The 55,696-nt window shown below is 69.9% G+C and carries 56 protein-coding genes (1 of these 56 cut by a window edge); 18 read left to right on the top strand and 38 right to left on the bottom strand.

The window, feature by feature from the left end; translation table 11 throughout:
* A protein-coding gene (locus tag ACIBX3_RS39560) for a TIGR03620 family F420-dependent LLM class oxidoreductase (protein WP_397125685.1) crosses the window boundary here: on the top strand, positions 1–54 show its 3' portion. 762 nt of this gene lie to the left of the window's left edge; the window shows 54 of its 816 coding nt (coding positions 763–816); the start codon falls outside the window, past its left edge; it ends in the stop codon at positions 52–54.
* Between the two features lie 97 nt (positions 55–151).
* On the opposite strand, the gene ACIBX3_RS39555 is transcribed toward ACIBX3_RS39560, so the two are convergent.
* From ACIBX3_RS39555 to ACIBX3_RS39535, 5 genes are all read right to left on the bottom strand, one after another.
* On the bottom strand, positions 152–1,957 hold the full coding sequence (locus ACIBX3_RS39555) for an RICIN domain-containing protein (protein WP_397125684.1): 1,806 nt from the start codon (positions 1,955–1,957) through the stop codon (positions 152–154).
* 341 nt (positions 1,958–2,298) lie between these two features.
* Complete coding sequence (locus tag ACIBX3_RS39550) at positions 2,299–3,708, bottom strand: alpha-amylase family glycosyl hydrolase (RefSeq protein WP_397125683.1); 1,410 nt, start codon at positions 3,706–3,708, stop codon at positions 2,299–2,301.
* A 51-nt stretch (positions 3,709–3,759) separates the two neighbouring features.
* A complete protein-coding gene (locus ACIBX3_RS39545; protein ID WP_397125682.1) occupies positions 3,760–4,686 on the bottom strand; it encodes a carbohydrate ABC transporter permease in 927 nt (308 codons plus the stop codon).
* On the bottom strand, positions 4,683–5,666 hold the full coding sequence (locus ACIBX3_RS39540) for a carbohydrate ABC transporter permease (RefSeq protein ID WP_397125681.1): 984 nt from the start codon (positions 5,664–5,666) through the stop codon (positions 4,683–4,685). Before ACIBX3_RS39540 ends, ACIBX3_RS39545 begins: the two co-directional genes overlap by 4 nt.
* A gap of 93 nt (positions 5,667–5,759) precedes the next feature.
* Positions 5,760–7,082 carry an ABC transporter substrate-binding protein gene (locus tag ACIBX3_RS39535; RefSeq protein ID WP_397125680.1) on the bottom strand — a complete coding sequence of 441 codons (1,323 nt, stop codon included), beginning with the start codon at positions 7,080–7,082 and terminating at the stop codon, positions 5,760–5,762.
* A 220-nt stretch (positions 7,083–7,302) separates the two neighbouring features.
* On the opposite strand from ACIBX3_RS39535, the gene ACIBX3_RS39530 reads away from it, so the two are divergent.
* Entirely contained in the window at positions 7,303–8,322 is a 1,020-nt protein-coding gene (locus ACIBX3_RS39530) for a LacI family DNA-binding transcriptional regulator (RefSeq protein WP_397125679.1), read from the top strand.
* Positions 8,323–8,441: 119 nt separating this feature from the next.
* Here ACIBX3_RS39530 and ACIBX3_RS39525 read toward each other — a convergent pair whose 3' ends face one another.
* Entirely contained in the window at positions 8,442–8,648 is a 207-nt protein-coding gene (locus tag ACIBX3_RS39525) for a GrpB family protein (RefSeq protein ID WP_397125890.1), read from the bottom strand.
* A 195-nt stretch (positions 8,649–8,843) separates the two neighbouring features.
* A complete protein-coding gene (locus ACIBX3_RS39520; RefSeq protein WP_397125678.1) occupies positions 8,844–9,554 on the bottom strand; it encodes a class I SAM-dependent methyltransferase in 711 nt (236 codons plus the stop codon).
* Positions 9,555–9,673: 119 nt separating this feature from the next.
* On the opposite strand from ACIBX3_RS39520, the gene ACIBX3_RS39515 reads away from it, so the two are divergent.
* A complete protein-coding gene (locus ACIBX3_RS39515) occupies positions 9,674–9,997 on the top strand; it encodes a Tn3 family transposase (RefSeq protein WP_397125677.1) in 324 nt (107 codons plus the stop codon).
* A gap of 76 nt (positions 9,998–10,073) precedes the next feature.
* Here the strand turns inward: ACIBX3_RS39515 and ACIBX3_RS39510 are convergent, their stop codons facing one another.
* The 3 genes from ACIBX3_RS39510 to ACIBX3_RS39500 all read right to left on the bottom strand — a co-directional run bounded on the left by ACIBX3_RS39510 (position 10,074) and on the right by ACIBX3_RS39500 (position 12,122).
* Positions 10,074–10,643 carry a dihydrofolate reductase family protein gene (locus ACIBX3_RS39510; protein WP_397125676.1) on the bottom strand — a complete coding sequence of 190 codons (570 nt, stop codon included), beginning with the start codon at positions 10,641–10,643 and terminating at the stop codon, positions 10,074–10,076.
* A 134-nt stretch (positions 10,644–10,777) separates the two neighbouring features.
* Positions 10,778–11,584, bottom strand: coding sequence for an alpha/beta fold hydrolase (locus ACIBX3_RS39505; RefSeq protein ID WP_397125675.1), 807 nt, complete (start codon positions 11,582–11,584; stop codon positions 10,778–10,780).
* 181 nt (positions 11,585–11,765) lie between these two features.
* Positions 11,766–12,122 carry a 2Fe-2S iron-sulfur cluster-binding protein gene (locus ACIBX3_RS39500; RefSeq protein WP_397125673.1) on the bottom strand — a complete coding sequence of 119 codons (357 nt, stop codon included), beginning with the start codon at positions 12,120–12,122 and terminating at the stop codon, positions 11,766–11,768.
* A gap of 442 nt (positions 12,123–12,564) precedes the next feature.
* On the opposite strand from ACIBX3_RS39500, the gene ACIBX3_RS39495 reads away from it, so the two are divergent.
* A complete protein-coding gene (locus tag ACIBX3_RS39495) occupies positions 12,565–13,233 on the top strand; it encodes a response regulator (RefSeq protein WP_397125672.1) in 669 nt (222 codons plus the stop codon).
* 71 nt (positions 13,234–13,304) lie between these two features.
* On the opposite strand, the gene ACIBX3_RS39490 is transcribed toward ACIBX3_RS39495, so the two are convergent.
* From ACIBX3_RS39490 to ACIBX3_RS39470, 5 genes are read right to left on the bottom strand one after another with little or no spacing between them, the layout of a single operon-like run.
* Positions 13,305–14,480, bottom strand: coding sequence for an MFS transporter (locus ACIBX3_RS39490; protein WP_397125671.1), 1,176 nt, complete (start codon positions 14,478–14,480; stop codon positions 13,305–13,307).
* 39 nt (positions 14,481–14,519) lie between these two features.
* Positions 14,520–15,284 (bottom strand): SDR family NAD(P)-dependent oxidoreductase, encoded by a 765-nt coding sequence (locus tag ACIBX3_RS39485; RefSeq protein ID WP_397125670.1) that lies wholly within the window; start codon positions 15,282–15,284, stop codon positions 14,520–14,522.
* A gap of 12 nt (positions 15,285–15,296) precedes the next feature.
* The gene (locus ACIBX3_RS39480) at positions 15,297–16,088 is read right to left on the bottom strand and encodes a family 3 encapsulin nanocompartment shell protein (RefSeq protein WP_397125669.1); all 792 of its coding nucleotides are present in this window, start codon (positions 16,086–16,088) and stop codon (positions 15,297–15,299) included.
* Positions 16,089–16,123: 35 nt separating this feature from the next.
* Positions 16,124–17,908, bottom strand: coding sequence for a carbamoyltransferase (locus tag ACIBX3_RS39475; RefSeq protein WP_397125668.1), 1,785 nt, complete (start codon positions 17,906–17,908; stop codon positions 16,124–16,126).
* Between the two features lie 38 nt (positions 17,909–17,946).
* Positions 17,947–19,326, bottom strand: a complete 1,380-nt coding sequence (locus tag ACIBX3_RS39470; protein WP_397125667.1) for an FAD-binding oxidoreductase — start codon at positions 19,324–19,326, stop codon at positions 17,947–17,949.
* Positions 19,327–19,479: 153 nt separating this feature from the next.
* Between ACIBX3_RS39470 and ACIBX3_RS39465 the strand changes: the two genes are divergently transcribed.
* From ACIBX3_RS39465 to ACIBX3_RS39445, 5 genes are read left to right on the top strand one after another with little or no spacing between them, the layout of a single operon-like run.
* Positions 19,480–20,691: a DegT/DnrJ/EryC1/StrS family aminotransferase gene (locus tag ACIBX3_RS39465; RefSeq protein ID WP_397125666.1), complete on the top strand. Its 1,212-nt coding sequence runs from the start codon at positions 19,480–19,482 to the stop codon at positions 20,689–20,691.
* Positions 20,688–21,599 carry a sulfotransferase gene (locus tag ACIBX3_RS39460; protein ID WP_397125665.1) on the top strand — a complete coding sequence of 304 codons (912 nt, stop codon included), beginning with the start codon at positions 20,688–20,690 and terminating at the stop codon, positions 21,597–21,599. Before ACIBX3_RS39465 ends, ACIBX3_RS39460 begins: the two co-directional genes overlap by 4 nt.
* Before the next feature lie 30 nt (positions 21,600–21,629).
* A complete protein-coding gene (locus ACIBX3_RS39455; RefSeq protein WP_397125664.1) occupies positions 21,630–23,201 on the top strand; it encodes an AMP-binding protein in 1,572 nt (523 codons plus the stop codon).
* Positions 23,202–23,203: 2 nt separating this feature from the next.
* Positions 23,204–24,343: an acyl-CoA dehydrogenase family protein gene (locus ACIBX3_RS39450; RefSeq protein ID WP_397125663.1), complete on the top strand. Its 1,140-nt coding sequence runs from the start codon at positions 23,204–23,206 to the stop codon at positions 24,341–24,343.
* A 51-nt stretch (positions 24,344–24,394) separates the two neighbouring features.
* Complete coding sequence (locus tag ACIBX3_RS39445; RefSeq protein WP_397125662.1) at positions 24,395–24,676, top strand: hypothetical protein; 282 nt, start codon at positions 24,395–24,397, stop codon at positions 24,674–24,676.
* Here the strand turns inward: ACIBX3_RS39445 and ACIBX3_RS39440 are convergent.
* Positions 24,668–25,537 (bottom strand): SDR family oxidoreductase, encoded by an 870-nt coding sequence (locus ACIBX3_RS39440; RefSeq protein ID WP_397125660.1) that lies wholly within the window; start codon positions 25,535–25,537, stop codon positions 24,668–24,670. The genes ACIBX3_RS39445 and ACIBX3_RS39440 overlap by 9 nt on opposite strands.
* Positions 25,538–25,595: 58 nt before the next feature.
* Between ACIBX3_RS39440 and ACIBX3_RS39435 the strand changes: the two genes are divergently transcribed.
* A complete protein-coding gene (locus ACIBX3_RS39435) occupies positions 25,596–25,958 on the top strand; it encodes a winged helix-turn-helix transcriptional regulator (protein WP_397125658.1) in 363 nt (120 codons plus the stop codon).
* 557 nt (positions 25,959–26,515) lie between these two features.
* Here the strand turns inward: ACIBX3_RS39435 and ACIBX3_RS39430 are convergent.
* Positions 26,516–27,259: a LacI family DNA-binding transcriptional regulator gene (locus ACIBX3_RS39430; protein WP_397125657.1), complete on the bottom strand. Its 744-nt coding sequence runs from the start codon at positions 27,257–27,259 to the stop codon at positions 26,516–26,518.
* Between the two features lie 87 nt (positions 27,260–27,346).
* On the opposite strand from ACIBX3_RS39430, the gene ACIBX3_RS39425 reads away from it, so the two are divergent.
* Positions 27,347–27,526 carry a hypothetical protein gene (locus tag ACIBX3_RS39425; protein ID WP_397125656.1) on the top strand — a complete coding sequence of 60 codons (180 nt, stop codon included), beginning with the start codon at positions 27,347–27,349 and terminating at the stop codon, positions 27,524–27,526.
* Positions 27,527–27,610: 84 nt separating this feature from the next.
* Here ACIBX3_RS39425 and ACIBX3_RS39420 read toward each other — a convergent pair whose 3' ends face one another.
* From ACIBX3_RS39420 to ACIBX3_RS39405, 4 genes are all read right to left on the bottom strand, one after another.
* Positions 27,611–28,609, bottom strand: coding sequence for an amidohydrolase family protein (locus ACIBX3_RS39420; protein WP_397125655.1), 999 nt, complete (start codon positions 28,607–28,609; stop codon positions 27,611–27,613).
* A gap of 120 nt (positions 28,610–28,729) precedes the next feature.
* Positions 28,730–29,581, bottom strand: coding sequence for a fumarylacetoacetate hydrolase family protein (locus ACIBX3_RS39415; protein WP_397125653.1), 852 nt, complete (start codon positions 29,579–29,581; stop codon positions 28,730–28,732).
* Positions 29,578–30,435: a dioxygenase gene (locus ACIBX3_RS39410; RefSeq protein ID WP_397125652.1), complete on the bottom strand. Its 858-nt coding sequence runs from the start codon at positions 30,433–30,435 to the stop codon at positions 29,578–29,580. The genes ACIBX3_RS39415 and ACIBX3_RS39410 overlap by 4 nt, the downstream gene beginning before the upstream one ends.
* Positions 30,432–30,572, bottom strand: coding sequence for a hypothetical protein (locus tag ACIBX3_RS39405; protein WP_397125651.1), 141 nt, complete (start codon positions 30,570–30,572; stop codon positions 30,432–30,434). Before ACIBX3_RS39405 ends, ACIBX3_RS39410 begins: the two co-directional genes overlap by 4 nt.
* Positions 30,573–30,720: 148 nt before the next feature.
* On the opposite strand from ACIBX3_RS39405, the gene ACIBX3_RS39400 reads away from it, so the two are divergent.
* Positions 30,721–31,410, top strand: a complete 690-nt coding sequence (locus ACIBX3_RS39400) for a FadR/GntR family transcriptional regulator (protein ID WP_397125650.1) — start codon at positions 30,721–30,723, stop codon at positions 31,408–31,410.
* 170 nt (positions 31,411–31,580) lie between these two features.
* Here ACIBX3_RS39400 and ACIBX3_RS39395 read toward each other — a convergent pair whose 3' ends face one another.
* Positions 31,581–32,333 carry an HAD-IA family hydrolase gene (locus ACIBX3_RS39395; RefSeq protein WP_397125649.1) on the bottom strand — a complete coding sequence of 251 codons (753 nt, stop codon included), beginning with the start codon at positions 32,331–32,333 and terminating at the stop codon, positions 31,581–31,583.
* Positions 32,334–32,637: 304 nt separating this feature from the next.
* On the opposite strand from ACIBX3_RS39395, the gene ACIBX3_RS39390 reads away from it, so the two are divergent.
* Positions 32,638–33,618 carry a zinc-binding dehydrogenase gene (locus tag ACIBX3_RS39390; protein WP_397125648.1) on the top strand — a complete coding sequence of 327 codons (981 nt, stop codon included), beginning with the start codon at positions 32,638–32,640 and terminating at the stop codon, positions 33,616–33,618.
* Between the two features lie 393 nt (positions 33,619–34,011).
* Here ACIBX3_RS39390 and ACIBX3_RS39385 read toward each other — a convergent pair whose 3' ends face one another.
* From ACIBX3_RS39385 to ACIBX3_RS39355, 7 genes are all read right to left on the bottom strand, one after another.
* Positions 34,012–35,313 carry an MFS transporter gene (locus tag ACIBX3_RS39385; RefSeq protein WP_397125647.1) on the bottom strand — a complete coding sequence of 434 codons (1,302 nt, stop codon included), beginning with the start codon at positions 35,311–35,313 and terminating at the stop codon, positions 34,012–34,014.
* Positions 35,310–36,422 carry a MerR family transcriptional regulator gene (locus ACIBX3_RS39380; protein ID WP_397125646.1) on the bottom strand — a complete coding sequence of 371 codons (1,113 nt, stop codon included), beginning with the start codon at positions 36,420–36,422 and terminating at the stop codon, positions 35,310–35,312. Before ACIBX3_RS39380 ends, ACIBX3_RS39385 begins: the two co-directional genes overlap by 4 nt.
* A gap of 263 nt (positions 36,423–36,685) precedes the next feature.
* The gene (locus ACIBX3_RS39375) at positions 36,686–37,480 is read right to left on the bottom strand and encodes a putative hydro-lyase (protein WP_397125645.1); all 795 of its coding nucleotides are present in this window, start codon (positions 37,478–37,480) and stop codon (positions 36,686–36,688) included.
* A 45-nt stretch (positions 37,481–37,525) separates the two neighbouring features.
* Positions 37,526–38,530 (bottom strand): biotin-dependent carboxyltransferase family protein, encoded by a 1,005-nt coding sequence (locus tag ACIBX3_RS39370; RefSeq protein ID WP_397125644.1) that lies wholly within the window; start codon positions 38,528–38,530, stop codon positions 37,526–37,528.
* Positions 38,523–39,137: an allophanate hydrolase subunit 1 gene (locus ACIBX3_RS39365; RefSeq protein WP_397125889.1), complete on the bottom strand. Its 615-nt coding sequence runs from the start codon at positions 39,135–39,137 to the stop codon at positions 38,523–38,525. The genes ACIBX3_RS39370 and ACIBX3_RS39365 overlap by 8 nt, the downstream gene beginning before the upstream one ends.
* Positions 39,134–39,910 (bottom strand): LamB/YcsF family protein, encoded by a 777-nt coding sequence (locus ACIBX3_RS39360; protein WP_397125643.1) that lies wholly within the window; start codon positions 39,908–39,910, stop codon positions 39,134–39,136. Before ACIBX3_RS39360 ends, ACIBX3_RS39365 begins: the two co-directional genes overlap by 4 nt.
* A 14-nt stretch (positions 39,911–39,924) precedes the next feature.
* Positions 39,925–41,199 (bottom strand): MFS transporter, encoded by a 1,275-nt coding sequence (locus ACIBX3_RS39355; RefSeq protein WP_397125642.1) that lies wholly within the window; start codon positions 41,197–41,199, stop codon positions 39,925–39,927.
* A 209-nt stretch (positions 41,200–41,408) separates the two neighbouring features.
* On the opposite strand from ACIBX3_RS39355, the gene ACIBX3_RS39350 reads away from it, so the two are divergent.
* A complete protein-coding gene (locus ACIBX3_RS39350; protein ID WP_397125641.1) occupies positions 41,409–41,909 on the top strand; it encodes a GntR family transcriptional regulator in 501 nt (166 codons plus the stop codon).
* A gap of 101 nt (positions 41,910–42,010) precedes the next feature.
* Here ACIBX3_RS39350 and ACIBX3_RS39345 read toward each other — a convergent pair whose 3' ends face one another.
* The 5 genes from ACIBX3_RS39345 to ACIBX3_RS39325 form a co-directional block, all read right to left on the bottom strand.
* On the bottom strand, positions 42,011–42,481 hold the full coding sequence (locus tag ACIBX3_RS39345) for a MarR family winged helix-turn-helix transcriptional regulator (RefSeq protein ID WP_397125640.1): 471 nt from the start codon (positions 42,479–42,481) through the stop codon (positions 42,011–42,013).
* Between the two features lie 130 nt (positions 42,482–42,611).
* Entirely contained in the window at positions 42,612–44,273 is a 1,662-nt protein-coding gene (gene abc-f, locus ACIBX3_RS39340; RefSeq protein WP_397125639.1) for a ribosomal protection-like ABC-F family protein, read from the bottom strand.
* A 107-nt stretch (positions 44,274–44,380) separates the two neighbouring features.
* A complete protein-coding gene (locus ACIBX3_RS39335) occupies positions 44,381–45,241 on the bottom strand; it encodes an SDR family oxidoreductase (protein ID WP_397125638.1) in 861 nt (286 codons plus the stop codon).
* A gap of 421 nt (positions 45,242–45,662) precedes the next feature.
* The gene (locus ACIBX3_RS39330) at positions 45,663–46,961 is read right to left on the bottom strand and encodes a PP2C family protein-serine/threonine phosphatase (RefSeq protein ID WP_397125637.1); all 1,299 of its coding nucleotides are present in this window, start codon (positions 46,959–46,961) and stop codon (positions 45,663–45,665) included.
* A 113-nt stretch (positions 46,962–47,074) separates the two neighbouring features.
* Complete coding sequence (locus tag ACIBX3_RS39325; protein ID WP_397125636.1) at positions 47,075–48,508, bottom strand: family 43 glycosylhydrolase; 1,434 nt, start codon at positions 48,506–48,508, stop codon at positions 47,075–47,077.
* A 556-nt stretch (positions 48,509–49,064) separates the two neighbouring features.
* Between ACIBX3_RS39325 and ACIBX3_RS39320 the strand changes: the two genes are divergently transcribed.
* The gene (locus ACIBX3_RS39320) at positions 49,065–50,282 is read left to right on the top strand and encodes a sensor histidine kinase (RefSeq protein WP_397125635.1); all 1,218 of its coding nucleotides are present in this window, start codon (positions 49,065–49,067) and stop codon (positions 50,280–50,282) included.
* A 9-nt stretch (positions 50,283–50,291) separates the two neighbouring features.
* Complete coding sequence (locus ACIBX3_RS39315; protein WP_397125634.1) at positions 50,292–50,972, top strand: response regulator; 681 nt, start codon at positions 50,292–50,294, stop codon at positions 50,970–50,972.
* A gap of 51 nt (positions 50,973–51,023) precedes the next feature.
* Here ACIBX3_RS39315 and ACIBX3_RS39310 read toward each other — a convergent pair whose 3' ends face one another.
* Positions 51,024–51,614, bottom strand: a complete 591-nt coding sequence (locus ACIBX3_RS39310; RefSeq protein WP_397125633.1) for a TetR/AcrR family transcriptional regulator — start codon at positions 51,612–51,614, stop codon at positions 51,024–51,026.
* 117 nt (positions 51,615–51,731) lie between these two features.
* Between ACIBX3_RS39310 and ACIBX3_RS39305 the strand changes: the two genes are divergently transcribed.
* Positions 51,732–52,646, top strand: coding sequence for an NmrA/HSCARG family protein (locus ACIBX3_RS39305; protein ID WP_397125632.1), 915 nt, complete (start codon positions 51,732–51,734; stop codon positions 52,644–52,646).
* Between the two features lie 483 nt (positions 52,647–53,129).
* Positions 53,130–53,495, top strand: coding sequence for a hypothetical protein (locus tag ACIBX3_RS39300; RefSeq protein ID WP_397125631.1), 366 nt, complete (start codon positions 53,130–53,132; stop codon positions 53,493–53,495).
* Between the two features lie 17 nt (positions 53,496–53,512).
* Here the strand turns inward: ACIBX3_RS39300 and ACIBX3_RS39295 are convergent, their stop codons facing one another.
* The 3 genes from ACIBX3_RS39295 to ACIBX3_RS39285 form a co-directional block, all read right to left on the bottom strand.
* Complete coding sequence (locus ACIBX3_RS39295) at positions 53,513–54,349, bottom strand: MerR family transcriptional regulator (protein WP_397125888.1); 837 nt, start codon at positions 54,347–54,349, stop codon at positions 53,513–53,515.
* Positions 54,350–54,374: 25 nt separating this feature from the next.
* The gene (locus ACIBX3_RS39290) at positions 54,375–55,274 is read right to left on the bottom strand and encodes an alpha/beta fold hydrolase (protein WP_397125630.1); all 900 of its coding nucleotides are present in this window, start codon (positions 55,272–55,274) and stop codon (positions 54,375–54,377) included.
* A gap of 329 nt (positions 55,275–55,603) precedes the next feature.
* Positions 55,604–55,696 (bottom strand): transposase (locus ACIBX3_RS39285; RefSeq protein ID WP_397125886.1); only part of this gene is annotated, 93 nt, incomplete at its 5' end.

The raw sequence follows: 55,696 nt of genomic DNA, 5'->3' as shown, positions 1-55,696 counted from the left end.
AGCCTGCCCCTGAGCCAGTGGCGGCAACTGGCCCAGGTGCTGCTCACGCCCTGACGAACGACGGCCGATCGGGCCTATGGTCGCAGCCGGCAAGGCGGCACCCAGCGGCGGCGCGGCGGGCGCATGTGCCCGCCGCTCGCGGTGGGCGACTCTAGGCGGCCACGAGCGACCAGAAGTGGTTGTCGTTGTTGCCCGCGAGGGTCTGCTGGTCGAGGACGGACAGTGAGGCCGTGGTCATGTTGAGCGCCTTGTTGCTGTGCTGGTTGACCAGGACGTACGTCCCGTCGGCCGCGCGGCGCAGCCGCCACGTGAGCGTGGTGCCGGTGAAGGTGCCGCAGGCCGCTTGGACGACCTGGGTGCCGGCGGCGTCGCTCGCCGTCTTCAGGCCCAGGCACATGCCGCTGTTGGCGTTGACCAGGTGCCACGAGTCGGCGGCGATGGTTGCCTTTCGCAATGTCCACTGCTGGCTCTTGGCGCCCGAATGCGGCTTATGGATGACCGACGCCCCCGCCGTCGTGGAGGCGTCGAGCACCTCGGCGTTGTCGCGGCTCTTCACACCCGCCAGGTAGTAGGTCTGGCCTGCCTGCGGACCGGGTTCGGTGCTCCGCGCGAACCTCCAGAGCTGGTCGGCCGCGCCGGTGTAGGGGCGCTGCTCCAGTGGCGCCGGGTGGGCGCCCGCGACCGTCAGAGCCAGCCCCGAAAGCCAGTTGATGATCGCGTAGCTGCCGTCCGGCTGCGGGAGGTACGCCCAGCGCATGCCGTCCTGGCCGTTGCAGGTGTACTGCAGGATCTGGGTGCCGGAGGTGGTACCGCTGTAGGCGCTGTCGGCGCAGAGCCCGCTGCCGGCGTTGGCGAGTTGGAGGCCCGTCCGGTAGCTCATCAGCCACTTCTGGCTCCGTGCGCCGCTGGGCGGGCGCTGGCTCAGTCTGGTCAGCCTGGCGCTGGAGCCGTCGATCGGCTCAAGGGCTCCTCCAGTGGACACATTGGTGATCACATAGGTGGAGCCGACCGTCGGGTGGGCGGTGGCGTCGGCGGTGTCGCCCTTGATGAGGAAGTCGTTGTTCGCGATGTTCCAGTGCGTCGCGAGATAGCTGCCCGGCCCGGGGGCCAGACTGAAGTAGTCGTCGCGGTTGCAGTCGGGCAGCCGGCGGTCGTTCCACTCCAGGCAGTTGAAGGTCGGGGTCCCGCCATAGCACATCATGCTGAACTGGTCGCTGCAGTGCCCGCTACTGTCGGTGTGCGGCGCGCTCGCCTGTACGGCGCCCAGCATGTGGCCGAGCTCGTGGGCGATGGCGTTGGGGCCGAAGCAGTTGGCCGTCGCGTCCACCCGGGCGTAGGCGAGCCTGGTGTTGTTGTAGTTCTCGGCGCCGGGCCGGTCGTCGATGTACCGCTGGCCCACGCCACAGATGACGCTCGCCTCGGAGAGCATCAGATACCTGCGGTCGGGCTTGTCGTACCCAAGGGCCTTGACGGCGGTGATGCCCTCCGCGAACGTCGCCAGGGACCCTGCGGGCACCTCGACGCGGCGGACGGCGATGCGGCATCCGCCCCCGCTGACCGCCTCAGTGGCAAAGCGGATGTGCCGGCTCTTGCCGCTCTTGGCGGCGGCGTCGTTGTACGCGTCGTCGGCATTGGCCAGCCAGGCCTGGAACATGGGCGAGAGCAGGTCGTAACGGTCGGGCATCTCCGGCTCGCGGGCGTAGAGCACCTCGACGCGCTTACCGCTCACCCCGTCTCCCACGCAGGGGATCCCTGCGGGCGCCGCCAAGGCCGCCGCGGTCGCCTGGCTTCTGGTGAGCCGGGACTCTTCGGCACGCGGCCCGGTGCGCTCGCCGAGCCGCGCGCCGGGGAACACATCGTTCTCGCAGGTAACGTCGGCCGCCATGCCCGCGCACGGGTCGGCCGGAGCCGCCTCGACGGGGGAGGGGGCGAACCCGCCCGCTCCCGTGACAATCATGAGCGCCGTCACGGCTACGAGCGCTGTTCGACTTGCTAACACCTGTGGGGCCTCCCGGATCATGCACCGCCCGGTCCGGGCGAGAATGCGATGATCAACATACCGGGTTCAGACTTGCTGACCAATAGGGTCAATTCGGGCACGCCGTTAGAATGTGCGTCGACGGCCTCGGTGCTGGTCAAAGTCTCGGCGGTCAGAACTGTCGTATTGCCGCCTGTCAGTGTGAGGAAGAACGATGGCATCGATCGTCTTCGGGACGCTCGCCGTAGTCGCATCGATCGTGGGCGTCGTGCTGTTCCTCATGCTGAGGCGGAAGCCGCACACCCGGGTCGGGGCGTACGTCAGCGCGACGTTCCTCGTCCATGGGGGAACGCCTGAAGCGGGAGAACGTTGTACTTCCCTGCCTGGTGGCCATCACCGACCACACCCGATCGAGATCTCGGCCCTGGCTTGAGCCGGCCATGCAAGATGCGGTGAGAGCTGTCGCACGCGCTCACATGCCAGAAAAGATCATCTCGCTCTGACCTGCGAACAGAGGCAGGGCGGCCACGTCGCTGCAGGTCGGCGATGAACGCCGCCGGGTCGCGCCCGGCGACAGCAGGCGCCGGACCGGACGACGCCACGCCGGTCGAGGCCGTCCGGCTCCTGCCGGCGTCTGGGCAACGGGTGGCGCGTCCTGGAGGGCGCGGCAAGGGCGCACGGGAGGTGGCGGGATTACGCAGCGGGATTACGCAGCGGGGTTTTCGCCGGGAACACGCACACCCGGAGCCCCTCCCGACCGCCGAGCAGCACGTGAGAGGACGAGCGAGAGAACGAGGAGGACGAGCCCGGCCGCAGGGGCCTGCGCCAGGGCGGCGGAGGCACCCCACGCGTCGGCGGCGCGCCGGGGCGGGGTGCCGTCGCAGCCCGTAGAGCCAGCCGGAGAGCAGCCCGCTGAGGCTGGAGGCGGCGATGATCGCCTCCTGGCGCATCTCCTGGAGGAACTCGTCCAGGCGCGGGCCGCACAGGTAGAACGGGCCGCCGTCGCCGAAGTCCTCGCCCGGGATCGGCGGGCCGTCCGGCAGCAGGAGGTCCTTGGAGATCATGTTGATGACGTCCATCCGGAAGCCGTCGACACCGCGGTCGAGCCACCAGCGCATCATCTGGTGGACGGCTCGGCGGACCTGGGGGTTCTCCCAGTTGAGATCGGGCTGGCGGCGGGAGAAGAGGTGCAGGTAGTACTCCTGCGTGTCCTCGTCGAACTCCCAGGCCGAGCCGGAGAAGGCCGCCCGCCAGTTGTTCGGCTCGGAGCCGGGCTTGCCGGGGACCGTCCCGGGGCGTGCCGGACGCCACCAGTACCAGTCACGGTAGGGGCTCGACCTGTCCGACCTGGAGTCTTTGAACCACGGGTGCTCGTCGGAGCTGTGGTTGACGACGAGATCGACGATCAGCTTGATCCCTCTCGCGTGCAGCGCGGCGACCAGTTCGTCGAAGTCGGCGAGCGTTCCGAAGAGCGGGTCGATGTCCTGGTAGTCGCTGACGTCGTAGCCGCCGTCGTCGTGGGGGGATGGGTAGATCGGGGACAGCCAGACGACGTCGATGCCCAGCCGGCTCAGGTAGTCCACCTTGCTCAGCAGGCCTCGCAGGTCACCGATCCCGTCACCGTCGGAGTCGGCGAAGCTGCGTACATAGACCTGGTAGACGACTGCCGAGGTCCACCAGGGCTCCTCGTGCCGCCGGACGTCCGGACGGGCGGCGGATGGTGTGGGCATGATGATCTTTCTCTCGGTCGTGGGAAGGGGATGCCGGGGGTCGGCGGGATGTCAGCCTTTGACCGACCCGGCGGTCAGCCCGCGTACGAAGAAGCGCTGCAGGGCGAGGAAGAACAGGATGGGTACGATCATCGAGACGAAGCCGCCGGCGGTGACGAGTTGCCAGCCTTGGCCCTGCTGGCCCATGAGCCCCTTGACGGCGACGGTGATCGGCTCGTTCTCGCCCGGCCCGATGAAGACGAGTGCGATGAGCAGGTCGTTCCAGACCCACAGGAACTGGAAGATCGCGAACGACGCGAGCGCCGGCACCGACATCGGCATGATGAGCCGCCAGAACATGGTGAAGTGGCTGGCGCCGTCGATCCTGGCCGATTCGAGCACCGCCTTCGGCAGCGTGGCCATGTAGTTGCGCAGGATGTAGATCGCCAGGGACATGCCGAACCCGATGTGCGCCAGCCAGGCCGCCGGGAACGTCCCGTTGATGCCGAAGTCGCCGTACAGCTGCAGGATCGGCACCAGGGCCACGTAGTTCGGCACGACGAGCAGGCTGACGATCACGATGAACAGGGTGTTGCGCCCGGGGAAGCTCATGAACGCGAACGCGTACGCCGCGAACGCCGCGATGAGCAGCGGGATGAACGTCGCCGGCAGGGCGATGGCGAAGCTGTTGACGAACGCCTGGTCGAGGTTGGCCTGCGCGGTGACCTCGCCATACGCCTGAGTCGTGAGCCGCCCGAGCGAGGCCGGGTCGGTGAAGATCGTCCACCAGCCGAGGGTGCTGGCGTCGTCCTTGGTACGGAACGAGGTGATCAGCAGGCCCAGCGTAGGGATGATCCATAGGGTGCAGACGAAGATCACCGTGGCCTTCGCCACCGGGGTGGCTTCTCCCTGGCGACGGCCCGCGCGGCGCGGGGCTGCCTGCCGGCGGGCCGGGGACGAACCGGCGGGACGGATCTCGGGTCGCTCGGTGATGCTCATCGCCCGGCCTCCTCGGTACGGAACTGGCGCACCTGGTAGATCATGATCGGGATGATGGCGATCATCAGCATGACCACGATGGCGGCCGCGTGGCCGTTGTTGAAGTTGGTGAACAGCTCGTTGAAGAACTGCACGCCGATGACGTTGGTGTCGAAGTCGCCGTTCGTCATGACGTAGACGATGTCGAACAGCTTCATGACGCCGATCGTCACCGTGACGAAGACCGTGATGATGGTCCCCCGGATCTGCGGGACGATCACCCTGGTGAAGATCTGCCGCTCGCTGGCCCCGTCGATCCTGGCCGCCTCCAGCGTGTCGGCCGGCACGCCCTTGATGGCGGCCGACAGCAGCACCATGGAGAAGCCGACCTGCGCCCACAGCAGCATCACCATGAGCTCGAGGCTGTTGAACTTGAAGTCGGTGATCTGCAGCCAGTTGACCGGGTCGAAGCCGAGGGCGGTCACGATCGCGTTCTGGACGCCGATCTGCGGCTCTCCCGGCGGGTTCGCCGCGTAGACGAAGCGCCAGATGGTGCCGGCGCCGACCGCCGAGATGGCCATGGGCATGAAGATGGCCGTCTTGGCCAGCTTCTCGGATCGCGGCCGCAGGCGGTCGGACAGGACGGCGATCCCCAGGCCCAGCAGGATCGTCACGGCGGGCACGATCACGATCCACAGCAGCGTGTTGACCAGGGTCGACCGGAAGCCGGCCGAGCCCAGGAGCGAGGTGTAGTTGTCCAGGCCGACGTAGGCGGTGCTGTCGGCGTTGGCGAAGCTGAAGTGGATCGTCTGGATGGCCGGATAGATCAGGTAGAGGCTGATCGCCAGGAAGGCCGGGCCGATGTAGACGTACGGCTTGAGGCGGTCCTCCCATTTGCCGGGCAACAGCCCGACCAGCCGGTTGAGCAGCCAGAACAGGATCAGGGCGCCGCCCACTCCGGCGATGACGGCGAGGACGGCGTTGATCGTCTTGATCAGCATGGCGCTGCTCCTTTCGCGGGCGTACCCGTTGCGCCTGAGGGGCGGTGTGCGCGGCTGCGGCCGCCGCGCACACCGCGGGGGTCCGTCATGCCGTCAGTTCGCCGGCCAGCTGTCGTCGATCGCCTTGAGCGCCTGGTCAAGGGACTGCTGGTTGCTGATCCACCCCGTCATGCCCTTCCAGAAGCTGCCGGAGCCGACCGCTCCGGGCATCGCGTCCGAGCCGTCGAAGGCGATGCCGGTCGACTGGTAGGCGATCTTCGCGATGTCCCGGATCGTGTTCGTCGGGTAGTTGGCGACGTCGAAGTCCTTGCGGGGCGACAGCCAGGCGCCGGTCTTGACCCCGGCCGCGCCGAAGTCCTTGGTGGCCATGTACTGCAGGAGCTTCTTGGCCGCCTCGTTGTCCTTGCTGAACAGGCCGGCGAGGTCGCCGCCGCCCTCGACGGGGTTGTCGCCGCCGGCGGTGGCGGGCGGGAAGCCGAAGACGCCGACGCGGTTGTCGATGTCGGCCACCACGTCGTCGGGGAAGAAGCCCTTGGCCGCGACGAAGTTGCCCTGCTTGTACATGAAGCAGCCCGGCGGGTTGCGGAACATGGGGTTGCCGGCCGTGCCGAAGTTGTTGCTGGAGATGGACTTGCGGCCGCCCAGGACGTTGCCTTCGGTGAAGGCGATCTTCTCGAAGGTGCCGGCGGCCTGGCGGACCAGCGGCGAGTCAAACTTGATCTTGTGGTTGATCCAGTCGTCGTACTTGGCCGCGCCGCCGTACTTCAGGACCAGCTCCTCCATCCAGTCGGTGGCCGGCCAGCCGGTCGCCGGCCCGGACTCGATGCCCAGGCACCAGGGGGTCGTGCCCTCGGAGCGGATCTTGTCGGTGAGCGCGAGCAGCTCGGGGATGGACTTGGGCGCGGTGTACCCGGCGGACTCGAAGGCCTGCTTGGGGTAGAAGACCAGACTCTTGACGTTCATGCTGGCCATGAGTCCGTAGAGCTTGCCGTCCTTGCTGCCGGCCTCGAGCGTTCCCGGCGTCATGCCGCTCTTCAGCGCCGGCATGTCCAGGACGTCGTCGAGCGGGGCCAGCCGGCCCTTGGCCGCGAGGTCCTTCATGATGCCGGGCTGCGGGAACAGCGCGATGTCGGGCAGGTTGTTGCCCTGGACCCGGGTGACGATGAGCTGGTTGAAGTTGTCCGAGGGGGACCACTTGATCGTGATGCCCTGCTCTTTGGCGTACGGGTCCAGCGACATCTTCAGCGCGTTCAGACCATCGCCGGTCATGCCGGTCATGATTTCCACGGTCTTGCTCGTGTTCCCGGTGCCCGCTCCACTGGTCGCCTTCGAGCCGCCGTCGCTCAGACAGCCGCTTGACAGCAGCGCGAGCGCGGTCATCGGCGCGAGCGTTTGGAGCAGTTTGGTCCGTCGCATCTGTGACTCCCTTGAAAAGACGCACGAGGGGCCGGCAGGCGCCCCGGCGTTCCCCCGCTGGAAGGGCCAGGTGGCAGGGAAACCGGCCCGCCAACGAGGAATTGACGCGAGTCAAAGATAGGTATGATTCCCTGGAAGGCTGAACCGGTCAGCCGGTAACATTTACGTAACATGTGGTAATCCGTGGTTCCTGTCCCCCGACCCTCAGGACACTTCACGCATGGTCACCAGAGCTGACGTCGCTCGCCTCGCCGGTGTCTCGACCGGCACCGTCTCGCATGTGCTCACCGGGGCGCGCTCGATCCGCCCGGAGACCCGCCGCAAGGTGCTCGACGCCATGGACCAGCTCGGCTACATCCCCAACGCCATGGCCAGCGCCCTGGCCGGCGGCCGCAGCCGCATCATCGCGATCGTCTTCCCCTCCCAGCCGCGCACGATCGTGGGATCGGACCTGGAGTACGTCCTTGCCGCCACCGACGCCGCCCGCGCGCGGGGCTTCCATGTCGTCCTCTGGACGACCGGGCAAGACGACATGGACGAGCTGCGCCAGCTGGCTCGAGCCGGGCTCATCCAGGGGTTCCTGCTGATGCAGGTCACCCTCACAGACAAACGCGTGGATTTCCTCAAGCAGGCCGGCATCCCCGTCGGGCTCATCGGCCGCACCAGCGAGCCCGGCCACATCCCCTACGTCGACGCCGACTTCGATCAGATAGCGCGCGTGGCGGTCGAGCATCTCGCCGGCCTGGGACACCGGACCATCGGCATGATCAACGCCCCGTACGAGGAGGGCATACGAGGGATCGGAGCAGCCGTGCGCTTCGCCGACGCCGTCCGGCGATGCTGCGCCGAACTCGGGGTCGACTGCACGGTCGTCGCCAGCGAGCACACTGTCGGCGCAGGCCGGGCCGCGCTCCGCGAAATCCTGGAGCCCAGGCCGGCGACGACGGCCGTCATCGGCTACAACTGGGAGGCCACTCTCGGGGCGATGCACGAGGCCCGCGCCCTCGGCCGGCCGATCCCCGAACGGCTGTCGTTCATCCTGTGCTCCAACGGCGAACCGGCGTCGACCGACCCCGAGCTGACGACGGCGGCACCACCCGCGACGGAGATCGCACGTGCCGCCGCCGAGGCGCTCATCGATCATCTGGTCGCCCCCGACGCCCAACCGGCCCAGCGGCTGCTGCGCGGCGTCCTCATCGAGCGGCAGAGCACGGGGCCCTTCAGAGGGGAGGCCACGTAACTTGAGTTTCACCAAGGGCGTGAGCAGGCGACCGTCCCTTCAGAGGATCGTGTTCACCCCGTGGAGAGCCCGGTTCGGACACTGCAGTCTTTCTGCCAGCCCACGCGAAAAGCCCGTCGCTAGTTCCGCCACCCCGCCCGGGTGAGGATCTGGCCGATCACAGGCCCCTTGGCCTCGGCATAGTAGTTGATGTCACGCCACTCCCGTTGTGCCAGTTCGCGCTTGGTGGCCGCATAGAGGTCCCGGTCGCTCTCGCTTGCCCGCAGCCGGTCGCGGAAGGCGAGGTACCGGCGCACGTCGACGTGATCGGGCGGGTAACAGTGCAGATTCCCAGCACTGCGGACAGCTTGTCGTCAACATGTGCGTCAGACATTCGGCGGCCTTCCCGTAGGCAGCGGATCAACATATCTGACCGCTCGGATCATGGTCGAATCCCGTCGGGCCTGCTGCGTCACGCGAGGTGTTTCTGCTCAACGACAGGCCAGAATCGGTTACAGACAACCAAGATCATCGATCGTGCACTAAGTTCTGCGCGCGAGGACGAGCCGGCACCGCGGGCTGCCGTCTTCGCGTCGGCCCAGGGCCGTCAAGGGGACTGTCGTCACGCTGAATCCTGCTGCTACCAGGTCGTCGCGGACCGCGTGCAGCGGGCAGGTGCCGTAGTACATGACGAAGGGGGGACGCCACACGGCATTCCTCACCTGCATGGCCAGGTCGAATCCGAGCAGCGCCCAGTACTGGCCCGAGGTGATGGGCGGCGGCGCGCCGATCGGGAAGGCGAAGAGCCCGTCAGGCCGCAACGCGCGGTACACCCCGGCGAAGAGCGCGGGCCGTTCGGCGGGCAGGAAATGTCCGAGCGCTCCGAAGCTGACCGCGAGGTCGAAGGTCTCGGCGAAGGGCAGGGCTCGAACGTCGGCCTGTACCCACTCGGCGTCCGGGTGTGCTCGGCGCGCCTGCGCGAGCATGCCGGTGCTGAAGTCGACGCCCGTGATCCGTCCTTGGCACAGGGGTTTGAGGATCCGCACGCCCGCGCCGGTGCCGCAGCACACGTCCAGTCCCTGCCCGAACGGCCCGAGCGGACGCAGAGCGTCGGCGGTTGCGTCAAGAACGCTGTCGGGGGTGCGGAAAGGCGTGTGCTCGAACTTCGGGGCAAGCAGGTCGTAGCCGCGCTCGACCGAGGACAGCGCCTGGACCACCAGTTCAGGCAGCGACGGGCCTTGAGGCGAGAACACCAGCTAAGGGTACTTCGGCTACAGCCCCGACGAACCCGACTCCACCCAGTTCACGGCTGCGTGGGGGGATCACCGGCACGCCACCCTCCAGCCCCCTTCCGGCACCCGTCCGGGCGACCGTGAACGCGGGGCGACCTGCGGCTGACTTGGTCATCTTCCACAACACCTTGGACATCTCCGACATCGTGCGGCAGCTGGTCGCCGAAGGCCGGCAGCTCACCTCCGGCCGGCTCAGCCAGATAGCACCCTTCCGACGCGCCCACATCAGCCGCTTCGGCGCCTACGCCACCGACGACCTGCGCTGCCGGCCCGACCCGCTCGACCCCCTCCTGAAGGAGGCCGACTTCACCGGCGACGGCGCGGTTCTCTCGGCACGCTCGCGGCGCGGCGGAAGGTTTCAGCGGCGGTTTGTCGGTGATGGTCACTGGGCGTGGATCTGGTAGGTGGCGGAGGAGCCGAGGTCGGTCAGCGCGACGGCCTGGCCGACCTGGTCGCTCAGCTGGTCGAAAGGTCGTGGGCTCAGCCTCGGCCGGCCCGCTGGAAGATCGTGATCAGGATGCCCTCGCCGACCGTCTTCGACTCGGTCAGCTTCCACGCCGTCTTGCCGGTGGTCTGCTCGATCAGTCGCCTGCCGGCGCCGAGGATGACCGGGAAGGTCATGAGGTGGATCTCGTCGACGAGGTCGTTCTCGATCAGCTCCTGCACGAGCCGGATGCTGCCGGGGATCTGGATGTCGCCCTCCACCTCGTTCTTCAGCTTGCTCACCTCCCTGACCACGTCGCCGCTGATCACGCGGGTGTTGTTCCATCCGGGGTCGGTGAGGGTGCTCGAGACCACGTACTTGGGCATGCTGTTGTACTTGTCGGCCAAGGGACCCTGGTACTGCGGCCACGCGCCGGCGAAGCTCTCGTAGGTCCTGCGGCCGATCAGCAGCGCCTCGGCCTCGAGCGCCTCGTCGAGCTTGAACCTGTCGCCGTCCTCGCCGCGGTCGAACGCGAAGCTCCAGTTCCGGTGCTTGAAGTCCTCGCCGCCGGGGGCTTCGACCACGCCGTCGAGCGAGATGAACTCGGTAACGACGATCCTTCCCATCTCCAACCTCCTCATTGCCTCGTTTGCGGGTGGGACCGGCGCTTGCGCGAATCACCCGCTGAAGCGATCCGGTCCCGGCGTCGCCGTGCGCGGATCCCAGATCCGCACGCGGCGTGCACGTTGCTCGTGTGTCTCTAGTGGCCTTGGGCGAATTGCCGCAGTGCGGGGGCGAGCACGTCCGCTGTGGTGCTGTGGTTCTCGCCCGGCACGGGCTGCAGGGTCGCGGTCGGCAGCAGATCGGCCAGTGCCCGGGCCCCGTTGATCAGCCACGGCGCGGTGCCGGTGCCGTGCATGACCAGGACGGGTACGGTGATCGCGGCCCAGCGATCCCGGGGCAGGGGGCCGCCCGACATGGTGCCGCCCATGATCCGCCCGTCGTAGGCGATGGTGTGCGCGACCGCTTCCGCAGGGGGCCAGATCGGGCTCTGCCGGAAACCAGCGACCATCTCGGCGGGGAAGCCGGCCGCGGCGGTCGCGAACAGCTCCATCGCGTCGCCCGGGCGGCCGTCGGCGACATAGGCGTCGAGCCGCTGAACGTAGTCGGACGGGAGCGGCGGGCGGCTGTCGTCGACCACGAACGGTGGTTCGAACAGCGCAAGCCGGGTGATCGGCAGGCCGGCCGCCGCGGCGTGCAGGGCCAGGACCGCGCCGGAGGACCAGCCGAACACAGTGGCCGGTGCGCCGGCGTCGGCAATCAGCGCGGCAAGGTCCTCGATCTCGCGCTCCACCGCGTACGGTGCGGTGTCGGTGCTCTCCCCGCGGCCGCGGCGATCGTAGGCGTACACCCGGAACTCGTCGCTGAGCAGCTGCCCCACCTCCGCGTTCAGCGGATTGGTCGCGCGATAGGCGGTGGCGCCGTCGATCATGATCAGCGGCGGGCCGTCGCCCCAGGCGTCGAAAGCGATCGCGGTGCCGTCCTTCGAGCGGACTGTCCCCATCATGGTTCTCCTCTTCGGCTCAAGGTCGTGGTGAAGGTGTTCTCGGCCCGCTGTCGTGTCGCGTCCGATGGCTCCACAGTGGCGGAGCAGCCTTACGGCATCCTTCCGCCCTCCTTAACGTGCGGGCGTAATGAGGGCGGCGGCGCGAAAGGCGGCGGCTGATCCGGCCGCCGCCACAACGATTTCAGTCCCGGGGTTCCGCCGGCCCGATCGCGACGGCGGTGTCGGTCAGCGGACAGGAGACGCAGGCGAGGACGCCGCCGTCCTCGACGGTACCCCGCACCTCGCCGCGGAGGAGCCGGATCCGGCATTCGCCACAGCTGCCGACGGTGCACGAACAGGGCATCGGCACGCCTGCGGCCAGGCCCGCGTCGAGCATGGTCCGGCCGGCGGCGACCACCACGTCACCGACGTTCTCGACCGTCATCGTCCGCGCGGTCAGCTCGGGAGCCGCCGTGGGCACGCTGGTGAAATGCTCCTCGTGCAGGCGGTCCGAGGCGACGCCGTGGCCGGTGAGACAGTCGCGGACGCTGGTCAGCATGGCCGCCGGTCCGCAGATGCAGTAGTGGGCGCGGGCCCCAGCCGCCGCCAGAGCGTCTCGCCCGCCGACGCGGCGGCGAGCGCCGGTTCTTCGACGTGGTCCTGGCCGCCGTGGCAATCGGCGGTCCGGCGGGCACCACAGGCGCCACAGCCGCGGCGGGCGCAATGGTCGCCGTCATCGGGGCAACGGGAGCCACGACTGTCAACGTGGGAGAGGTGGACACCGTGATCGCCAGCGCCGGGGCGGCGGGCAGGGTGGCGGCCGTGAGCAGGGAGATCGCAGCGGTCGCCGTCACACAGGTCCGTCTTGTCACACGCATGTCAGAAAATCTCACTCGCACGGCCGAAGAGTCCCAGATCAAACGGTGATTTCGGAAGATCCCCGGAGGCGAAACCGAACAGTTGTGTGACATGCTGCCTGGACATCACGGAAGAGAGTTCGCATGGCCGGTGCGTCACTAAGAGTGATCATCTGCGATAAGTATGCGATTTCGCGGTTCGGACTGCTGACGATCTTGGCGTCCCGGCCCGATGTCGAGGTGATCGAAACCACTGACAGCGGGGTTCACGCGATCATGCTGGCCCGCAAGCACCATCCGGAGGTGGTGGTCACCGGGCTGGCGCTGGGCGGCCTGTCGGGACTGGAGCTGATCCAGCGATTACGGGCCGAGAAGCTGGATCCGGAGCCCCGGGTCGTCGTGTTCACGATGGACCACACCGACCAGACGGTCACCGAGGTGCTCCGTGCGGGGGCGAACGGGCTGCTGACCCAGGATTCGACGCAGGACGAGGTCATCGCCGTCATCAGGGCGGCGGGCAGGGGGCAGACGATGCTCTCCCCTCTGGTGACGCAGCGGCTGGTGGACTGGTTCAGGCAGCGGGAGCCTCCGCCCGCCGAACCGCAGCCCACGCTGGCCGGGCTGACGCCGCGCGAGCAGCAGGTGCTGCTCCTGGTCGCCCAGGGGAGGTCGACCGAGGAGGTGGCGGGGGAGCTGTATATCGGGGTGAGCACGGTACGAACGCATCTGCATCGGCTCCGTGCGAAGTTGAAGGCCAAGGATCGGGCGCAATTGGTGTCCTTCGCCTACCGCTCCGGCCTCATGTCGACCTGAGGCCGTCCACGGCTGGCAGGGCGCCCGTCGCGTTCGCGGCCGGGAGCCCAGTCAGGCTCCGGACGTTCATGTCATCCCCATGCCGGCGGGCGGCTCGCCTTCACCCGAGGCCGGCGGGTGGCCAGAGGGCCGAGTGCCAGTGCGGCGAGCGCCACCGCCCCCGCCACCGCGAACGCCCCCGGATAGCTCACGTCCGCCACCGCCCCGCCCACCAGCCCGGCGAGCCCGAAGAAGATGTCGTACAGCGAGCTCAGCGCCCCCAGCGCCGCCCCGCGTTCGGCCTCCGCCGCCCGGCTGATGGTGATCATTGCCAGCGCCGGGTACAGCAGCGTGAACCCGGCCCCCGCCACCACCGCCCCGCATGCGGCCACCCACCACGAGGGCGCGAATCCGATCGTCAGCAACCCCAGAGCCTCCAGTACGCTCGACATGACGATCACCGGCATCGGCCCGAGCCGGTCCGGCAGCCATCCGGCCACCAGCCGCGTCGCGATGTAGGCGGCGCTGAACACGCTGAGCAGCACCGGCCCATGGGGAATGTCCCGTGCGGACAGCGCCAGCGCCCCGAAGCCGACCAGCACGCCGTACCCGAAGGCCCCCGTCCCCAGCGCCAGGCCGGGCAGCAGGGAAGCCCTGGGGATGAGCCTGCGCGACACGACGGGCAGCGGCGCGGCGGGCGGCAGCAGCCCGAGCACGGCGACGGCGACGAGCGGCAGCGCGACGGCCAGTGCCCAGACGAAGGGGTACGACCCGAGACGGTAGACCGCCTCCCCCAGCGCTGGCCCGGCCATGAAGCCGCTCCACATGGCCAGCCCGTACCATCCGACGACCTGGCCGCGCCGGTGTTCGGGCGCGAGCTGCACCGTCCACACAGATCCGGCGGTGAACAGCAGTGCCTCGGCGACCCCCATGACGAGCCGGGTGGCGAAAAGGCCGGGAAGACCCCACGGCAGCATGTACATGGTTCCGACCAGGGCGGCCAGCGCCGATCCCGCCATCATCAGGCGGCGGCCGCCGAAGCGCTGCGCGAGCTGCCCGCCGTACGGGCGCAGGATGAGCGTCACGACGGCGGTGGCGGTGAACGCGGCGCCGACCGCGAACGGCGGGCCGCCGAACTCCTCCGTGACCAACCGCGGGATCATCGGCACCGTGGCCCCGAAGGCGGTGAACGTGGCGAACAGCGCCGCTACGAGCCCGGCGAACGTACGCCCCCAGGTCAGCCCCACGGCGGGATCCCGCTCAGGCATGGCGCCGGCCCCCACGGGACGCTCCGGCTCGGGTCCACGTCACAGCCCGCGGGTGTTGCCGCCGTCCACCAGCAGCACGACCCCCGTGACGAAAGAGGTGTACTCACTCGCCAGGAAGGCGGCGATCGCGCCGAAGTCGGCGGGCCGTCCGATCCTGCGCATCGGCAGGCCCTCGGCGATCGCGTCCAGCGCGGTGTCGGCGTCGTCACCGAACTGGTGGTCGAGCGCGGGCGTACGGTGGAAGCCCTGGGCGAGGACGTTCACGGTGACGCCGCGCGGCCCGAGGCTGGGCACGAGGCCCTTGGCGAAGCCGAGCACGCCGAGGCGGGCGACGGCCGACAGCCCGGTCAGCGGCAGCGGCTGGCGCACGGCCTCGGAGGTGAGCATGATCACTCTGCCCCAGCCGGTGTCGAGGTGCGGCAGCGCGGCGAGCACGACGCTGACGTGCGGGATCGTGTTGTCCTCCAGTGCCTGCCGGTAGACGGGCACGTCGAACTCCTCCAGGCCACCGTGCGGCACCCCGCCGGAGCTGCTGACCACGATGTGCAGCGAGCCGAACTCGTCGGCGGTGCGCCGCACCCATTTGGCGACGGCCGCCTCGTCGCGGATGTCCGCGCTGGTGCTGAGCACCCGTCCCGGGCCGGCGGCGTCGAGTTCGGCGTGCGCGCGGGCGAGCCTGCCGGGTTCGCGGGCGCAGATGGAGACGTGCGCGCCCTCGGCGGCGAGCGTGCGGGCGACGGCCAGGCCGAGCCCGCTACTGGCCGCCGCGACGAGCGCGACGCGCCCGTTCAGACCGAGGTCCATGGCGATCCCCCTTCAGGACACGAGCAGGAAGTGCTGCGGCAGGTGGACGGCCAGCCCGACGCGAGTGCCCGCCTCGATGACCTCGGTGTCCCTGCGCAGCGTGAGCGTCGACCGGCCGGGGTCGAGCAGGGTGACGGCGGCGCGGAAGTCGCCGAGCAGCGCGTCGCCAGTGCTGATCATGCGGGTGCGCGAGACGCGGATCCCGGCCGTCGCCAGCCGGTCGAGCAGGCCGTCGCGGACGAGTCGCCAGTACAGGACGGGGTGGGCGACGATGCCGTCGCAGGAGCCGCCGGTCTCCTCGACCTCGGCCGCCGCGGCGGTCAGCACGTCGCCGGGATCGCCGTCGAACGGGGCGCGCCGCGACTCCGCCAGGTGCAGCAGGCCGTCGATCGCGCCGTCGGCGGAGCCGTGCAGCAGGATCTCGTTCTCGACGGTGGACAGGCGGACGAGCACGCGGTAGTCGACGAACGCGGCCAGCAGCCCGGGCTCGTCGAGCACGCCCTTGGGCACCGGCACGCTGACCCGCACGTCGGTCAGCGTGGCCGCGCGGACGCTGGCGGTGAAGGCCGATTCGGGCGTCTCGGCGTACGCGGTGCCGGACGGCGCCTGCCGCGCTGAGGGCGCCTCCAGCACGTAGGACACGGACGAGTCCACGGCCTTGGCCTTCTTCAGCAGGTGCCGCACGGTGTAGCGGGGCCGGTGCTCGAACAGCGGGAACGCCTCGGTCAACGCCGACGTGTACGGCACCTCGACGTCGTCCCGCGCCCCCGCCACCGCCCACGCGAACTCCTCGCCCGGAGACATAGGTGTCCTTCCCCTCGAAACCGTTGAAATCGTTGTCAACGCTGTGCTGATTTGGCGGCCACAAACCGTCCCATGACCAGGTAGTCCATCTCGGTCTTCAGGAAGCAGTCCACGGCGTCGGCCGGAGAGCACACGATGGGCTCGCCCGCCACATTGAACGAGGTGTTGATCAGGCACGGAATCCCGGTGAGCGCGGTGAAGCTCCTCAGCAGCCCGGCGAGGAGCGGATTGTCGCGCTCGCCGAGCGTCTGGATCCTGGACGTGCCGTCCACGTGCGTGGCGCCGGGAATCAGGTCGCGATATCCCGGCCGTACGGGGAAGACGAACGTCATGTACGGCGAGACGCGCTTCTTGCCCATCTCGAACACCTCGCGGGCGACGTCTTCGAGCACGACCGGCGCGAAGGGCCTGAACGGCTCCCGGTGTTTGATCCGTTCGTTGATGATGTCCTTGATGTCGGCGAAGCGGGGGTTGGCCAGGATGCTGCGGTTGCCGAGCGCCCGCGGCCCGTACTCCATGCGGCCCTGGAACCAGCCGACCACGTTCTTGTCCTGGAGCAGGGCCGCGGTCTCGGCGGCGACCTGGCCGGGGTCGAGTTCCCGCCAGTCGACCTGGTCGGCGTGCTCTTCGAGGGCGGCCAGGATGTCGGCGTCGCCGTACGCGGGTCCGAGGTAGGGCGAGCGGGTGACCCGTGGCGTGGCGCCGGCCTCCTGACCGGCGTAGAAGGCGGCGCCGATGGCCACTCCGGGGTCGCTGGCACCGAAGCTCACATCCATCTCGGCGAACCTCGACGATTCGAGGAGCTTGGTGTTGTTGACGCAGTTCAGGGCCAGGCCGCCCTCGAACAGCAGCCTCGGCAGCGTGCTGCGCTCCTCCAGCGCGCGCAGCTGGTGGGCGGTGACCTTCTCGACCATCTCCTGGGCGGCGGCGGCCACGCGTACCCGCACCTCGAAGTCCTCGCGGCCGTCGGGACCGGTGTCGAAGATCCGGTCGAACAGCGCGTAGTAGGCGCGCACGGCCCGCGGCGCGTACGGGATCGTGTACCGGCCGTCGCCCGTGAGCTCGACCACGTGCTTGAGCAGCGGGTTGTGCTCGGGCGGCGGCCCGAACCCGGCCAGGCCCATGACCTTGTACTCGTCGTTGTTGGGGGTGAACCCGAGATACCTGGTCAGGACGGCGAACAGCAGGGCGAGCGAGTTGTCCCCGTCCACGGTCGCGTCGTCGAAGATGTGCACCTTGCCGTCGCGCACCTCGCCGAGTATCGCCGACAGCCACTCGGCCCGGCCGTCGCTGACCACGAAGGCCGCGTCGCCGCCGCCGGACAGGTGGTATCCGGTCATCAGGTGGGCGATGTGGTGCGGCACCGAGACGAGCCTGTCGTCGGTCAGCCGGTGGCCGGTGTGCTCGTGGAAGTCGGCGAGGATGGCCTCCCGGCTGAAGATCCGGGCGTGGGTGTCGTCGAGCCGCCGCAGCCGGGCGAACTTCTTGTCCACGGGCGCGTCGGCGTCGGTGATCTCGCGGATCATATTGTTCATGATGTCTTCGGAGAAACGCCAGGAATGCGCGAAGACGTCGACGTCGTCAAAAGTGAGGCCGCCTTGCCGCAAAACCCAGGCGATGGCCTCGCGGGGAAATCGGGCGGTTTTCTTCTCCCGGTTGAGACGTTCCTCCTCGACGGCCGCCACCAATTCCCCGTCCACCGTCAACGCCGCCGACGAGTCGTGACCGTAGAGCATGTGGCGGTCGAGTCCCGTCGACCCGTAATAACGCGCGAAGAGTTCGGCGACTTTTCCGAACCCGTTGTATCCGAGGACGATCACGAGAACTCCCTTGCGGTGAAGGACCCGAGTCCCAACAGTCAAAGGTCAGCGCCCGCCGGTCCGCGTCCACCTGGCGCTGAACTCGTGGGCAACGATTCGCTGACCGGGTGGACGCGGCCGCGGAAGAAGCCGTCCGGGTCGAGCCGCCTCTTCACCGAGGTCAGCCGCTCGGAGGCGGTCGTTTTACCTGCCCAGTCACCGGTGGACGCATAGTTGACGTAGCCGTCGCCCCAGCGGCTGTGCGGCTCGGCGGCCGCCGCGACCGAGCGCGCCCAGGTCACCTGCTGCTCGTCGGCCGCCGGGTCGGTCCAGATGGCGGTGCCGGTGACGTTGAAGGCGGCGCCGCGAAAGGGGACGGCCGTCGACTCGGCGTCCACCCGCCGCACGGCGCCGTGCAACGGCTCGACGAGGATCCCGTCCCGGTATCGGGCCGCCTCGAACCGTTCGGCCAGGGCGTCTGCCAGCGAGTCCGGCAGGGCGTCGACGAAGCGGCCGCTCCAGTGGTGCCGCAGCCCGAACGCCAGGCGGCCCAGCGCGGCCTGCGCCGACAGGTACGACCGGAACGTCAGCTGCCAGTCCAGCACCTCCGGCTCGCCCAGCCGCTTCTCCAGCGCGGCCCGGTACTCCTCGTCGCCGCCGCTGTAGGCCACGAGGATGACGGCCGCCGGGACCTGCGTGGGGCCGTACCGCTTGAGCAGCAGCGTGCAGTTGAGCTCGTCGGGCGCGCCGAGCATCAGGTCGCGGAACAGCCGTACGGCCGCGCCCAGTTCGGCGCGCGGGTAGGCGACGCAGCCGCCCCACAGCAGGCCGACGGGGTGGACGCGGAAGTGGAACGCCGACACGACGCCGAGGCCGTGTCCCGCGCCGCGCAACGCCCAGTCGAGGTCGGGGTCGCGCTCGGCGTCCACGACGAGCACCTCTCCGGCCGCCGTGACCAGTTCATACGAGAGCACGTTGTCGCAGGTCAGACCGTGTTTTCCCATGAGGTGGCCGAGCCCGCCGCCCAGGGCCAGGCCGCCGACGCCGGTCGTGTCGAACGTGCCGCCCGTCGTGGCCAGCCCGTACGCGGTCGTCGCGAGGTCGAACTGGCTCCAGGTGGCGCCCCCGCCGGCGACGGCCGTGCGCGCGACCGGGTCGACGCTCACCGCGCTCATCAGGCGCAGGTCGATGACCAGCCCGTCCTCGACGGCGGCGGACCCGGCGACGTTGTGGCCGCCGCCGCGCACCGCCGTGGGCAGCCCGGCGTCGCGGGTCGCGCGGATCACCGCCCGCAGCTCGGCGACGTAGCGCGGCAGGCAGATCAGCCGCGGCCTGAGGTCGTGCATGCCGTTGAACAGCAGCCGCACGTCGTCGTAGGCGGGATGGTCACGGCCGATCACCCGGTCGGGGCAGGCGTCGTTCAGGGCGTGGACTATCACGGCTCTTCCTTTCTGCGGGCAGGGTTCTTCGACGGCTTATCACGCATTTGTGACATGGGCGAGAGGGCTTGCCTTTCCCGGGATCTGCCGCGATAGTCGGCTCTTGGGTCCATCGCGTAATTGGTTATTCGCGTCAACAGATTCGAGGGACCAGTGAATCGACCACCGCTGAGAGCCTGGCCCACTTACGACAAAGGCGATGTCTTCCTCAGCGCCGAGGACATCGCCGCGGCGATCGCCGCGCTGCACAACAAGCTGTTCTTCCGTTACGATTTCCGGCCGCACGAGGAGACATTCACCGGGCTCTTCGAACGGCGGCTGTGCGAGGTGTTCGGCTCGCGGCACGCGCTGGCCTGCGCGAGCGGCACCACCGCGATCGCACTGGCCCTGCTCGCGCTCCAGCTCCCACCGGGGTCGCCGGTCGCCTGCCCGGCGTTCACGTTCGCGGCCACGCCGAGCGCGATCCTGCTGGCCGGGCACCGGCCCGTGCTCGTGGAGTGCGACGAGAACCTGCACCTGGACGTGGGTGACCTGCGCCGCGTGCTGGGCGAGGGCGCGCGGGCGGTCGTGGTGGTGCACATGCGCGGCTTCGCCAGCGACATGCCGGAGATATGCCGGCTCGCGGAGCAGCATGAGGCGTACGTGATCGAGGACTCGGTGCCCGCGCTCGGCGCCCGCCTCAACGGCCGCTGGCTGGGCACGTTCGGTCACTTCGGTGCTTTCAGCACCCAGTCCGACAAGTCGCTGAACACCGGCGAGGGCGGCTTCCTGCTCACCGACGACCCGGAGGCGTACGCCAGGGCGGTCGTCTACAGCGGCGCGTACGAGGGCAGGATGGCCCGCCACTTCCCCGGAGCGGGAGCCGTCCCCGACGTCGACGACCTGGCCTTCCCCATCTTCAGCTTCCGCATGGACGAGATCAGGGCGGCGCTGGCCGGGGCCCTGCTCCAGCGGCTGCCCGCCCGGCTGGAGGCACACCGGCGCAACTATGACCACGTGGCCGGGGAGTTGTCCGGGCTCGACGGGATCGCGCTGCGTCAGCCGGTGGCGCCGGGCGCGTACCTGGGCGAGGCGGTGGTGTTCCGGCTGCCGGGAGCCACGCCCGCCGAGTGCGCCGCGTTCGCCAGGGCCGTCACCGACGAGGGCGTGGACGCCCGGGCGCTCGGCGACCCCGGCGACGTCAACGTGCGCGCGTTCTGGAACTGGCGCTTCCTGCTCGGCGACGACCCGGAGGCGGCCAAGAGTCTGTGCCCCGCGTCTGCCCGCTACGTCGGCGAGGCCATCGACATCCCGCTCTCGGCCAACCTGGGCCCGCGCGACTGCGAGCACCTGGTGGCGGCGGTCAGGAAGGCGGCGGCCCGATGAGGGTGCTCTACGTCACGGGCTGGTGCAGGTCGGGCAGCACGCTGCTGGGCAACCTGCTCAACGAACTGCCGGGCGTGGCGCACGTGGGCGAGCTGAACTACCTGTGGGCCAACGGTGTCCTCCACAGCGGCACCAACAGTTCCTGCGGCTGCGGCAAGGACCTGCAGGACTGCGAGGTGTGGCGCGAGGTGCTGCACCGGCTGGGCGGCTCGGCGGTCCAGTCCCTGGCGACGGAGATGATCGGGCTGCACGACGCGCGCCTGCGCACCCGCTTCACCCGCGAACGGCTGCGCGAGGCGCGCGGCCTGGCCCGCCCGCCGCGTGACGTGCTACGGATCGGCGAGGTGAAACGGCGGCTCTACACCGCGATCGGCGAGGTGACCGGCGCGGAGGTGATCGTGGACACCTCCAAGTTCCCGGCCGAGGCGGCGCACCTCATGGGCCTGCGCGACCTGCGGCCGCGGACGCTGCACATGGTGCGCGACCCCCGCGCGACCGCGTACTCCTGGCACCGCGCCAAGGGCTACATCCCGGCGATGAGCCCCTTGCACAGCAGTGCGTACTGGACCGGCTTCAACGTGGCGTCCGAGTGGATCGTGCGTGCCTTTCCCGGCGAGTGCCGCAGGCTCCGGTACGAGGACTTCGCCGTGCGGCCCGCCGAGACGGTCGACCGCGTCATGGCGTGGGCGGGCCTCACCGGCCTCAACCCGGTGACCAGCGGGAACTCCGGGAGTACAGCCACGCTCGGCGTCAACCACACCGTGACCGGCAACCCCGACCGGCTGCGCACCGGCCCCGTGGCCATCAGGCCCGACGACGCCTGGCACGCCGCGCTGCCGGTCTCCAGCACCGCGCTGAGCACCCTCACCGCCCTGCCGCTGATGGGCAGGTACGGCTACCGGCTATAGGAGCTACCGGATACAGGAGAGCGAGCAGGCATGGACGACTGGCGAAGCGATCCCGAGCGCTGCTACCGAGAGGGCTGGTGGCGGGACGCGACACCCCTCGACGACCTGCGGCGGGCGGTGGAGCGTCATCCGTCGCGGGTCGCGATCACGGCGCACCGCACGGACGGGCTCACCCGCCTGACGTACGCGGATTTATCCAGACTTGTGGAGCGGTTCGCCGGAGCCCTCGCCGGGCTGGGCGTGGGCCCCGGCGATGTTGTCGGGGTGCAACTCCCGAACTGGTGGCAGTTCCCGCCGCTCGCGCTGGCCTGCATGCGGATCGGCGCGGTGGTCAACCCGATCATCCCGATCCTGCGCAAGCGCGAGGTCGGCTTCATGCTGGAGCGCACGGAGGCGAAGGTGTGCGTCGCGCCCGCGACGTTCCGGGGCTTCGACCACGCCGGGATGCTCGCGGAGATCGCCAAGGAGGTGCCGACGCTGCGGCACGTGGTGACCGTCGGCGGCGGCCCGCTCGACTTCGACGACGTCTTCATGTCCGGCGTCATGCCCGCCGCGGATGCGCGGCCGGGCCCCGCGGAGGCGAGCCCCGACGACCTGGCCCAGGTGATGTTCACGTCCGGGACGACCGGCGAGCCCAAAGGCGTCATGCACACCCACAACACCCTGTACGCCGGGATCCGCACCGAGGCCGAGGCGCTCGGGCTCGGCGAGGACCTGATCGTCCACATGGGCTCGCCGCTCACCCACCAGGCCGGATACCTGTACTGCTTCCTGATGCCGCTCCAGCTCGGCGGCCGGGCGGTGTTCCAGGAGGTGTGGGACCCGGACGTCATGCTGGAGCTGGTCGAGTCGGAGGGCGTGAACTTCGGCATGGGCGCCACCACGTTCGCCGTGGACGCCATCGCCGCCCAGCGGGCCCGCCCCCGCGATCTGACGTCGCTCGTCGCGTACGCGTGCGGCGGGTCGCCGATCCCGCCGAAGGTCGTGGAGGAGGCGCGCGAGGTGCTCGGCGTGCGCATGTACGCGCTGTGGGGCATGACGGAGAACGCCACGGTCACGATCACCCGCCCGGAGGACCCACCGGACCTCGCCGCCCGCTCCGACGGCCGCCCCGCGCCCTGGATGCGGGTCCGGATCGTGAACGACCGGCTCCAGGTACGCGGCGCGAACCAGTGCGTCGGCTACTGGAAACGCCCCGACCTGTACGCCGAGTCGCTCACCGAGGACGGCTGGTTCGACACCGGGGACCTGGCCAGGGACGACGGCCACGGCGGCATCCGGATCACCGGCCGGGCCAAGGACCTGATCGTCAGGGGCGGCGAGAAGATCCCCGTCGTCGAGGTGGAGGCCGCGCTGTGGCGGCACCCGCGGATCAAGGAGGCGGCGCTGGTGGCGTACCCGGACGAACGGCTCGGCGAGCGGGCCTGCGCCGTCGTCGTCGCGGACGGCGAGCCGCCCTCGCTGCCGGACCTCCAGCGGCACCTGGAGGAGCTGGGGATGGCCAAACAGTTCTGGCCCGAACGGCTGGAGGTGGTGGCCGAGCTGCCGAAGACGGCCTCGGGCAAGGTGCAGAAGTTCGAGCTGCGGGAGCGGGTGGGTTGAGCATGGACTTCGCCTTCAGCCCCGGCCAGGAGGAGCTGCGCGCCCGGGTGCGCGACTTCGCGGCCGAGCGCCTGGCCCCCTTCTACCAGTCCGACGACCGGACGGCGGCGATGCGCCCCGAGCTGCCGGGCGAGCTGGCCCGCATGGGGCTGCTGGGCCTGCGTGTCCAGCGCGAGCACGGCGGGGCCGGCGCCGACGCCGTGACCACGGGGCTCGTGCTGGAGGAGCTGGCCCGCGCCGACGTGAACAGCTGCTACCTGGTGCTCAACGCCGCCCTCGTGGCCGACATCCTGCAGGCCAACTCCTCGCCGGAGCAGCAGTCCGCCTGGCTGCCCGCGCTGGCGTCCGGCGAGCTGATCCCGGCGATCTGCCTGACCGAACCGGGGCACGGCTCCGACGCCGCGGCCATCGAGCTGCGCGGAAGGCAACGGGACGGGGTCTGGCTGCTGGACGGCGAGAAGACGTCGATCATGCTCGGCATGACCGCCACGCACGGCCTGGTCTTCGCCAGGACCGGCGGGCCGGGCGCGCGTGGCGTCACGGCCTTCCTGTGCGAGCTGTCGCCGGTCAAGCGCGAGGCGTTCACGGACCTCGGCAACCGGGCCGCGGGACGCGCCCATCTGACGTTCGACGGGCTCGCCGCCGGGCCCGAGACGGTCGTGGGCGGCGAAGGGCTCGGGTTCATTCAGGTCATGCGGGGGTTCGACTATTCGCGGGCGCTGATCGCGCTGATGGCGGCGGGCACGGCGCAGGCGGCACTCGACGACGCGCTGGAGCGGGCGCGCACGCGCGCCGCCTTCGGCCGCCCGCTCGGCGCCTTCCAGGGACTGAGCTTCCCCCTGGTCGAGTACGCCACGCAGCTACGGGCGGGCAGGGCGCTGTGTTACGAGGCGCTGTGGCGCAAGGACCAGGGCCTGCCGCACACGACCGAGGCGAACATGGTCAAGTGGTGGGTGCCCCGGATGGCCGCGGACGCGGTCCAGCAGGCGCTGCTGACGTTCGGGCAGGCGGGCTACTCGGAGGAGCTGCGGCAGGCACAGCGGCTGCGTGACGTGATCGCCCTGCAGATCGCGGACGGCACGGCCCAGATCACCAAGCTGGTGGTCGCCCGTCAGCTGCTGGGCCGCGAGTACGCTCCCTGACGGCTGTCGTCATCGGCGGGTGGGGCGGGCTGCCTCGGCCGGCTCGCGTACGTGGACGAGCGCGACCGTGACGTTGTCCAGCACCGACATGTGCGGGAAGAGATCGAAGTGCTGAAACACCATCTCGATCCGGGACCGGATCGGATCCTCGGGCACCCCGCGATCGACGGTCCTCACACCGTCGAGGACGATTCGCCCGTTGCCGGGCCGTTCCAGCAGGTTGACGCACGTCAGCAGGGTCGGCTGGAGCCGATGGAGCTGATCCAGGCCCCGATCCTCGCGCTGCTGCCCGGCGATGGCCCCCGACGCGAGACGGAGGCTTCCCTACCCTGACAACCCGGCACGCCTGGCCCACTCGCGCAACGTCGTCGTCCCAGTCCTGATCAGCGCCGGGTCCGGAGCCGGAGGCGGCGGCGTTCCAGGAGGGGGCGGGGTGTAGGCGGCTGCGACCCCCGCGGCGGCTTCTGGCCCGATGTGCGGGGCCAGCATGCGCTCGTACTCCCCCGGCTCGACGGCCCGCCACCGCAGCTCGCGCCCCAGCGCGGCGGCGAGCTCCGCGGCGGCCTGGTCGCCCGTCAGCGCATGCGGTCCGGCCACGATGCGCAGCGGCGGCGGAGCGGGGTCGGTGACGAACTCGGCGATCACGGCGGCCAGGTCGTCGAGCGCCAGCCACGGCACCGGCAGCTCCGCGGGCAGCGGGTAGGCGATCTCCCCCGCGGCTACGAGCGGGAGCGACCAGGGTGCTGCCAGGTTCTCCATGTACGTGAACGCCGGCCCGACCACCGCGGCGACGTCGACCACGCCCGGCAGTTCGGCGGCCAGCAGCGCCCGGGCGTCCACGAACGGCACTCCCGTGGGCTCGGCGGCCGGCGGGCCGCCGGTGTTGAACACCGCCCTCGGCACCCCCGCGCCCTTCAGCGCGCCAAGCACCGCCTCGGCCTGTGGCACCGCCGCGTCGGCGGCGAACACCAGCGGCAATTGCACGACGACCGCGGCGGCCCCGGCGTAGGCGTCGGTCAGGGAGGCGGGGACGGACAGGTCGGCGAAGACCGGTTCGGCGCCGGCCGGCAGGCCGGGCGCGGAGGTGGGGCGGACGACGGCGCGGACGTGATGGCCCGCGGCGAGGAGACGGCGGACGACAGGGCTGCCCTGGGCGCCGGTCGCTCCATGGACGACAACAGTTGATCTGCTCATGGACCGGCACATTAGTTTCTCATGTGAAGTAGTACCTAGAAGGAAATATTGTTTCCGTATGGAAACCAATGGGGTGGACCTCGCCGCCCGGCTGAAGACGGCGTCCCCGCGAGGGTGCGGCGTCGAGCGGACGCTGAAGGTGCTCGACGGTAAATGGACGACGCTGATCATCCGCGAGCTGTTGACCGGCCCCAAGCGGTTCGGAGAGCTGCGGTCCGCCCTTGGCGAGCCCAGCGCCAAGACGCTCACCGACCGGCTCCGCGCCCTGGAGCACCAGAGAATCCTCACCCGTACGGTGCACGCGGAGGTGCCGCCCCGGGTCGTCTACGAGCTCACCGAGCAGGGCCAGAGCCTCAGCGGCATCCTCTACGCCATGCTCGTATGGGGTGAGGAGCATCCACTCACCGATGAGGATCGCTGAACGGCTCGCGATTCCCGTCAGAACGCTTGATCGCATCTCGCGATGAGGAGTGGGTCTCCCCGCGGGCTCTACCGCCATTGGGCGCCTCCTATCCCCCGCCGAAGGTTGAGGCCCGAAGGCAAGGCGGCTCCCGCGAACGAGAGGGATCACATGGGTGAATACTGGGAGCCGGCGGTCAGTGAGATTGGGAATGGAATCCGGCGTTAACGTGATTCCCGCTGGTCAGCAGGCCCGCGGGTGGCCTATCGATGGCATGCCGACGCTGGGCGGCCGGCAACGTGCCCCGCGGGCCGAGACCGTCGCTTCCGCGGCCCCGGCCCGGGAGCGGGACAGCGGGCGTGGGGCGAAACCGCTGCCCCGCCTGGGAACTTGTCATCGCCCCTCGTCGATCGCGACCTCGTCCAGGGTGATGTCCATCGGAGTGCCGAACGTGATGGTGGTCGAGAACAGCCTTCACTGACCTGGCGACAAGCCGGAAGCCGCGGTCGTGAACACCTGGGCATCGAGGACGGTCCGAGGCCCCACCACCCGGCCCGGCGGCGAAGCCATCGCCGCCGTCACCGAGCATCTCGCTCCGCCCCGGCATCGGCACTGATCGTGACCACCTTTGTCTGGGACGTCCCGCGCGGCATGCCCCGGACCGGAGGCAGCTCGCCGGAACCTCGTCTGACGAGGACACTGGGGAGAGTGACGGTGTGGGGCCGTCCGTCCGGCCTGGCGATCCGTTCCATGGCCAGGAGCGCGGCCTGCCGGCCGATCTCCTGCGGATCTCGAGTGATCGCCGAGATGCCCAGCCCGGTGGTGACGAGATCGGGATGCTCGGCGACGCCGTGCCGGGCGAGAGCGGTGCGGAACCCGGCCAGGCGCTGGCCGGCCCGGAACGACGAGGCGCGTCCGGCAAGCACCGCGATCCGCTGGTGGCCGAGGCCCAGCAACTGGTCGGTGGCCTCGTCCACGGCCCGGTCGTCGTCTGTCATGACGACGTCGCACTCCAGGCCGTTGGCGGGCCGTCCGACCAGGACGACGGGCGTGCCGAAGGTGTGCTCGGCCCGCAGGTATCCGCGCTCGTCGCCGTCGGGCATCATCATCAGGGCGCTGACCCTGCGATCGATCATCGCTCTGGCCAGCTCCGGCTCCCTGCCCGGGTCGTCGTCCGTCGAGCCGATGAACAACTGCAGCCCGGCCTGGCGCAGTTCCTTCTCGGCACCCTCTGCGACCAGCGCCTGGAAGGCGTTGGTGAACCCGGCGATCACCAGTCCGACCGCCCGCACCCGGTTCCCGTGACGCAGGTCGCGGGTCATCGGGTTCGGCGAGTAACCAAGCCGCCGGGGCCGTCTCGACGACGCGCTCCCGAGCGGCTTGAGAGCATCCTGGACCCGCGAACCTTCGTGGAGACCAGGACCAGCGCGGGAGGCACCGCTGCCGTGCGCCGCAAGGAGCTGGCCGCCCAGGCCGCGAAGGACCTCACACGCCACCGGCGAACAGTCGGCTCCCTGGCCGACGGCGTGGACGGGGCCCGCACGCGCCTGCTCCGCGACGCCACGGCGCTCGCCGCTGAACAGACCTGACCAGGCGAGGTCACGATCGCCTGGCGGGCCGCCCGAGCCGGTCTTCCCAGCCGGTGAGGGAGGCGCCGACCGGCTGCGTGCCTTTCATGGCTGCTGGGCGAGCCGGGGGAACAACGCGGTGGCGTTGCTGCTGTTGACCGCCGTGAGCGTGTCGGGGTCGAGAGTGGTGTCGAGCCCGTCCGCGAAGTACTGACCGCCGGCGCCGGGGACGAAGGGCCAGTCGCTGCCGAACAGGACGTGTCCGGGGCGGGCGAAGGCCAGCAGAGTGGGCAGGGCGGCGGGGCTGGAGGAAAGGGCGGTGTCGAAGTAGAAGCCGCGGAAGTCTTCCAGCACGTCCGGAGAGGTGCGCCCGGTCTCCCACTCGATGGCGAGGGCCATGCGGTGTGAGGCGTAAGGGACGAAGCCGCCGGCGTGGCTGAGGATGAAGCGGATGTTCGGGTAGCGCCGGACGATGCCGTTGCGTACGAGCAGGAATGCGGCACGGCTGGTGTCGAGGAGGAAATCGGCGGCGAACGGCGGGATGCCGTCCACGGCGGGTCCGGGCAGTTCTGTGGGGTGGACGAAGACGACCGCATGGCGGTCGTCGAGGGTCTGCCACAGCTCGTCCTGGCCGCCGCTGCCCAGGTAGGCGCCACGGTAGTTGGCCAGCAGGACGACACCGTCGGCGCCGAGCTCGTCCAGCGCCCGCCGGGCCTCTGCCGCCGAGGCGCCGGTGTCGGGCATCGGCAGGGTGGCGAAGCAGCCGAAACGGCCGGGGTGGCCGGCGGCGAGAGATGCGGCGAAGTCGTTGAGCCGGCGGGCGAGGCCGGCGGCATCGGCCGGGCCTGAGAGGAAGCGGGTGCCGGGAGTGGACACGGACACGATCGCCGTGGCGATGCCCAGCAGGTCCATCAGCTCCAGCGCGGCATCCGGGCTCCAGTCAGGCAGGGCGCGGCCTCCGGCGTCGGCGATCCCCGCTTTGGAGAGGAGATCGCGGTAGAAGGGCGGGATGATGTGGTGGTGGACGTCGACACGGGTGACTGCGTCGATCACGGAGCGGCCTCCAGGGGAATTGAGCGGGTCCAGCGCGACGTCGATGATCATGTCTTTCCGGCGCCGACCATACCGCATCGCGGCCGTGGCGAGTCCGGCCCCGCCTGGATCCTGCGGGCGCCGTTCGAGGCGAGTATCAGAGCCAGGCGCAGGGCGTCCGGTGTGGGATGGTCATCGTGTGTCCTCCGGCTGCCGGTCACGGCTGACGATGGGGGTGCGCAGGACGCCGAGCCGGTCGATCTCGACCTCGACGACGTCCCCGGGCTGGAGCAGCCACGGCGGCGTGCGGACGTAGCCGACGCCGTCGGGGGTGCCGGTCGCGATGACGTCGCCGGGGTTCAGAGTGAACGTGCGGCTGATCAGAGACAACACGTAGCCGACGTCGAAGATCATGTCGCGGGTGTTGCCGTCCTGGACGACGGTGCCGTTGACGCGGGTCAGGACGCGCAGGCCGTCGCGCGGATCGCCGGCCTCGTCAGCGGTGACGATCGGGCCCATGGGGCCGCTGCGGTCGCCGTTCTTCCCGAGCGTCCACTGGGTGGTGAGCTTCTGGGCGCGGCGGGCGGTCAGGTCGTTGAAGGTGGAGTAGCCGAGCACGGCGGCCCGGGCGGTCTCGGGGTCGGCGTCGGCCAGCGGCTCGGCGACGTACGCGGCCACCTCGCCCTCCCAGTCCAGGCCCGCCTCTCCCGTGGGGACGGGGGCGGGGACGTCCCCGACGCTGAGCGAGGCCGTCCAGCGGCCGAACAGCGTCGGGTGCTCCGGCACCTCGAACGAGCCCTCGGCGGCGTGGGCGCGGTAGTTGAGCCCGACGCAGATCACCCGCGCCGACGGCGGCACCGGCGGCGCGAACCGCACCGACTCGGCGGGCACGCCGGCACCGGTGAGCCGGGCGGCCTTGGCCGTCCAGCCGCGGGGGTCGGCCCAGAAGCGGGCGAGGCCGGTCACGACCTGGACGGTGTCGCCGTCCAGCCGCGCGATGCGGACGGTGTCGTCTCCGGCGAGCCGCACTCCGGCGAGCTTCACGTGCCGTCCTCCGTCCAATCGTCAGGAACCAGCTTCAGGTCGAACTCGATCTCCTCGTAGGCGCCGTCCATCTCCCACCCCTCGGTACGCGGCCGCGGACGGCAGATCAGCTCCTCTTTGACCGCGAAGGCGGCGTCGGAGTCCAAGTAGGGGTCGCCGGCCAGGAACACGTGGGTGGTCAGCGTCCGGTATCCCGGTGCGGTGACGCGGTAGTGCAGGTGGGCCGGGCGCATGGGATGGCGGCCGATCGCGTGCAGCAGCTTGCCGCCGGTGCCGTCGGTGGGCACCGGGTAGCTGCTGGGCCGGATGGTGCGGAACCAGTAGCGGCCGTCGGCGTCGGTGGTGAACAGGCCACGCAGGTTGCCGCGGTCCTGCGTGGCGTCCTGGGTGTCGTACAGGCCGGTGTCGCCGGCCTGCCACAGGTCCACGACCGCGCCGGGCAGCGGGGTGCCGTCGCAGTCCAGCACCCGGCCGTGCACGACCGTGGGGACCGCCCGCTCCCGCTCGGGGCCGGAGCTGATCCAGGCGCCGAGCTCACGCGCCGGCGCCGGGGAGTGGAAGGGTCCCTCGACCGAGGACGGGGTCATGCCCTCGGGTCCGGCGTGGTTGACGTCGTCGACGGCGCTGGTCGCGCCGAGCATGTCGGACAGCAGGATGAACTCGTTGCGGTCCGGCGTGCACATCTTGCCGGTCTCGATGAGGAAGTCCAGCCCCGCCAGCCACTCGCGCTCGGTCGGACGCACCTCTTCCACGAAGGCGTGCAGGTGCGCGACCAGGGCGGAGACGATCTCGTTCAGGCGCGGGTCCGATCCGTTGATCTGGACGAGCACCTGACGCAGCAGCGGGGTGGTCATGCGGTGCCCCTGGCATCGATCACTTCTGCGTCGGCCTCGATGCCGGGCTCGACCGCGACGATCACATCGGCCGGACGCGGCCGGATGCCCGGGTCCATGGTGAGGACGGTGCCGCACTTGACGAGCAGACGGGTCATGACAACTCTCCTCGGCGCGGAAGAAATAACCGCTGGTCAGCAGGCTGATGGGTGAATGTAACCACCCGGATGTTCAGGGTGTTATGTTCTCGCCGGAGCGTACCGCCGGACCGGGGGAAATGGCCAGGAATCTAGTAGAATCATTCGGGTGATTAACGCTGAACCCCTGACGCGCGCCGAGGCGCTGGCCGCCGACATCGAGTCGATGATCGTCGACCGCGGGCTGGGCCCCGGTGACCTGATCGGCACGATGGACGAGTTCCGCGACCGCTCCGGCTACGGGCGCGCGACGATCAGCGAAGCCGCACGCCTGCTCCACGACCGCGGCACCGTCGAGATCCGGCCAGGCCGCGGCGGCGGCCTGTTCGTGGCCCAGCCCAACCCGATCGTGCGCCTGCGGCACACCCTGCTGACCGTGCGCAGGATGCCCACCACGGTGGCGGACGCGATCGCCGTACGCGAGTCACTCGAACCGCTGATCTGCACCGACGCCGCCCGGCATCGCACCAAGCAGGACATCTCCGACCTACGCCGGCTCATGGCGGCCCTCAAACGCGCCACGACCAGCACGGACCGGTTCATGCGCGCCAACTGGTCCCTGCACGAGCGCATCGCGGAGATCACGCCCAACCATGTGGCCAAGGCCGTCTACCTCGGCATGACCCGGTGCATCAGCGACCTGTCCGAACACGCCGGCCCCGACGACGCCGGCCGCGCCGAGGACTACCTTCGCCTGCGGTCGGAGGTGCACGCCGAACTGGTGGAGGCCATCATCGCGGGCGACGTGGCGCGGACTGCCGCGGCTGTCGAGCGCCATCACGCCCCCTCGCCGGGCTGATCCTTGTCGCCGGTGCGGCCTTCATGACTCTGGAGAGCAACGGAGGGGCATCGGCACGTTCCTGCTTGATCCGCGGGAGGTGCCGCACGTGGCGGTGGACTTTTCGGCGGAGCAGATCGCACGGTCGACGACGACCGGGGGTGCCTGCTCGAGGAGGGGCCTCAGGGACGTCATGCCCGCTCACCGTCCGCGTCGGCGAAGGCCCGATCGACGGCGTCGGCGAAGTCGCCCATGGAGTTGAACTCGAGGTTGTAGGTCCAGCTCTCGCCCGGCTCCGGGGTGGCGCCCCAGCCGGGGCGGTCGTGACGGCGGTTGATCCAGACCGACGGCAGGCCTTCGCGCTTGGCGGGGACGTGGTCGTGGAAGAGGCTCTGGGCCACGTGCAGGAGCCGGCCGCGCTCCACACCGAGCCGCGGGAGGGTGTCGTCCAGCGCGCGGAAGTGGTTCTCGGCCGGCTTGTACGCGCCGACGTCTTCGGCCGTGATGATCGCGGCGAAGTCGCCCTGCAGCCTCTTGTTGCTTCCGGCGAACCCCTCGCGGTGCACGTTGGACAGGATGATCAGCTGGTAGTGCTGGGACAGGCGGGCCAGGGCGCCGGAAGAGTCCGGGAAGGCGGGCCAGTCGGGGATGGAGTCGCCCAGGCGCTGCGCCCACTCCCCCGAGACGGGGCGACCCAGCCGGGTGCCGGTTCGCCGGAATGCCTCGGCGATGACCTCGGGGTAGAGCGCGGTGGGGATCTCGCGCTCGACCGCGGCTTCGTTGCCGGCGTAGGCCAGCAGCAGTTCTTCGCCGCTGAGGTCGAGGCCCTGCTCTTCGGCCCAGGGCGCCAGTACGGCGGCCATACCGGCCTCCCAGTCGATGAGCGTGCCGTAGCAGTCGAAGCTGAGGGCCTTGAACGTGGTGAGGTCCAGGTCCGTGGTCATGGCGAGGTCCTTTCCGGGCGGTTCAGCAAGGGTTCGGATGGCAACGACGGCGTCGGCGCTGGACGGCGCAGTCGTCGAGAGCTTGACGGATGACGTCGGCGATCAGTGCGACTTCGTCCTCGGTGGTGATGGCGGGCAGATCTGAAGCGTGTTGTAACTGAGCGCGTTACCGCGCAGGCCACGGCCGGGCACCGATCGATGGCGGTCCTGTGGGTCTTCGGCGATCGTACGGCGGACTTGACCTCAACCGCACTAGAGGTTGGAGGCTGGAGACCTGAGACCGATCGACACAGGGAGTGTGGTCATGATGCGTGCGATCCAGGTGCGGGAATTCGGTGGTCCCGAGGTGCTGACACCCGCGGACGTCACTGAGCCCGTGGCAGGTCCGGGAGAGGTTGTCGTGACGCTGGCCGTCGCCGACGTCATCTACCTCGACACACTGCTGCGCGGCGGCTGGGGAGGCGAGTTCTTCCCCCTGAAGCCTCCGTACGTGCCGGGTGGCGGAGGGGCAGGGCGGGTGTCGGCCGTCGGCGAGGGTGTGGATCCGGGCTGGGTGGGGCGCCGGGTCGTGGCCAGGGCGGCCACCGGGTATGCCGAGCAGATCGTCGCCGACGCGGGGGCGGTGGCCGAGATACCCGACGGCCTGGGCTTCGCTGAGGCGGCGGCCGTTCTCCATGACGGTGTCACCGCGCTGAGCTTGGCGCGCGATGCGGGAATCGAGAAGGGTGAGTGGGTGCTGGTGACCGCCGCGGCCGGCGGGGCGGGCTCGTTGCTCGTTCAGCTGGCCCGGGAGGCCGGGGCGCGGGTCGTCGCGGCGGCTCGTGGCGAGCGCAAGCTGGCGCTGGCCCGCGAGTTGGGCGCCGAGGTCACCGTCGACTACTCGCAGGAGGGATGGCAGCAGCGGGTACGCGAGGCGACCGCGGGCGCGGGCGCAGACCTGGTCTTCGACGGCGCGGGCGGTCCCCTCGGCGTGGCGGCGTTCGAGGCGGTGGCCAAGGGCGGCCGGTTCGTCACTTATGGCACCTCCAACGGAGGTTTCGCCGAGATCGACCCGCAGGTGGCCGAGCAGCGGCAGGCCCGGGTGCACAACGCGCTGGAGGACGGACCGCGCGACCCGGCCGGCGTCCGCGAGTTGCTCGCCCAGGCACTCGCGCTGACGGCACAGGGACGGATCCGGCCTGTCATCGGTGCGACGTATCCGCTGGAGCGGGCCCGGGACGCGCACGTCTCGCTTGCCGAACGCACGACGGTGGGCAAGTCGTTGCTGCTCGTATCAGCGCATTGACGTCGTCCCCGGCGTGAACGGGCCGTGACCTGCAGGCGCGCTCTGGGCGCCGACCACGAGATCCCCAGCAGGGCCTGGGCGGCACGCCGCCACCAGCGCCGCAACGCCACGGCCGCCCAGGACCTGACCTGCGTCAAGCGCTGTCGTGCTCGGAAGAATCTCCACGTGGAACGCGGCCGGGGCAGATCTTCGTATGATCCATGAGTGACCGACCGGCGGGCGGAGACGAACCCGATTTCGCCGACGGCTCCGTGCCTTGTGGGGTCTCCCTGGTGGTTGTTTTCACGCAGAGGTCGGAGCAGAAAGCCCGGTCTCGACATCCCGGCCCCCTTACGTCTTGTTGATCATTTGCGTTCCCGTCCGGGGACAGCAGGTGCGGGGATTCTCGGTGGGTCAGAGGTCGTGGTGCCGAGGGGTGTACGTCCGCAGTTCCGGAACCGCCCAGGCGATCGCCGCCACGATCACTGTGGTGAGCAGCCCGCCGGCGCAGATCACTGTTCGGGGATCGAGGATCGATGCGGCGGCCCCGTGCAGCAGGTTCGCGACGTGTGGACCCCCGAAGAGGACGACGGTGAGCGATCCCTGGATCCGGCCGCGCATGGCGTCGTGGGTGTGTGCCTGTGTGATGGCGTTGCGGAAGGTGCTCAGCACGAAGTTGACGGCACCGCCGAGGACGAGCGTTGCCAGCGCGATCCACAGATGTGCGGCCAGTCCGAGGCCCACGACGGTGATGCCCCATGCCGCGGCGGCCGCCGCCATGAGTGCACCGTGGCGACGGGCGCGGGTGAACGTGCCCGACAACAGCCCGGCCGTGACGACCCCGGCCGGATAGGCGGCGTAGAGCAATCCCAGCTCCAGGCCGCCTCCCGCGAGTCCGCCGTAGGTGTGCTGGGCAAGCTCCGGGAACAGGGCTGTCGGCATGCCGAAGACCATCGCCGCGAGATCCACCGCGAGCACCGCCACCAGCAGCCGGCTGGCCGCCAGGTACCGGAAACTGGCCAGTACCTGGCCGATCGTGGGGCGACGCTTGCGGTACCGTGCGGCCGGATTGTTCGATGGTCCGGCCGGGTGAGGGTGGGGCGGCAGCGGTGGCAGCTTGACGACGGCCCACACGACGGCCAGCAGCGCGACGGCGTCGAACAGGTACAGCGTGCCGAGCCCGACAGCCGGTATCAAGGCACCGGCCAGTACCGGTCCGAGGATCGACCCGGCGTAGCGGGTCAGAGAGCTGAGGCTGTTGGCCGCCGGTAGAAGCTCGACCGGGACGAGGCGGGGCACCGCGGCGCCCATCGTGGTCATGATCGCCCCGAAGGTCAGCCCCTGGCAGGCGACCGACATCATCAAGACGGGAACGGAGCGTCCGCCCAGCGCGGCATGGATCCACAAGGCCGCGTACGTGAACGCGAGGCCGCTGTGGGCCGCCAGCAACACTCTTCGCCGGTCCATGACGTCGGCGAGGGCGCCGGTCCACAGCGCCGCCACGACCAGCGCGACGAACGACACCGCGCCCGCAACCCCCACGGCCGCCGAGGAGCCGGTCACCGTGAACAGCTGCGCCGGCACGGCGACCACGCTGAACGAGCCGCCCACCGCGCAGACCGCCGATGCCGCCCACAGCCGCCGGTAGGCCGCGATGGCCAGCGGGCGGCGGTCTATCGTGTACGCGCCGAGCGACCGGGCCGTTGACCTGATCACTGCCCGGTGCCGCCGGCCTCGGCTGCGGACGGTGTCTCCAGGCTCACCACGTCGGCGACGACGCAGGCGATGTTGTCGGGGGCGCCGGCGGCGTACGCCCGCGCGACCAATTCGTCGAGCACTTGCTGGGGGGCGCCCGGCCCGGTCAGCACCTCGCGCAGCGATCCGGCCGGTACGACGGTGGACACCCCGTCGGAGCACAGCAGGTACCGGTCACCGGCCACGGTCCTGTGCAGCGACAGTTCCGGCTGGGCCCCGCCTGTACCGGTCAGCGCTCGTGCGAGCAGCGAGCGCTGGGGGTGCGAGGCCGCTTCCTCCGCGGTCAGCCGGCCCTCGTCGACCAGCGATTGCACGTAGGTGTGGTCATGGGTGATCTGGAACAGCTCGCCGTCGCGTACGAGGTACGCCCGGGTGTCTCCGATGTGCACCAGCGCCAGCCGGGAACCCGACCACAGCAGTGCGGTCAACGTGGTGACCGCCTCCCCCGACGGCGTTGACGCGGCGATCTCCCCGATGGCCCGCTCGGCTTCACCGACCGCGTCGGTGAGTGCCCCGAGCAGGTCCTCGGCCGGTACGGCCATGGTCTCCAGCGGTTTGAGCGCGTCGACGGCCGCCGCGCTCGCGAGGTCCCCGCCTGAGCCGCGGACCCCGTCGGCCACCGCCAGCAACCGGGGGCCGGCGTAAGCGGTGTCCTCGTTGCTCGTGCGCACCAGTCCCGACTCTGACCGGGCGGCGTAACGGATCCCCAGTACGGTCGCCGTCTCTTCCACGGTGCTTCCTCTTCCCGACAGATAGTCGACGAGGAAAGTGGCCAACTGCCCGCGGGCGGCGGTTTCGGCGAGCACCTGCTCCCAGTAGCCGGCGATCTCTTCGGCCGCCGCGGGCGGCGGCAGGTCGCACACCCGCCGGATACGGGCCAACGGCATACCCAGCCGCCGCAGCCAGGCGATGAGCCGGGCCCGCTCCAGTTGCGTCGGATCGTAGAACCGGTATCCGGACTCGCCGTCCACCGCGGCCGGCCGCAGCAACCCGAGCTGGTCATACAGCCGCAGCGCTTTCGGCGACAGCCGCGCGGCGCGGGCGAACGCCCCGATCGTCAGCAGCCGCACCACTCCTCCTCGTCCCGGCCACCGTGGCCGGTTCCGACGATGGTGCGGCTTCACCCAAGGGGAAGGTCAACACAGCGCCGTCGGCCGGCCGGCCGCTTTCCCCGTCCAGGAAGGCTACCCCGGCCCCCTGTTCATGTGAGCGGCCGCGAACGGCGCGCCGGCCGTCCTCCGCGGCAGCGACGACATGCGCACCGGCAGGTACGGACACGCGCTCCACGAAGACCGTTTGTCAGGGTCGCCGGGCCGACCTCGTCGAGGGCCGGTCAGGGGATCTGGTAGGTGCTGTCCCGGACGTCGGTGATGGCCATGAATCCTGGGGCGTGTCCGATGGCGAAGGGCGGTCGCGACTGCATCACCGCCGCCTGCGCCGTCACCCCGCACGCCCAGAAGACCGGGATCTCCCCCGGCCGCACCTCGACCGGATCTCCGAAATCGGGCCGGTCGAGGTCGGTGATGCCGAGTGCGCGCGGGTCGCCCACGTGCACCGGCGCGCCGTGCACGGCCGGATAGCGTGAGGTGATCCGTACCGCGGTCGCCACCAGGTCGGCGGGTACCGGACGCATGCTCACCACCATGGGCCCGGACAGTTCCCCGGCGGGCCGGCAGGCGCGGTTGGTGCGGTACATGGGCACATTCGTCCCCGCCTCGATGTGCCGTACCGGAACGCCCGCGTCCAGCAGTGCCGCCTCGAAGGTGAAGCTGCAGCCGAGGAGGAAGCAGACGAGGTCGTCCCGCCAGTGGGAGACGACGTCGGTGACGTCGGCCACCGGTTCGCCGTTCTCGTAGATCCGGTAGGCGGGCAGGTCGGTACGCAGGTCGCCGCCGAAGACGGACGCGGAGACGGCTCCCGGCTCGGTCACGTCCAGCACCGGGCAGGGCTTCGGATTGCGCTGCGCGAACAGCAGGAAGTCGTAGGCGCGGTCCTTGGGCACCGCGATCAGGTTGGCCTGGGCCCATCCGGCCGACCAGCCGGTGGTGGGGATTCGCAGGCCGTCGCGGAAGAGCAGCCGGGCCTGCTCCGGGCGGAGCGGTGCGGGGTCGGTCACGGTCGCTGTCATCATGCCTCCTGCTGGTTTCGGCGGATCGAGAACCGCTGGGAAGAACTACGAACTGCTGATCCGGAAGCGGATGCGCTGCCCGGGGCGGGCCTGGGCGGCGCGATCGATGTCGGGGTCGCGCACCACCGCGATCACCGGGTAGCCGCCGGTCACCGGATGGTCCACCAGGAAGAGCGTGGGCTGGCCGGACGGTGGCACCTGCAACGCCCCCGGCACCATGCCCTCGCTGGGCAACTCGTCGTCGCGGGCCCGGGCCAGGTGCTGGCCGCGCAGCCGCATCCCGACACGGTCGCTTTCGACGCTCACCTCGTACGGCGCCGCGCACAATGCCGCCAGCGCCTCGGGCCGGAACCAGTCCTGGCGCGGTCCGGGCCGTACGGTCAGCATCAGGTCGCCCCGCGCGGGATCCGGCAGCGGCGCGAGATCGACGACGGGGAAGGCCCGTGGCGGCGCTCCGATCGGCAGCAGCGTGCCGCGGGCCGGCCGGTCCGGGCCGAGTCCGGCGAGCGTGTCGGTGGAGCGGGAGCCGAGCACTTCCGGGACGTCCACCCCGCCGCGGATCGCCAGATAAGTACGCAGCCCGCTCGTGGGCAGGCTGAGCCGCAGCACGGCGCCGTCGGGGAGGCGTTCGACCGCGCGATGCCCGATGGCCTGATTGTTCCCTGTCGCGTCGGTGACCGAGGCGCGGCAGGGCGCCCCGGTGAGCGCGATCAGCAGGTCACCGTGCGCCCGTACGGCGAGCCCGCCCAGAGTGATCTCCAGGGCCGCGGCGCCCTCCGGATTGGCGACCAGCCTGTTGGCCAGTCGCAGCGCGCCCCGGTCGGCCGCGCCGGAGCGGCCGACCCCGAGCGCGGCGTGCCCGGGCCGGCCCAGGTCCTGCACCATCGTCATGGGCCCGGGGACCAGCACTTCGAGCGCCCGTACGGCGGCGGCCTGGCCCCCGCGGCCGGTGACGCGCTCGTCGAGCCGAACGGCCCCGGCGACCCCGTTCCCGGATGCACAGGCGGCGTCGCCGGTCTCGCCGCGTGGGACGGATGCGATCTCAGTCATGAGCAACCTCGGTGAACCGCACCCGGACGCCCGGCTTCAGCAGCGCCGGAGGATGTGCGTCGATGTCCCACACCGTCACGCCGGTACGCCCGATCAGCTGCCAGCCGCCGGGGGACTCCCGGGGGTACACGCCGCTGAACTCCCCGGCCAGCGCGATCGACCCGGCCGGCACGCGGACGCGCGATTCGCTGCGCCGGGGCACTGCCAGCCGTGAGTCCCCGCCGATCAGGTAACCGAAGCCGGGAGCGAACCCGCAGAACGCCACGATCCAGGGCGTCCGGGTGTGCGCGGTCACCACCTCACGCTCGGTCAATCCGGTCAGCGCCGCCACATCGGCCAGGTCGGCGCCGTCGTACACGACGGGAATCTCCACCTCCCCCATGCGCGTCCGGAGCCCGGCGGCCGGCTGGACCGCTCTGACGGCCGATTCCACCTCGCTGGGGGAAGCAGGCGGCTCGAAGCGGACCAGCACCGTGCGCGCCGCCGGGAGCACGTCGGTGACTCCCGGCGGCGGGTCGGCGGCGAGCGCGTCGTAGAGCTGGACGACTTCGTCAAGGTCGCGTAGTTCGACCAGGAGTGCGGTGTCGCCGCAGCGGCGCAGTCTCAGTTCCACCGGTTCCCCTCGCCGAAGGCCGCCACCTGGACGCCGCCGGCGTCGAGCGTGTCGCGCACTCGCCGGGCCATGGCGACGGCCCCAGGGCTGTCGCCGTGCACGCAGATCGACTGGGCGCGCACGGTCAGCGGGCTGCCGTCGATCGCCTCGATCGGCTGTCCCAGGGCCATGCGCGCGCATCTTTCCGCCACCTTCACCGGGTCGTGGAGCACCGCGCCCGGCTCGCGCCGCGGGACGAGAGTGCCTTCGGGGGTGTAGGCACGGTCGGCGAAGCACTCGGCGACGGCGGTGAGCCCTGCCTCGGCGGCCCGGCGCAGCCAGGCCGAGCCGGGCAGACCGAGCACGGGCAGGCGCGGATCGTAGGCGCATACCGCCTCGACCACGGCGGCGGCCTGGGCTTCATGGTGCACGATCGCGTTGTACAGCGCGCCGTGCGGTTTGACGTAGCTCACCCGGGAGCCCGCGAGCCGGGCGAAGGCGTCCAGGGCGCCGATCTGGTAGATGATGTCGTTGGTGAGCTCCTCGGACGGCACGTCGATGAACCGCCGCCCGAAGCCCGCCAGGTCGCGATAGCTCACCTGGGCGCCGATCGCCACTCCGCGTTCGACCGCCGTCTCGCAGACCCGCCGCATGATCATCGCATCGCCCGCGTGGAATCCGCAGGCCACGTTGGCGCTGGTGACGATCGACAACAACGCCTCGTCGTCGGCGAGAACCCACCTGCCGAAACCCTCGCCCAGATCGGAATTGAGATCGATGTGCGTCACTTCGCCGCTCCCCGCTACGCCAGCGCCTTGGCGCGTGTCTCGGGCAGTCCGATCAGGGAGACCACGGCGAGCCCGTACGCCGCGGCGCCGAACAACATGGCGCCGCCGATGCTGCCGCCCGTGGCGAGGAAGCCGATGATCGTGGGGAAGAACGCGCCGAGGCCGCGGCCGAGGTTGTAGGTGAAGCCCTGCCCGGTGCCCCGGAGGTGGCTGGGGTAGAGCTCGGACAGGAAAGCGCCGAACCCGCTGAAGATGGCCGAGGAGCAGAAGCCGAGCGGGAAGCCGAGGAAGAGCACGTACTGGTTCGCGCTGGACGGCAGCTGGGTGTAGAGGATGATGAGCGCCGCGCTGAGCACCGCGAAGATCAGGAAGGTCTTCTTCCGCCCGATCTTGTCGGTGAAGTAGCCGCCGGTCAGATAGCCGCAGAAGGCGCCGCCGATGAGGAAGGCCAGATAGCCGCCGGTGCCGATGACGGTGAGCCCCTTCTCCGTCTTCAGGAAGGCGGGCACCCACGTCGCGAGGGTGTAGTAACCCCCTTGCACGCCGGTGGCCAGGAGCGAGGCGAAGAGCGTCTTGCGGGCGAGGTCACCTGCGAAGATCTGCGAGAGCGAGCCCCGTCCCTTGGTGTCGATCCTCTCCTTGAAGACGGGCGCGTCGCTGAGGTTGCGGCGCACGTAGATCACCAGCAGCGCCGGCAGCGCGCCGGTGAAGAACATCACGCGCCACGCCAGGGTCTCGTCGACGAAGCTGAAGATCCAGGTATAGGCCAGGACCGCGAGACCCCAGCCCACGGCCCAGGAGCCCTGGATCATGGCGACGGCACGGCCTCGGTGGCGGGCGCTGGCGTACTCGGCGATCAGGATCGCCCCCGCCGCCCATTCGCCGCCGAAGCCGAGGCCCTGCAGGGCGCGGAAGACCAGCAGGGTCTCGTAGTTGGGCGCCAGCCCGCACAACGCGGTGAACACCGCGTACGCGACGACCGTCACCATCAGCGTCTTCACCCGGCCGATGCGGTCGGCGAGGATGCCGGCGGCGGCGCCGCCGAACGCGGAGGCGACCAGGGTCGCGGTGGACAGCAGGCCGGTCTGCCCCTTGTCGAGGGCGAAGGTCGCGGAGATCGCGACCAGGCTGAGCGGGAGCGTCCAGAAGTCGTAGGAGTCCAGCCCATAGCCGAGGTAGGCGCCCTTGAAGGCTTTCTGGCCCTGCTTGCCGAGCGTCTTGTACCAGGCGAAAGCGCCGCTGCCCTCTTCTGAGCGCCCATCGTCGGTCACGGTTGCTGGTTCTGTCACGGAGCACCTCGTTCGTCGGGCTTGTCAGTGGGGGGTGAGGGAGACGAGTTCCAGATCCGGCGGACCGTGGCGCCCCGATCGTCTCCAGGCCGCATATGGACGTGTGGGTTCAACATAAGGATTGTTGAACGATCTGACAAGGGGTTTGTGCAACGACTGTGTTGGCTTGAGTCGCGGAGGACGCCTTCCCGGGTGGAGGAGGAGCAGGGATGACAGGTTGGGAAGAGCACTTGAGCGCTGCGCGGCCGGCGCTCGAGCGGGCCGGCACCGCGGAGCTCGTCGCGAGCATCCTGCGGGAGAACATCATCGAAGGGTCGCTGCCACCAGGCATCCGGCTCTCGGAGGAGGCCATCGGCCAGGTGCTGAAGGTGTCCAGGAACACGCTGCGCGAGGCGTTCCGGCTGCTCTCCCACGAGAACCTGCTGGTGCACGAACTCCACCGCGGCATGTTCGTCCGGCGGCTGACCGCGTCCGACGTCGCCGACATCTACCGGACGCGGCGCGCCCTGGAGGCGGCGGCGTGCGGGCGGCGAGCCGGGCCTCCCCGGAGATGCTGCGGGAGGTGGTACGTCAGGTCGGGAAAGGCAGGGCCGCGGCGGACACCGGCGAGAAGAACCGGCCGGCCTGAGTGCCTGGACGCCGTTCGCCGTAGCCGCGAACGGCCGTTCCCGCCCCGCCACACGGACGGGTCCGCTTCACCCTCGGCCTGAAACTGAAGGCCGGAGCACTGCGGACGAATCCGGCGCTGGTCCTTCTCGGCGGTGCACCCGTCCGGTCATTACCCCGAACTCGTGGAGGACTGCGTTGAGCGTCATGGTGACGTGCTGTCGAGTTGGCCGAGGATGCGGTCGGAGATCCGCGCGAGGGTGGCGAGTTCGTCTGGGCCGAGGGCGTCGATGACCAGGCGTCGGACCAGGGCCACATGGTGGGGCGCGGCCGATTCGATGGTTGTGCGGCCGGCGGGCGTGATGACGACGAAGGCTCCGCGTCCATCCTCGGGGCACTCCTCCCTGGCCACCAGGCCGCGCTTGGTCATCCTGGCGATCTGGTGCGACAGGCGGCTCTGCTCCCACTCCACCGTCTTGGCCAGGTCCTGGAATCGTTGCCGTCCGTCCGGGGCGTCGGTGAGCGCCACCAGGATCTCGAAGTCGGCGCCGGACAGCTTGGCGTGCGCCTGCAGGTCACGGATCAGCGTGGCGCTGAGCTTCTGGTGCAAGCGGATGAAGCTGCGCCAGGCGTGCTGCTCGGCCGGGCTCAGCCACTGGGAGGTCTGCTCATTCATGCACGGCGAGTCTATCCACGTTCTTGACATATCATGCACCTCCTTCACCAAGGAAGATGACACATCAGCTAACAGGCATGCAACCGGTTTCCCTCCCCAGAAGTGATGAAGAGGCCGGGGCTCGTCGCGGCTAGACGGTCACGTGCGGCAGGATCGCCCTGCTCGCCTTGAGCTCCAGGTGGGAGCCGGTGAAGGCGGCCCGCATGCGCCGGTCGTGGGTGACGATGACGAGCGAACCCTCAAAGTCGGTCAGAGCATGCTCCAAGTCGTTCATCAGGGCCGGGGACAGGTGGTTGGTGGGCTCGTCCAGGAGCAGCAGATCGGCCGGTTCGCTGACCATGCGGGCGAGTTCGAGCCGGCGACGCAGGCCGGGAGAGAGCGCCTTGACCGGCACGGCGAGATCGGTGGCACGAAACAGTCCCAGCGCGAGCAGCGCATCGGCGTGTTCGGCCGGCTCTCCCGGTCGCCCGGCCGCGAACGCCTCCAGGACCGTGCCTCCGCCGCACGGCATGCCGTCCTGCTGGCGCAGATGACCCACGCGGGCCACCCGGCGGACCGTGCCGGTGTCGGGGGCGAGTTCGCCGGCCAGGACGCGCAGGAGCGTGGTCTTGCCCGCACCGTTGGGGCCGGTGACCAGCAGCCGCGCGCCCGGGTCGATGCGCAGTGACTCGACGTACAGGCGCTCGCCGACACGCACATCGGTCAGTTCCGCGACCGGGCCGCCGGTACCGGCGCCGATGTCGGCGGTGGTGACGTGGGCGGTGAACCTCAGAGGCCGCGGAGGCGGCGGAACCCGGTTCAGATGGAGTTGTCGCAGCCGTTCACGGGCGCCGCGGATCCTGCTCATCGCCCCGTGCGCCCGTGACCTGGCCCGGAACGCGCCCGCCCCGCTGAAGGCGGCCGGCGCCTTGCGCGGGATGGCAGCCAGCCGTCCCGCGTTGGAATCGGCCAGTTCCTCCTGGTGGGTCACCTCGGCGCGCCACTCCTTGTGCTCTCGGGCCCAGCGCGCCCTGGCCGCCGCCTTGGCCGCCAGGAATCCGGTGTAGCCATTGCCGTACCGGTGTAGAGCGCGCAGATCATGGTCCACCTCCACGATGGTGGAGGTGACCCGCTCCAGGAAAAGCCGGTCATGAGTGACCGTGATCAAGGTACCCCGGTGATCTCGCAGGTGGTTCTCCAGCCAGGCGACGGTCTGGTCGTCAAGGTCATTGGTGGGTTCGTCCAGGAGCAGCACCTCGGGTGCCGCAGCCAGGGTCGCGGCCAGCGCGAGCCGGGACCGCTGCCCGCCGGACAAGGTGCCGAGCGGGCGGTTCCGGTCCAGTCCGGGCTGGCCGAGTGCGTTCAGCATGATCTCGACCCGGGTGTCGGCCTGATATCCGCCGCGGGCCTCGAAACGGGCGACCAGGGCGCCGTAGGCCGCCAGCTCAGCGGGCGTGGCATCACCGAGGCCGAGCTCGGCCTGCCGCATCCGGCGCTCCAGGTCGCGCAGGTCCGCCAGCGCGAGATCGATGGCGTCCCCGACGAGGGCGGTGCCGGGCAGGTCCAAGGTCTGCGCCAGGTAGCCGACGCCACCAGGCGCCGCCACGGTGACAGACCCGTTGTCGGGCTGGGTCCGTCCGGCCAGCAGGCGCAGCAAAGTGGATTTTCCAGACCCGTTGTCGCCGATCACGCCGACCTTTTCGCCGGGCTTGACGGTGAGGGAGACCTGGTTCAGGACGATCTTGTCTTCATACCGCTTGGTGACGCCGGACAGGACGAGCTGGGTGTCGGATGAGGGATGACCGATACGCATAAAAGCGTCCTCCTGAAGTAGGCACGGCCGTGTGGACAGTCGGTGGCGGAACTGGTCAGGCGGCGGCTTCGGGGCCGGAAAGGCCGCCGTCGACGCCGGTCCGCCGGTCAACCGGCGGTTTCGGGGGCGGGTACGGCGTGTTCGGCGGCCCGGCTGACCTGCTCCCAGGCGGCCCAGGTCTCCATCCGCCGGCGGGAGATGTCGAAGGCCAGGTCGTAGACCATGCTCCCGAGCAGCAACCGCAGCGGCGGGTCTTCGCTGTCGACCAGCTTCAGCAGCGCCTCGGCGGCCAGGCGCGGCTCGCTGTCGACCGAGCCTTCGGCCCACTGCTTCTCCAGCTCGGCGCGCAGCGGGCCGTACTCCCCCGAAGGCGAGGTGGTGGTCATGCTGGTGTACAGGTCGGTCCAGTAGCCTCCGGGCTGGACGATGGTGACCTTGACGCCGAACGGCGCGGTCTCCATCGCCAGTGCCTCGCTCATGCCCTCCAGCGCGAACTTGCTCGCGCTGTACATCCCGGTGCTCGGGAAGCCGCCGAGGGCGGCGATGCTGGAGACCTGCACGATGTGACCGGATGCCTGGGCGCGCAGGTGCGGCAGGACGGCCTGGCAGACCCACATCGCCCCGAAGAGATTGACCTCCAGCTGGGCGCGCGCCTCGGCCTCGGTGAACTCCTCGAGCATGCCCGAGGACATGGTCCCGGCGTTGTTGACCACGATGTCGAGCCGGCCGAAGTGCTCGACGGCGGTGTTCACGGCGGCGAACACCGCGGCGCGGTCGGTCGCGTCCAGGGCAAGGGTGAGCAGCCGATCTCCGTACCGGTCGCCGAAGGCCTGTGGCGTGATGGTACGGGCGGCGGCGACCACCTGATCGCCGCGCTCCAGCGCGGCGAGGGCGAACGCACGGCCCAGGCCGCGGCTGGCTCCGGTGATGAACCAGGTGCGGGAAGAGGCGGTGGCTGGGATGGACATATACAGAACTCCGATCGGTTGCCTTCACATCGACGAGACGGTCCGTCTCGTCTTGTGAGGTGACCATACCGGGGCTCGTCCTTCGCGTCAAGACGGACCGTACCGTCTCGTTCATGTCCACGCACAGGAAGTCGTCAGCGCTCGCACCCGGAACGTTTCCTGCGGCGTTGCAAACGTGCCTTCGCATGCACGACATATGGAACAAGATCCGGTCGCGAACACCCTGGACAGGAAGAGACCTCAGGCCTGCCCCCACGAGACGATCTTGGTAGGGGTGATCCTGATGATCTTCCGGACAAGGACGGCAGGGGCGGCTCGTGGTCCGTCAGCGCCACCGCCGTGCCCCGGATCTCGATGCCGCGGATCGACCGCCGCCAGGTCGTCAACGACGAACGGTCGAGTTCAGGAGCAGGCGCACACCTCAAAGGCGGACGACAAGCAGGGCGATGTCGTCGCGGGCGCCGCTGCTGACCTTCAGGGATGCCAGCAGTGCGTCGGCGAGGTGTTCGGGGTCGAGCCGGCCGAACCGGGCCAGCGCGTCGGTCAGCCGTTCCAGGCCGACGTCGATGTCCTGGCCGCGGCGTTCGATGAGCCCGTCGGTGTACAGGCCGAGGACGGCTCCGGGCTTGTAGGGCAGTTCGGCCTGAGGGCCGGTGACGTGCTCGGGGCGGGCGCCCAGCGGCGGGTCGGTGGCCTGGTCCAGCAGCGTGCAGGAGCCGTCCGGGTCGAGCAGGACGGGCGGCGGATGGCCGGCATTGCTGTAGGTGATGCGGTGCCTTCTGGTGTCGATCACTGCCTCGATCGCCGTGGTGGCCAGCGCTCCTTCGAGTGAACGGGCGTACAGGCCGAGCACTTCCAGCGCCCGGGCCGGCTCCTTGACCGCGCGGATCGCGGCGCTCAGCGCACTGCGCAGCATCCCCATGACGGTGGCGGCTTCCAGGCCGTGGCCGACGACGTCGCCCACCGCGACGGCGTAGCAGGCGTCTGACAGGTCCACGACGTCGTACCAGTCGCCGCAGACGTTCAGCGCGCCCACGGCGGGCAGGTAACGCACCGCGATGTCGGGGTGATGGTCCAGGTCGGGACAGCGGAGCATGCACTCCTGCAGGGCGAGCGCGACCTGGCGTTCGCGGGCGTGGGCCTGGCGGAGTTCCTCGTTCAGCCGGTGCAGTTCCTGCGCCCGCGCGTACAGTTCGGCCTCCATCGTCGCCTCCCCTCTCGCCGCGCGGCGGACGGGCGGTCTGCTCGCGGGCTGCTCGGGGGCGCAGGAGCGGATGAACTCCGTCACGTCCTCGACCCGGTGGATGATCCACGACACACTCCCGTCCGGCGCCAGGACGGGAGTGTTGATGGGAGACCACCAGCGCTCCTCGAAGGCCCCCGGGCGGTCAGGGAGGGCGATGTCGTACTTCTGCAGGACCATCGTGTCCGGTTCCCGGTAGGCCAGCACGCGGCGCAGCGAGGCGCGCAGGTTCCTCACCCCGTCGGCGTGGGGATCGTCGGGGTTGTCGGGGAAGGCGGCGAAGATGTGCTGGCCGATCAGGTCCTCGGCGGTGCGGCCGGTCGCGCGCAGGTAGGCCCGGTTGACATCGACGATCACCAGGTCCGGGTCCAGCACGAGGCACGGGGACGGCGTGGCGGCGAACAGCGCCGCGTGGTCGATCTGCGGCGTGCCCGGCTGCCGTGTGCCCGGTCTTCGCGGGCCGACGAATCTGCCCACGCCATCCACTCTATGGGGTGTTTTGCCTGCTCACCATAGGTAGGACGTGGAGCAGGCCGGGTCCTCGGCATGATGAACCGAGCCGGCGGCGGCACGGTCGCCTCGTGACGACCCTACGGGTAGACCTCGGCGCGGTCGATCGCCACGCCGTACCCGGTGGATTCCTCCCGCTTGTCGCGAAGGACGCGGACCCGAAGCGTGTGTCTACCGGCGGTCAGTTGCGGGCTCAGGTAGTGAAGGGTTTCACCGACGCCCGCGGCGCAGTATTGGTCGTGGACGGTTTCCGGGCCGCCATCGACGGAGACGGCGAACTTCCCGCGGCCAGGGCCGCCGAACGCGAGCAGCGCGATGCGCCGCCCGGTGAAGCCGTACGTGGCGGTCGCGCCGGAGGTGCCGCTCCACTTGTCGTCTCCCCAGAAGCAGAGCGGGGCGCAATCCGGGCGGGAGTTCCAGGTGCCACCGTACGTGACCGATCCCTCGCCGTTCGACCGGCCGTCGTCGTTGATCCAGTACGAGCCACCCTCGGGGTCGGGGTGGGGCAGGTCCTGGGTGGCGCCGATCGGGCGGGGGGCCCCGAAGTTCGGTGAGCCATCCGCCTTCCAGGAGAAACGCTGTACCCGGGTGGTCCGCAGACTCAGCAGGTTCACCCCGGATGCGCTTGTCCCGTTCGCGTAATAGACGATCCAGTCATCGCCGTCCGGGGACCTGAAGAAACCGTTGTGCCCGGGGCCCCAGACGCCGGCGTCGGGGTTGCCGGCGAACACCGGACCGGGATGCTGTTGCCAGTTGTCCTTGGCCAACGGATCAGCGTTGCCCGCGATGCTCTTCATGAACAGGCGGTACTCGGGATCCTTCACATGGCAGACCGAGTAGACCATCCAGGTGCGGCCGTTCCTGTAGAGGAATGAGGGTGCCTCCCGTACCCGGGGACACGTCTCGCCGCCGTGAGCCGGTATGTGGACCGGTTCGCCGGTTGTCTTCGTGAAGCCGGTCATCCTTTGCAGATGCAAGGCATTGTGCTGGCCCGGCACGGAAGCCGAGAAGGCCAGGTACTTCTGGTCGTTGTGAAACATGATCGCGGGGTCGATCGCCCACCTGTCCGGTCCGATCCTGCCCTTGAACGTGTAACCGCTCATCGGGTCGGTGTCGTTCGACTCGGCGACGAAGAGCCGATGCGTCTCGTCGCCGTCGTCGGATGCGGCCGCCGTGTAGTACAGATACCACTTACCGGTCGCCGGGTCCCGATAGAACTCGGGCGCCCACACCAGGCGCCGGTTCTGCCCTTCCGGAATGGTGAAAACCGTGACCGGTGGGGCCACGTAGAGTCGTCCGATGCTTGTCGCCTTCCGCATCGTGATCCGATTGGCGTGCGTCGTCATGGCCAGGTAGTAGTAACCGTTGTGGTAGGTCATGAAGGGCCCACCATCCTCGCCGACCGGGTTCCTGAACGTCTCGGGTGCGGGTGCGGTGGTTGCTTGAGCCGACGTGCTGAGCGCCGGCGTCAACGCGGCTAACGCCACCGCCGCGACCAGCAGCTTCTTCTTCATTGCAGAACTCCTCCTTGGTGGCTCCTGAGGCGCCGGTACTGTCGATGGGCCCAGCCGCCCGGGACAAGACCGCGGCCTGTTCGTGCTTGTTCGGGCATGTTCCTTGCGCGGGATCATGTTGTCGCGGCCGGTTTCATGGGCACGCTCTCGCGAACAAAAGATATGAGAAGCCGCGGCGCAGCACATCGAACGAGCGGTTGAACTGCGCTACCGCGATTGGCCGGGGGAAATTCCGGACGTGGAACCAGTGCGGTAGTGGTGCCACCGGAATACGGCGGCGGGCCGCGGAGCCCGGGGCGGATCGCGGACCTGCGCTGTCGCCGGGCCGTGCAGCGGTATGACCGGTGTCGGTGTCCTGTCGTCACCGGCGACACCACGCGGCGATGTGGCGCGGGAAGACCATGTCTGCCGGAAGTAGTCGAACTTTCGCGGTACGGGGCTCCGTAGTAGTCGCCGACCGGTGACCGTCCGTCCGGATCCGGCGTCGTCTTTCGCAGTACATGCTCCGGCTCCTTGGTGGATGTGGTGGCGACCTGCGGGCCTCTACGATGCTCTGGTGCATGACAGGGCCATCGCGCTGGCCCGGCGACTCTGGGCGGAGCACCCAACGCTGGTCGACGGTGCCGTAGCGGTGGCGCTGACCCTCGGCAGCTGGACGTGGGCCGTCCTGGAGCCGGAGCGGGCGACTCGTCCGGCGGATCTGGCCGCCGCGGTACTGACCGCGGCCTCGAACCTGCCGCTGATCTGGCGGCGGCGGGCGGCGTTCACCGTCCTGGTGGTGTCGTGCACGACCGCGATGGTGTACCACGAGCTGGGCTACAACTATTGGACCAACAACATGGCGCCGCTGCTCGCGCTTTACTCGGTTACCGTTCACCGGCCTGTCTGGCTGGCCGCCATCGGCGGGCTCGTGGTAACGGTCAAGTGGGCGCACGTCGCGGATCTGCATCCCGATGTCCACACGTGGTCGGCCATCGGCCAGGCCCCGGTGGTGACGGGTTGTGCGTTGGCCGCCGGCGCGATGGTGCGGCTGCTGATCCGCCGCAACCGGCAGCTCGCCGACCTGGCCGCCCAGCTGCGGCGCGAGCAGGACGCCGCCGCCCGGCGCGCGGTCACCCAGGAACGGCTGCGCATCGCCAGGGAACTGCACGACGTCGTCGCCCACCACATGTCGGTGATCTCCGTGCAGGCCGGGCTGGGGAGCTACGTGATCGACACCGACCCCGGCGCCGCGCGCGCTGCCCTGGACACCGTCGCCGACACCAGCCGCGAGGCCATCTTCGAGCTGCGGCGGGTGCTCTCGATCCTGCGCATCGAAATCGACGAGGCCGACGAGGAGCGCTACGCATCCGCCCCGCAGCTCGAGCACCTCGACCCGCTCCTGGACCGGATGCGCGCCGCCGGCCTCGACCTTGACCTCACCGTCACCGGACGACGCCATCCGCTGCCGCAAGGGCTGAACCTGTCTGCGTACCGGATCATCCAGGAGGCACTTACCAACGTCCTCAAGCACGCGCCCGGTGCCCACACCCGGGTCAGGGTCACCTATGGAGCCGCCGCGCTGACTGTGTCCGTCACCAATGAGGGGAGCGCGCTCCCGGACCCAGTCCCGCCCGTGCACTCCACCGGCCACGGACTGATCGGGATGAAAGAGCGGGTGAGGCTGTACCGGGGGACACTCGTGACGGGGCCCACGCCGTCAGGCGGGTTCGAGGTGACCGCGACCTTTTTGCGTCCCTACGACGACGGGATACAGCCCGACGGCCGCGAGTAAGATCACCGTATGCTGACCGTGCTCGTCGTGGACGATCAGGTGCTGATCCGCGCGGGCCTGGCCGCGTTGATCCGCGCAGCCCCCGATCTCGACGTCGTGGGCGAGGCCGCCAGCGGTGAGGAGGCCGTGCGGCTGGCCGCCAGGACCCGCCCGGACGTGATCCTCATGGACATCCGCATGCCGGGCATGGACGGCATCGCGGCCACCGAGCGCATCCTCGCAGCACCCGGTCCGAGCAAGCCCAAGGTGCTGATCCTCACCACTTTCGACCTGGACGAGTACGTCTACAACGCCCTGCGCGCGGGCGCGTCCGGGTTCCTGCTGAAGGAGACCACGCCGCAACGGCTGCTGGCCGCGATCCACACCGTGGCCGGCGGCGACACCCTGCTGGCACCCGCCGCCACGCGCCGCCTGATCGAGGCGTTCCTCCCGGTCCGCGATCCGGCGCCAGACGCGGGCGGCCCGGCCCGGACGCCCGATCCCCTCACCGGCCGCGAGGCCGAGGTGCTCGTTCTGGTCGGGCGGGCCATGTCCAACAAGGAGATCGCCGATCATCTGGTGGTGAGCGAGTCGACCGTGAAGACCCATCTCAACCGCGCGATGGCCAAGCTCGGGCTGTCCAGCCGCGCGCAGGCGGTGGCCTACGCCTACGAACACGGGCTGGTCACCCCAGGCATTCTGGACAGCTGATCGCCGTATCACGCTTGGCGTGTTCACCGAGTAGTGTCCACCGCCGATTTCTCATGCGGGGCGCACTCCGGTCAGCGCGAGAGTGAGCAGCCGATCGGCCTGGGCCGCGCCGTCGGGTTCTTGCTCGGTGGCCAGGGAGATGGCGTTGACGAGTTTGAGCAGGTCCGTGATTGAGACGTCGGGTCGTACGGCGTTCGCCCCGCGGGCGCGGGTCAGCAGGTCCTCTCCAGCGTTCTTGATCATCGTGTGGCAGGTGGCGCCCAGAGTGGGATCGCCGTCTTGGGCGCCACGCATCAGCGAAGCGGCCAGGCCTCGGTTGGACACGGCGTGTCTGGCGACGGCTCGAAGCCAGGTCATCAGCGCATGCCCGGGATCAGGGTCGGCGGCGAGGTCGCCGGCGGTGGCGCACAGGACCTCGACCTTGTCCCGGAAGACAGCCTCCAGCAGCTGCTGCCGGGAGGGGAAGTGCCGGTGCAGCGTGGCCGAGCCGACGCCCGCGCGCCGGGCGATCTCTTCCAGGGAGGCCTCGGCTCCGTGCTGCGCGATGCCTTCGGCAGCCGCGGTCAGGATGCGGTCGTAGTTGCGTCGCGCGTCCGCGCGCATCGGCCGTGCGGGCGATGTCGTAGGGCTGTCGTGCGGCATGTCATCTCCGGCGAGCTTGCAAAACGGGGTGTCCCTCCATATCGTACTCATCCAGAACCGGAGGACCACCCCATTTAGGTGTACGGCCTCCGCATGGCTACCGACTGGAGACACATCGTGAAGACCATCGTGGTGGTGGGGGCGACCGGCCTGCAGGGCCGTGCCGTGACGGCGCAGCTGCTCACCGGCGGCTGGCGGGTACGAGCGGTGACGCGCGATCCGAACGCCCCGGCGGCCCGGACGCTGGCGCAGGCGGGCGCACAGCTGGTCAGCGCCCAGATGGACGACGTCACCTCACTCGTCGCCGCGGCCGAAGGCGCCTACGGCCTGTTCAGCGTGCAGCCCACCGTCGGCTCTCCGGGAACGCCGGCGGGCTTTTCCGCCGAGGACGAGGTCCGCTGGGGCCGCAACGTCGCCGATGCGGCACACGCCGCCGGTGTGCAGCACCTGGTCTATGCCTCCCTCGCCGGCGCCGGCCGCCACAACACCGAGAAGCTGCCACAGAACACGATCAACAAGTGGCGCATCGAACGGCACATCACCCGGCTGGGCCTGCCCGCGACCTTCCTGCGCCCGGTCTCGTTCATGGAGAACTACACCGGCGCCTACCACCTGCACGACGGCACCGTGGCCACCGCGTTCGCCGCCGGCGTGCCCCAGCAGATCATGGCCGTCGACGACGTCGGCGCCTTCGCCGTCCTGGCCTTCGCCCAGCCGGGCCAGTGGATCGGCCGCGCGGTCGACCTGGCCGGAGACGAGCTCACTCCCGTCCAGATCGCCGCGGCCATCTCCGAGGCCGTCGGCCGGTCGCTGCCCTACGTCCAGATCCCGATCGAGGCGATCGCCCAGGTCGGCGAGGAGTTCGCCTTCGCCTACACCTGGCTCAACGAACGCGGCTACCGCGCCGACGTCGCCTTCACCCGCGCGCTGCACCCGGGCCTGCTGGACCTGCGCACCTGGCTGAAGCGGACCGGGGCAACCCAGATCGCCGGCTTCCTGGCCGCCCAGCACACCGCCAAGCAGGACGGATGAGCACGCTCAACCTCGGACGAATCGGCATCTGGGCGGGCGGTTCGCGGGTACACCCAGCAGCTGCCGGAACTCCGCGACGGCCCGGGGGATCCAGGTCGTCGCCGGCGACTCCTTCTGGCCGGAGGTGAACGTCTGCACTTCGACCGGCTGGGCGCTCGGGGTGCCATTTCGACTTCTCCTGCCGGTCAGCGGCTCGCGGGGACCTGGAGACGTCGAGGTCGGCGGTTGGTCGTCGTGGCCGGCGGGGTGTCCTCGCATGCGGTTCGCGGGAAGGTCCGGTGGCTGTCCTCGGTCGCGCCGGCCCAGTCCTCGGCCTCGGCTGGGCACAACGTCCTGTCACTCTGACGAGAGCACGCCGGAAGCGCGCGTGGCAAGATCGGGATAACGTGGCGCCCTCTGGAGGGGATCGACAATGTCGATGGACCCAGGCACCACCTTCAACCATCGCGCCGGCGTGGCAACGTTCTGCGAGAAGGAGGACGCGTGACAGTGGCACGAGTGCTGGTGATCGGTCTCGATCCCGCCAAGATCCAGGGCTGGGACCCGGAGCCGGTCCAGGCGGCGATGGCACGCGGTCAGGCCCGCTTCGACGATCATGGTATCGAGGCCGACTGGTGCCTGGTGGCACTCGACGAGAACCCCGAAGGAGCGATCGTGGAGACGCTGACCCGCGAAGACTACGCCTGCGTGGTGATCGGGGGCGGCATCCGCAAGCACGAGCCGCTGCTCGAATTCTTCGAGAAGGTGGTCAACCTGGTCCGGCAGCACGCCCCCGACGCGGCCATCGCCTTCAACAGCAGCCCCGAGGACTGCGCCGACGCAGCTCTGCGGTGGCTGCGCCAGCCCTGACAGGACCCCGCTCGCCGTCACCATGGACGCCGGGAACGCTGAACCGCGGTGTCCTCCTGCCGTGTTCCGGCCGCACCCCGTGCCGGGTCCACGCGCTCGAGCTTGGTCCAGCCGGTCCAGCCTCGCTTCTCCAGCAGCTCGATCAGTCGACGGGCCAGCGGCGCGGCGTCGAACACCAGCGTGTCCAGCAGCTCGACGAACGACGGCTCGATGCCGGGGTCGTCGTCGACGTGGTCCTCACCTCGCTCGTCGGCTATCCGCGTGATGTAGGGCGCCAGCTTGTCAGCCCATTCGGCCAGCCTGGGGTCGCCGGCGGCCCAGTCGAGAGCCTGGCCCAGGGTGAGATAGAAATCGATGAGCTCCGGGTCGGCGATCTGCTCCCGCTTGCGTGCCATCCACTCCGAGGCCAGCTCGGGCGTGTGCGCGGCCAGCAGGATCCAGCCGTCGCGCTCGACCTCGACGATCCGCTCGTCGACCCCGAGCGCCCGCAGCCGGTCGAGAAACTCGACCACCTCCGGGGGCAGCGCCAGGCTGTCCCCGGAGGCGAGGCGGGCGATCCGCTCACGGTTCCGCTGCCGCTCGCGGATCTCCGCCCGCAGCCGCTTGTCGATGTCCGCGACCGCCGCGGCGAACTCCTCCTCGTCGGCCTGGAGCAGCTCCCGCACCCGCGCCAGCGGGACTCCAGCCTCGGCGAGGGTCCGGATCTTGATCAGCTCGACCACGGCGCCGGCGTCGTACCTCCGATAGCCGGAGTGGTCCCGCTCCGGCTCCGGCAGCAGCCCCTTGGCGTGATAGTGCCTCACCGCGCGCACCGTCACTCCCGCGTACGACGCCAGCTCGCCGATGGTCAGCATCAAGAATCAGCCTCCCAGGAGTTGCTCAAGAAGTCGCCTGGCCGGCTGGGCCTGGCGCACTCCGGATGATCTGGGCTATCTCCGGGGCGTGGGTGAAGACCAGCTGGTGGTCGGCGTCGAGCCAGGACGTGGCGATGTGCGGCCGCTTGCGAACAAGCCGCTCGACACCGGCACGCCAGTTCTGGTTGAACCGCGGCGCATGCCCTTCGCCGCTGTCGCCGGCCATCGAGGTCGACACGATCATGCTGATTGGGCAGTCGATCTTCCTGTATCGGTCAAGGATCCTGGACCGAACCACATCGATCTCGACATTCAGATCGAGAATCTCCTGGGCGGTGAGCAACACCTGACGCGCGGTGCCCCGCCCGGCCTCCTGCTGCGTCGCCAGGTCCTCCCACATTGCGCGAAAGTCGGGCAGGACGGCCTCGGTGATGAACGGTTCGGGCACCGGGTTCGCCCCGTCGATGAGAACAAGCTCGGCGACGGCGCCAGGATGCTCGGAGGCATAGTGCACGGCCAGATCCGCGCCCAGCGAATAGCCCACAAGCACGGGCGCCGCATCCAGGTCGAGGCGTCCCAGCTCCGCCAGCACGGCGACCAGATCACTGAGGAACGCCTCGAAGGAGTACCGGTCGGCGGCCGAGGCGAGGCCATGGCCCCGGAGGTCGAAGGTCATCACGTCGTGGTCGCGCCGCAGCAGCTCGGCCAGCTCGCGCAGGTCGGCCTGTGTCGAGCTCAGCCCAGGGCACAGGACCAGCGGTCGTCCCCGGCCACCGCGAGACACCGGGATCGTGACGCCGTCGTGGTGGATCGTGAAGTGCCGCATCGTCCTTCCCCCTCTCTCAGCCCGCTCCGCATCGCCGCCGTGGCCGCCGTACGACTTGCGCAGGCCGGCGACCTCGATCGCACTGGTTTTCGTGGTCATGCCACCATGCTGAGGGCTTGACCCTGCGTCAGGGTCAAGACTTCTACGCCAGGAAAGGCCCTCTGGCCTGCCTGAAAGTAGGGGGTAGGCCGTTCAGTGACGAGATCATTCCGTATGGATTCCGCAGCAGGCATTCGGTGGATCATGATTCCCCCAGCGCTTTCTCCATGCGTTGGCGGGCCACCTCGCGCTGGCCGTCGATGCACTTGGCGTAGATCTTCAGCGTGATCTGGCGTGGAACCCCGGGCGTTTACGCCCGGGAGGAAACGACAGCGCGGGAGGGCCCCCAGGCCCGAGCGGTGCTCTGCCAGTCGGTCTCTGTGGGTGGCTCAGCCTGGCCGCTTCTGGTTCTCGATGTACTCCTTGATGATCGACAAGGGTCCCCCGCCGCAGGACGCGGCGAAATACGAGGGGGACCAGAA

The sequence above is a fragment of the Nonomuraea sp. NPDC049480 genome (genome assembly GCF_044465905.1).
Taxonomy (GTDB): domain Bacteria; phylum Actinomycetota; class Actinomycetes; order Streptosporangiales; family Streptosporangiaceae; genus Nonomuraea.
Note: the sequence above shows the minus strand (reverse complement) of the source record. Positions and strands in the feature narration are given on the sequence as shown.

Coding starts and splice junctions, on each gene's coding strand:
- ACIBX3_RS39540 (WP_397125681.1), bottom strand. CDS start 5,666: ATGCTGATCAAGACGATCAACGCCGTCCTCGCCGTCATCGCCGGAGTG.
- ACIBX3_RS39295 (WP_397125888.1), bottom strand. CDS start 54,349: ATGCTGACCATCGGCGAGCTGGCGTCGTACGCGGGAGTGACGGTGCGC.
- ACIBX3_RS39535 (WP_397125680.1), bottom strand. CDS start 7,082: ATGCGACGGACCAAACTGCTCCAAACGCTCGCGCCGATGACCGCGCTC.
- ACIBX3_RS39510 (WP_397125676.1), bottom strand. CDS start 10,643: ATGGGAAGGATCGTCGTTACCGAGTTCATCTCGCTCGACGGCGTGGTC.
- ACIBX3_RS39530 (WP_397125679.1), top strand. CDS start 7,303: ATGGTCACCAGAGCTGACGTCGCTCGCCTCGCCGGTGTCTCGACCGGC.
- abc-f (WP_397125639.1), bottom strand. CDS start 44,273: ATGCGTATCGGTCATCCCTCATCCGACACCCAGCTCGTCCTGTCCGGC.
- ACIBX3_RS39345 (WP_397125640.1), bottom strand. CDS start 42,481: ATGAATGAGCAGACCTCCCAGTGGCTGAGCCCGGCCGAGCAGCACGCC.
- ACIBX3_RS39430 (WP_397125657.1), bottom strand. CDS start 27,259: ATGACCCGCGACCTGCGTCACGGGAACCGGGTGCGGGCGGTCGGACTG.
- ACIBX3_RS39550 (WP_397125683.1), bottom strand. CDS start 3,708: ATGCCCACACCATCCGCCGCCCGTCCGGACGTCCGGCGGCACGAGGAG.
- ACIBX3_RS39455 (WP_397125664.1), top strand. CDS start 21,630: ATGGACGACTGGCGAAGCGATCCCGAGCGCTGCTACCGAGAGGGCTGG.
- ACIBX3_RS39505 (WP_397125675.1), bottom strand. CDS start 11,584: ATGATGGGGACAGTCCGCTCGAAGGACGGCACCGCGATCGCTTTCGAC.
- ACIBX3_RS39395 (WP_397125649.1), bottom strand. CDS start 32,333: ATGACCACGGACCTGGACCTCACCACGTTCAAGGCCCTCAGCTTCGAC.
- ACIBX3_RS39315 (WP_397125634.1), top strand. CDS start 50,292: ATGCTGACCGTGCTCGTCGTGGACGATCAGGTGCTGATCCGCGCGGGC.
- ACIBX3_RS39440 (WP_397125660.1), bottom strand. CDS start 25,537: ATGAGCAGATCAACTGTTGTCGTCCATGGAGCGACCGGCGCCCAGGGC.
- ACIBX3_RS39350 (WP_397125641.1), top strand. CDS start 41,409: ATGACAGGTTGGGAAGAGCACTTGAGCGCTGCGCGGCCGGCGCTCGAG.
- ACIBX3_RS39370 (WP_397125644.1), bottom strand. CDS start 38,530: ATGACTGAGATCGCATCCGTCCCACGCGGCGAGACCGGCGACGCCGCC.
- ACIBX3_RS39435 (WP_397125658.1), top strand. CDS start 25,596: ATGGAAACCAATGGGGTGGACCTCGCCGCCCGGCTGAAGACGGCGTCC.
- ACIBX3_RS39490 (WP_397125671.1), bottom strand. CDS start 14,480: ATGCCTGAGCGGGATCCCGCCGTGGGGCTGACCTGGGGGCGTACGTTC.
- ACIBX3_RS39405 (WP_397125651.1), bottom strand. CDS start 30,572: ATGACCCGTCTGCTCGTCAAGTGCGGCACCGTCCTCACCATGGACCCG.
- ACIBX3_RS39420 (WP_397125655.1), bottom strand. CDS start 28,609: ATGATCATCGACGTCGCGCTGGACCCGCTCAATTCCCCTGGAGGCCGC.
- ACIBX3_RS39450 (WP_397125663.1), top strand. CDS start 23,204: ATGGACTTCGCCTTCAGCCCCGGCCAGGAGGAGCTGCGCGCCCGGGTG.
- ACIBX3_RS39335 (WP_397125638.1), bottom strand. CDS start 45,241: ATGTCCATCCCAGCCACCGCCTCTTCCCGCACCTGGTTCATCACCGGA.
- ACIBX3_RS39310 (WP_397125633.1), bottom strand. CDS start 51,614: ATGCCGCACGACAGCCCTACGACATCGCCCGCACGGCCGATGCGCGCG.
- ACIBX3_RS39410 (WP_397125652.1), bottom strand. CDS start 30,435: ATGACCACCCCGCTGCTGCGTCAGGTGCTCGTCCAGATCAACGGATCG.
- ACIBX3_RS39485 (WP_397125670.1), bottom strand. CDS start 15,284: ATGGACCTCGGTCTGAACGGGCGCGTCGCGCTCGTCGCGGCGGCCAGT.
- ACIBX3_RS39500 (WP_397125673.1), bottom strand. CDS start 12,122: ATGCTGACCAGCGTCCGCGACTGTCTCACCGGCCACGGCGTCGCCTCG.
- ACIBX3_RS39290 (WP_397125630.1), bottom strand. CDS start 55,274: ATGACCACGAAAACCAGTGCGATCGAGGTCGCCGGCCTGCGCAAGTCG.
- ACIBX3_RS39545 (WP_397125682.1), bottom strand. CDS start 4,686: ATGAGCATCACCGAGCGACCCGAGATCCGTCCCGCCGGTTCGTCCCCG.
- ACIBX3_RS39390 (WP_397125648.1), top strand. CDS start 32,638: ATGATGCGTGCGATCCAGGTGCGGGAATTCGGTGGTCCCGAGGTGCTG.
- ACIBX3_RS39325 (WP_397125636.1), bottom strand. CDS start 48,508: ATGAAGAAGAAGCTGCTGGTCGCGGCGGTGGCGTTAGCCGCGTTGACG.
- ACIBX3_RS39555 (WP_397125684.1), bottom strand. CDS start 1,957: ATGATTGTCACGGGAGCGGGCGGGTTCGCCCCCTCCCCCGTCGAGGCG.
- ACIBX3_RS39460 (WP_397125665.1), top strand. CDS start 20,688: ATGAGGGTGCTCTACGTCACGGGCTGGTGCAGGTCGGGCAGCACGCTG.
- ACIBX3_RS39480 (WP_397125669.1), bottom strand. CDS start 16,088: ATGTCTCCGGGCGAGGAGTTCGCGTGGGCGGTGGCGGGGGCGCGGGAC.
- ACIBX3_RS39375 (WP_397125645.1), bottom strand. CDS start 37,480: ATGACAGCGACCGTGACCGACCCCGCACCGCTCCGCCCGGAGCAGGCC.
- ACIBX3_RS39495 (WP_397125672.1), top strand. CDS start 12,565: ATGGCCGGTGCGTCACTAAGAGTGATCATCTGCGATAAGTATGCGATT.